Below are 42,798 nucleotides of genomic sequence, written 5' to 3'. Positions count from 1 at the left end.
CCCGCCGGGAGGCCGACCGCCGACGAGGTCCGGTCGCGCCTGAAGGAGATCGTCGGCGACTGGGAGCCGCCCGCGGTGGAACGTCCCGCCAGGGCACCGCGGCGCCGCCTCTTGGCGCGGATCGCCGCGGCGTTCGTGCTGGTCGTGGCGATCAGCACCGCGGTGGTCATCAGGCAGCACCAGGTGCCCGCCGCGCAGCAGCAGGCGTCCGCCGGTGGGCTCATCGGCGACGAGCGCACCGCCGACCCGTGCGCGCTGATCGACGAGGAGGAGCTGAGCCGGTTCGGCACCGTGCGGGTGGTGACCGATTACGGCAACTTCAACCGCTGCGACGCCCTGGTCCACGTCGGTGCGAAGGAGCCGGTGGACATCGAGATCCAGCTGATCACCCGCGCGTCCCGCACCGTGCAGGGACAACCCCTGGAGGTGGTCGAGGAACCCCTGCGGAGCAACGAGTGCGACCGCACGGTGGTGGCCGACGAGAGGTACGCCGTCCGGGTCAGCGCGAAGCTGGACAACCCGCCGCTGGACCTCTGCCCCCTGGCCGACGCCGCGGCGGCCACCGTGCTGGAGGTGCTGCGCGGCGGTCAGATTCCCCGGCGCGCCACCCCGTTCCCCGAAGACTCGCTCGCCCGCGTCGACGCCTGCGCGCTGCTCGATGACGAAGTGCTCACCGCGGTGGCCGGGGTGAACGGCGGCTCGGCGCTGAACGTGTTCGGCAACTGGGCGTGCAAGTGGCGCAGCACGACCGGTGGGCTCGGCATCAACCTGCGCTACGACCAGCACTCGGCGGACGAGGTGCCCAAGGGGGAGCTGACCCGGCTGGAGGACGGTCGCGTGGTGTACGTCTGGCTGGACACCGATTCGAGCAAGAGCTGCACCATCCACGTCCCCCACCTGCCCGCGAGTCCGGCGAAGCGGGCTTACCTCGACGTGCTGGTGCTGACAGTGCAGGGCGACCGGTCGGGCGAGGAGTACTGCCTCGAGGCGAAGATCCTGGCGGCGGCGGCCGCCAAGAAGCTGCCCTCCTGACGGCGGCCGGCCCCGCCCGGCGTCCCGGACGCTCGGTTCGCGGTGTCCGGACGCTCGGTTCGCGGCAGGCGGGAGGTCATCCGTCGGCGGAGAGCCGGAATTCCAGCAGGCAGCGCTGGTCGGTCAGCTCGGTCACGCCGTCCAGGAGCAGGCCGTGCGCCGAGCCGAGCGCCCGGAACTCGTCGAGCCCGCGCTCGCGACCGCCGAAGATCACCAGCATGGCCAGGTCGCTCTCGCTGTCGGCGCGCAGCCCCGCGACCGCCTCGACCACCAGGACGCGCCCCGCCGGGTGCGCGGCCTCGGCGCAGCGGCTCATGATGCGGTGGGCGTGCTCGTCGTCCCAGTCGTGGAGGATGTCGAACAGCAGGTAGGCGTCCGCACCCGCCGGGAGCGGGTCGAAGAAGCTGCCCGCCGTCACCCGCGCCCGGTCGTCCAGCCCCTGCGCGGTGAAGGTGCGGCGGGCGTCGGCGGCGGTCGGCTCGAGGTCGACCAGGTGGCCGCGCACACCGGGGTGGGCGGTCAGTATCGCGGCCAGCAGGCTGCCCTGGCCGCCCCCCACGTCGACGACGCTGGAGAACCGGGACCAGTCGACACCGGCGACGATCCGCGGCAGCTGCTCCCGGAACCGGTGCGTCATCTGCCGGTCGAACGACTCGCGCAGGTGGGGGTGCTCGGCCAGGTCGGCCCAGAAGTCCTGCCCGTAGCGGCGCGGGTAGGCCGCGCGACCGGTGCTGACGCTGTGGGCGAGCTCGACGAAGGCCAGCTCCGCCCGGCCGCCCGCGGTGTCCAGGCGCAGCAGGTCGGTCAGGCCGTTGCCCGCGTCCAGGCGGAGGTGCTCGCCGTACGCGCTGGTCCGGTAGCCGGTGGGGGTGCGCTCGACGACGCCGAGGGTCGCCAGGTGGGCCAGCAGGAGGTCGAGCGCGATCGGGGCGGCGTCGAGCTCGGCCGCGAGCCGCTCGACGGAGGCGCCGTCGCCGAGCAGGCGGTCCGGCAGGCCCAGGGTCGCCGCGACCCGCAGCGCCATCGGCGTGGCCAGCCCGGCCATGCGGCGCAGCGCGTCGGCGGCGTCGTCCTCATGATCCATGAGGTCCACTGTGTCAGGGGTGTCAAAGCGGAATCGGTCCGCCGGGCGCCTCAGCCGGACGGGCCGAACCGCTCCACCCTGATCCGCCCGGCGGGCACTCCCAGGCCCAGCAGGTGTCCGGTGGCGGTGTCGCAGAACGCAGGCGTCCCGCAGACGAACACGTCCCGGTCCTCCACTGCGGGCGCCAGGTCGTCCGCGGTGAGCCGCCCGGCGGGCCGGGGGGAGCCCGGCGGGGCGGTCCGCGTGTAGACCAGCGTGGTCTGCGGCCCCGGCAGCTCGTCGCGGTAGTACAGCGCGGCGGGGGAGCGCACCGACACCACCAGGCGGACCAGCTCGGGCCTGCCGATCTCCCGCGCGTGGCGCAGCATGGACATCAGCGGCACGACCCCGGAGCCACCCGCCACGCCCAGCGCGGGCCGCTCGCCGTCCCAGGCGAAGTAGCCGCCCAGCGGGCCGCGCACCTCCAGCTCGTCGCCCGGCTCCACGACCTCGTGCAGGAACTCCGAGACCTCCCCGCCGGGCAGCAGTTCGACGGTGAGGTCGATCTCCGCCCGACCGGGAGCGCTGGCGACCGAGTAGGAGCGCTGCGCGCGGTAGCCGTCGGGCGCGGTCAGCCGCAGCACGTAGTGCTGGCCGGGCAGGTGCGGCGCGGGCCGGGACAGCCCGAGCCGGAACGTCTTCGCGGTCGGCGTCTCCGACCGCACCTCCAGCACGGTGGCCTGCTGCCACGGCCCCGTGCGCGCGGGCGCGACCATCAGTCGCCCTGGTAGCGCTGCTCGAGCCAGGGGTCGCCCCGGTCGTGGTAGCCGTTGCGCTCCCAGAACCCCTGCTCGTCCTCGGCCAGCAGGGTCAGCCCGGAGACCCACTTGGCGCTCTTCCAGAAGTACAGGTGCGGCACGAGCAGCCGCGCGGGTCCACCGTGGACGTCGGTCAGCGGCGCGCCGTCGACGTCCCACACCACCCACGCCCGGCCGTCGGTGATGTCCTCGATCGGCAGGTTGGTGGTGTAGCCGGTGTGCGACCGGGCGAGCACGAACGCCGCGTCGTCCTGCGGGCCCGCCGCCTCCAGCAGCGTGTCCACCGAGACCCCGTCGAACCTCATGCCGAACTTCGACCAGGTGGTGACGCAGTGGATGTCGCCCTCGTAGTGGTCCGGGGGCAGCGCGCGGATCTCGTCCCAGGTCCACGTCGTGGGCGTGTCGACGAGGCCGTCGATGGTGAAGGTCCACCGGTCGGTGTCGATGGACGGCGTGGCCTCGGCGTGCAGCACCGGCCAGTCGTCGCCCGCGTCGTGCTGGCCGGGTGGCAGCCTCGGATCGCGCTCGCCGCCGCCCCGCCGGGTGAACCCTCGGGTGATCGCCATGGGCCTCCTGTTCCTCGGCGGCCATGATTCCAGACCCGGTGGCTTCGGCGAACGGCTCAGCGTGCTGCCCCCATTGGCGCAGACCGTGTCGCTCACCACACGCGTGGGCGCGGTCCTGCCCCGACGGTCCTGTGAACGGGATCATGGGTGCTGATATGAAGATCGTCAGGGATCGCGCGCTGGGAGGTTGCCGGGTGTCGGACAACATCGTCGTGGTCGGCGGCGGCGCCGCCGGGATCAGCGCGGTGGAAGCGCTGCGGCGCGAGGGCTTCACCGGGCGGCTGGCGCTGGTCGCGGGCGAGCCGGGGCCGCCGGTGGACCGGCCGCCGCTGTCCAAGCAGGTGCTGTCGGGGCAGTGGCCGCTGGAGCGGGCCCGGCTGCGCGCCGACGCGGACTTCGAGGCGCTGGACGTGGCGGTGGTCCGCGACCGGGCGACCGGGCTGGACCTGGACGGGCGCAGGCTGCTGCTGGAGGACGCGGACCCGCTGCCCTACGACGGCCTGGTCGTGGCGACCGGCGTCACACCCCTGCGGCTGCCCTTCGGCCACGACCTGGCCGGGGTGCACGTGCTGCGCGGCGCGCACGACGTGGCGGGGCTGCGCGAGAGCCTGGCGACCGCGCGCCACCTGGTGGTGGTCGGCGCCGGGTTCCTGGGCACGGAGGTGGCCGCCACGGCAGCCGGGCTGGGCCACCGGGTCACCGTGGTGGACCTGCTGCCGCTGCCGCTGGTGGCGCAGCTCGGCGAGACCGTGGCGGGGCGGGTCGCCCAGCTGCACCGCGACCGGGGTGTCGAGCTGCGCACGGGCGTGGGCGTGTCCGGGTTCGTGGCCTCCGACGGCCGGGTGAGCGGGGTGGCGCTGACCGACGGCACGGTGCTGGAGGCCGAGTGCGTGCTGGTGGCGATCGGGTCGCGCCCGGCCGTGGACTGGCTGCGCTCCTCCGGGCTGGACCTGGCCGACGGGGTGGTCTGCGACCGGTTCTGCCGCGCCGCGCCCGGCGTCTACGCCGCGGGTGACGTGGCCAGCTGGCCCAACCCCCGGTTCGGCAGGCGGATGCGGGTGGAGCACCGGGGCAACGCCGGGGAGCAGGGCCAGGCGGCGGCGGTCAACCTGCTGCACGGGGACACCACGTCGTTCAGCCCGCTGCCGTACTTCTGGACCGACCAGTACGACGTCAAGATCCAGGCGTACGGCCTGCTCGGCGCGGACGCCGAGGTTGAGGTCGTGGACGGCAGCCCCGAGGGGTCGGCGTTCGTGGCCCTCTACCGGGTGGGCGGCAGGCTGACCGGCGCGCTGGCGTGGAACGCCTTCAAGCCGCTGCGCCGCTACCGGGGCGAACTGGCGGCCCTGCCGTTCCCGACCGAGGGCGCCGTCGTCTGACCGGTGGCTCCGCGCGGACCGGAGGTATAGCGGGCTGTACTCCGAACCGGGCAGGCTGGGGGATCGTTCGGCCGCACCGACGCCAATAGCGTCACTCGCGTGATCGAGACGACCGAGCCGGTGCGCGTCACCGGCGCAGAACCCGCCATCAGGCTGTCCGCGGTGTCCAAGGTGCACGGCTCGGGCGACCGCGCGGTGACCGCCCTGGACGCGGTGTCCATCGACCTGCCGCGCGGCACCTTCACCGCGGTGATGGGGCCCTCCGGCTCCGGCAAGAGCACCTTCCTGCACTGCGCCGCGGGTCTGGACCGGCCCACCTCCGGATCGGTGCTGCTGGGCGGGACCGACCTGGCCGCCCTGGACGAGAAGCGGCTGACCGAGGTGCGGCGGGAGCGGGTCGGCTTCGTCTTCCAGGCATACAACCTGGTCCCGTCGCTGACCGTGGAGCAGAACATCGTGCTGCCCCTGCTGCTGGGCGCGGGCGCGCCCGACCGGGAGTGGCTGGGGCACGTGGTGCGGCGCGTCGGGCTGGCCGACCGCCTGCACCACCTGCCCAGCCAGCTCTCCGGCGGGCAGCAGCAGCGCGTGGCCATCGCCCGCGCCCTGATCACCCGGCCGGACGCGGTGCTGGCCGACGAGCCGACCGGCGCGCTGGACAGCCGCACCGGCAGGCAGGTGCTGGAGCTGCTGCGCGACGTCGTGGACAGCACCGGGCAGACCGTGCTGATGGTGACCCACGACCCGGTCGCCGCCTCCTACGCCGACCGCGTGGTGTTCCTGACCGACGGGCGGCTGGCGGGCGCGCTGGACCGGCCGTCGCCGGAAGCCGTGGCCGAGCGGATGACGCAGCTGGGGGAGTGGTGAGCGTGCGGCTGCTGGCGCTGGCCTCGATCCGCCACCGCTGGGGTGGCTTCGCGGGGGTGTTCGTCGCGGTGCTGTGCGCCTCGGCGCTGATCACCGCGCTGGGCGTGCTGTTCGAGTCCGGCCTGCGCGCCGGGGTGGCCCCGCAGCGGTACGCGGGGGCGGCGGTGGTCGTCGGCGGCAGGCAGGCCGTGCCGGACGAAGCGGGCATCGAGGTGCCGCTGGTCGAGCGGGTCCCGCTGCCCGCCGACGCGGTGGGCCGCGTGGCGGTGGTGCCCGGCGTGGACCGCGCGATCGGCGAGACGGCCGTGCCGGTGGTGGTGCCGGGTGCGGAGGGGGTGCGGGCGCACGGCTGGAGCTCGGCCGCGCTGACCCCGCTGGCGGTGCGGGAGGGCGCCGAGCCGAAGGGGCCGCGGGAGCTGGTGCTCGACGCGGGCCTGGCCGACCGGCTGGGCGTGGGGGTCGGCGACGAGCTGCCGGTGGCCGTCGGCGGGGTGCCGGAGCGGTACGCGGTGACCGGTGTCGCCGCCGCGCCCGAGGGCGTGCGGACCGGGCGGCAGCCCGCCCTGTTCCTCACCGACGAGCGGGCCCGCGCGCTGGCCGGGCGGCCCGATCAGGTGGACGTGATCGGCGTGCTGGCCCGGCCGGGGGTCGACCCCGACGAGCTGGCCGGGCGGATCAGGGCCGCGCTGCCCGACCTCGACGTGGCCACCCACACCGGTGACGACCGCGGCGACGCGGAGTTCCTCGACGTGGGCCGGGCGCGGTCGGAGCTGGTGCTGGTCTCGCTGTCGTTCGCGGGCACCACGCTGATGATCTCCGTGCTGGTGGTGGCGGGCACGCTGGGGCTGTCGATCCAGCAGCGCAAGCGCGAACTGGCGCTGCTGCGGGCGGTGGCCGCGACACCCCGCCAGATCCACCGCCTGGTCGGCGCGGAGGTGCTGGCCGTGGCCGGGGTCGCCGCGCTGCTGGGGGTCGCGCCCGGCTACGGCGTGGCGCACCTGCTGCGGTCGGCGTTCGCCGCCTCCGGACTGCTGCCCGCCGACTTCGGCCTGGCGATCGGCCCGCTGCCCGCCGTGGCGGCGGTGCTGCTGGTGGTGGCCACGGCGCGGGTCGCCGGGTGGGTCGCGGCCCGCCGCGCCGCGCGGACCGCGCCGGTGGAGGCGCTGCGCGAGGCGGCCGTGGAACCGGCGCGGCTGGGGCGCGTGCGAGTGGCGCTGGGGTGGACGTGCGCGGCGCTGGGCCTGGGTTCCGCCGCGGTGCCGCTGTTCCTGCCCGGCGAGCAGGCGGTGGCGGGCGCGGCGGCCTCGGCGCTGCTGCTGGTGCTCGCCGCGGCGCTGTCCGGTCCCCGGCTGGTGGTCGCGGCGGCGCGGCTGGCCGGTCGGCCGCTGCGGGCGGTGGCCCCGGTGGGCGGGCACCTCGCGGTGGCGAGCGTGACCGCGAGCGCGCGGCGGCTGGCCACCGTGGTGACACCGCTGGTGCTGGCGGTCGCCGTGGCCTCGGTGCAGATCTTCACCCAGACCACGGTGAGCGCCGCCGCGGCCGAGCAGGCCGACGCCGGGGTGGTGGCCGACGTCGTGGTCTCCGGTGAGGCGGGGCTGGCCCCGGCGGTCGTGGACGCGGTCCGGGCGACCCCCGGCGTGCGGGCCGCGACGCCCGTGGTGCGCAGCCAGGTGCTGGTGCGCCACCTGATGGCCGGGGAACCGCAGATCTCCCCCTACGCCGCGCAGGGGCTGGCCGTCGACGGCCTGGACCGCACGCTGGACCTGCGCGTCAGCCAGGGCGACCTGGCCGAGCTGGACGGCGACGCGGTCGCGTTGAGCGTGCTCGCCGCCGAGACGATCGGCGTCGGCCTCGGGGAGAGGATCGACCTGCGCCTTGGCGACGGCGCGCAGCTGCGGCCGAGGGTCGTCGCGCTCTACGGCCGCGGCCTCGGGTTCGGCGACGTGACGCTGTCCCGCGACGTGCTCGCCGCGCACACCACCACCCGGCTCGACCAGTCGGTCCTGGTGCGCACGGACGGCACGGCGGAGCTCGGCGCGCTGGCCGACCGGTTCCCCGGCGTGTCGGTGCTCGACCGCGCCGCGCTCAGCGCCGCCGGGCAGACCCAGCGCGACGCCCAGTCCTGGATCAACCTGCTCGCCCTGCTGGTGGTCCTGGGGTACTTGGCCATCTCGGTGGTGAACACGCTGGTGATGGCGACGGTCGAGCGGTCGCGGGAGTTCGCCCTGCTGCGCCTGGTCGGCACCGGCAGGCGGCAGGTGCTGCGGATGACGCGGATCGAGGCGCTGCTGGTGATCGGCATCGCGGTGGTGGTCGGCACGGGCGCGGCGGTGCCCACCCTGGTCGGGATCAGCCTGGGCCTCACCGGTTCGCCGATGCCCTCCGCGCCACCGCTGGTCTACCTGGCGATCGTGGGCGTGACGGCGGTGCTGGGGCTGCTCGCGATCGGCATCCCGACCAGGGTCGCCCTGCGGTCGCGCCCGGTGGAGGTGATCGGCGCGCAGGGGTGAGCGCCGACCGGGCCCGATGCCCGGTCGGTGGCGGGCCAGGATGGTGCGATGGCAACCGTCCTGGCCTTCCACGCCCATCCCGACGACGAGGTGCTGCTGACCGGGGGGACGCTGGCCCGCGCTGCCGCGTCCCTGCTCGGTGTGGCGCGTGGTGCACCTGGGATACGCGGACAGTGGTCACGGTTCCGTGCTGCACCGGGGGTGCCCGCCCCCCGTTTTTCGGGCTGCTGCTGGGCTACGAGTGGTGCACCGGGGCGAAGATCGCGCGCCGCTAGGATGATCTTCACCGATCCGATGTGAGGGGTGCGATGAAACCAGCGGTTCTCGGAGTCGTCCTGCTCGGTGCGGTGGTCGCGGGAGCGGGAGTGCCCGCCGCTGCCGCGGCGACCGCCTTCCCCGTGGGGGTCAAGGTCGACTACCAGCTCGGCGGCGCCTACGACCCGCCGAACGGGGTGGGCCTGGTGGTCCGCGACAGCACCGCCGAGCCCGAGCCCGGCCTGTACAACGTCTGCTACGTCAACGGTTTCCAGACCCAGCCGCAGGACCGGGAGCTGTGGTTGCAGCAGCGGCGCGACCTGGTGCTGACCGACGGGCGCGGCAGGCCCGTGGTCGACCCCGGCTGGCCGGACGAGCTGATCCTGGACACCTCCAAGGCGGACAAGCGCGCCCGCATCGCCGCCATCATCGGCGAGACGGTGCGGGTGTGCGCCGAATCCGGCTTCGACGCGGTGGAGTTCGACAACCTCGACTCCTACACGCGCTCCAACGGCAGGCTCAGCCTGGAGAACAACCTGGCGATGGCGACCGAACTGGTCGCCATCGCGCACCGCCACGACCTGCTGGCGGGCCAGAAGAACACCACCGAGCTGGGGGCGCGGGGCCGCGACCAGGCGGGCTTCGACTTCGCCGTGGCCGAGGAGTGCGTCCGCTGGGACGAGTGCTCGGCCTACACGTCGGTCTACGGCCAGCGGGTCTTCGACGTGGAGTACACCGACGACCTGCCCGGTGGCGTCGAGCAGGTCTGCCGCACCGCCGACCGCCCGGCCGCCACGCTGATCCGGGACCGCGACCTGGTGCCGGTCGGCGAGCCGGGGTACTTCTACCGCCACTGCTGACCGGGAACACCCGCGCGGGCCCCCTGGACTCCGGTCCAGGGGGCCCGCGCGCTTTCGGTGGAGCCGTTGGTTGTGCCGGTCACCTTCTGCCCCTATGGTCGGAGTCGAAGCGCTTCGACTGCGAGTTCGATTCCGTTCATCGGTGTGCGGAGGGGAACTGCCGTGCCTCAAGGCCGTCGTGTGCCCGTGTTGCTCCTCGTGGCGGTGCTCGCGCTGTCGCCGACCCCGGCGCACGCGCAGCGGGAGCCGTTCCGCGATCCCGACCTGCCCCTGGCGGTCAGGATCGACGACCTGGCGGGCAGGCTCACCCCGGACGAGAAGATCTCCCTGCTCCACCAGTACCAGCCCGCGATACCGAGGCTGGGCCTCGGCGCCTTCAGAACCGGCACCGAGGCGCTGCACGGCGTGGCGTGGCTGGGCGAGGCGACGGTCTTCCCGCAGGCCGTCGGGCTGGCCACCACCTGGGACCCCGACCTGGTCGAGCGCGTCGGCGCGGTCACCGGCAGGGAGGCGCGCGGGTTCCACGCCCGCGACCCCGCGGCCAACGGGCTGAACCTGTGGGCTCCGGTGGTCAACCCGCTGCGCGACCCGCGCTGGGGTCGCAACGAGGAGGGCTACTCCGAGGACCCGCTGCTGACCGGGCGGATCTCCACCGCGTACGGGCACGGCATCCGGGGCGACCACCCCACCTACCTGCAGGCCGCGCCGACCCTGAAGCACTACCTGGCCTACAACGTGGAGCGCGACCGGGCCACGGTCTCCTCGGTGGTCCCGCCGCGCATCCTGCACGACTACGACGAGGCCGCGTTCAAGCACGCCATAGCCGCCAACGCCGCCACCGGCGTGATGGCGTCGTACAACCTGGTCAACGGCCGCCCCGCGCACGTCAACCCCGACCTCGACGAGGTGGTGCGCGGGTGGACCGACCAGGACCTGCTGATCGTCGGCGACGCCTCGGGCGCGGCCAACCTCGTCGGCGCGCAGCGGTACTTCGCCACCCAGGCCGAGGCGAACGCGGCGGCCGTCGAGGCGGGGCTGGACAGCTTCACCGAGAACGGCCCCGACTCCGCTCCCACGGTCGCCGCGCTCAACACCGCCCTCGCGCGAGGGCTGCTGGACCAGTCCGAAGTGGACGAAGCGGTGCGACACGTGCTGTCGCTGAGGTTCCGGCTCGGCGAGTTCGACCCGCCCGGCCGCAACCCGTACGCGGGGATCACCCCGGAGGTCATCAACGCGCCGGAGCACCGGGCGCTGGCCCGGAGGGCCGCGGCCGAGCAGGTGGTGCTGCTGCGCAACGACGGGAACGCGCTCCCGCTCTCGGCCGAGAGCACCAAGAAGGTGGCGGTCATCGGACAACTGGCCGACACCCTCTACGAGGACTGGTATTCCGGCACGATGCCCTACCGCGTCACGCCGAAGCAGGGCATCGCCGAACGGGCCGCGGTGAGCTCCAGCGAGGGCGTGGACCGCATCGCGCTGAAGGAGTTGGCCAGCGGGAACTACGTCGCCGCGTCGACATCGGACACCGGGGCCGTGCTCACCGCCGACGCCCCGGCGCCGGGGGAGCGGACCGGGCTGGACGTGTTCGACTGGGGCGAGGGCACCGTCACGCTCAGGACCGCGGCCAACGGCCGGACGGTGTCGCTGGACCAGAACCGGAACCTGGTCAACGACGCCGCCCAGCCCCACGGCTGGTTCGTCCAGCAGCAGTTCGAGCTGGTCGCCCAGCCGGACGGGGCCTACGTGCTGGAGTACGCGGGAAACGACGTCGACGAACCGTGGTTCGGCCCGGACAAGTACGTCGTGGTGGGCGCGGACGGTGGGCTGTCCCTCGGGGCCGCGACGCCGCAGGCCGCGTCGAAGTTCGTCCGCGAGGTCGTCCGCGCAGGCGTGGACAGCGCCGTGGCGGCGGCCAAGGAGGCCGATGTCGCCGTGGTCGTGGCGGGCAGCATGCCGTTCATCAACGGTCGTGAGGACGACGACCGGGAGACCACGGCGCTGCCCGCGGGCCAGCGCGCGGTCATCGACGCGGTGCGCGCGGCGAACCCGCGCACGGTCGTGGTCCTGGAAAGCGGTTACCCCTATTCGGGGGACTGGGACACCGCCGACCTGCCCGCGATCCTGTGGACCTCGCACGCGGGGCAGGAAACCGGGCGCGCGTTGGCCGACGTGCTGTTCGGCGACCGCGACCCCGGCGGCAGGCTCACCCAGACCTGGTACCGCTCCGACGCCGACCTGCCCGACATGCTCCAGTTCGACATCGCCGAGTCCGGGCACACCTACCAGTACTTCCGGGGCGATCCGCTGTACCCGTTCGGGCACGGCCTGAGCTACACCTCGTTCCGCTACTCCCGGCTGCGCCTGGACCGGCACGCCGTGGGCGCGGACGGCGAGGTCCGGGTGGAGGTGGACGTGACCAACACCGGCGGCCGGGCGGGCGTCGAGGTGGTGCAGCTGTACTCGCGCCAGGAGCGGTCGCGGGTGCGGCAGCCCGTCAAGCAACTGCGCGCGTTCGAGAAGGTGCGCCTCGGGCCGGGGGAGACCAGGACGGTCCGGTTCACCCTGCGCGCGGCGGACCTGGCGTTCTGGGACGTGACGCGGGACAAGCCGGTGGTCGAGACCGCCTCCCACGAGCTGGTCGTCGGCCCGCTGACCCGCGAACTCGCCGTGCGGGGTGAGCGGATTCCGCCGCGCGACCTCGGCAGGTCCACCCCGGCGCAGAACTTCGACGACTACTCCGGCGTGACGCTGGTCGACACCACCAGGGAGCGCGGCACGGCGGTCGCCGCCACCGCACCGGGCCAGTGGATCGCCTTCCGCGACGCCGACCTGGGCCGGGGCGCGCGGTCGATCTCGCTGCGGGTGGCCAACCCCGACGAGCCGACCCGCGTGCAGGTCCGCCTCGGCGGTCCCGACGGCAGGCGGGTCGGCGTGGTCGACGTGCCGACGACGGGGGACCAGTACGCCTGGACCACGGTGTCCGCGCCGCTGCGCGGGGCGGCCGGACGCCAGGACGTCCACCTGGTCTTCGAGGGCAGGGCCCGGATCGACACCTTCACCGTGGAGGAACAGTGACGCCCAAGCGACTCCTGGCGGCCGCGGTGGCCGTCGCGCTGGCCGCGGCAGGCTGCGGCGGCTCGGACGACGCGGCCGACGGCAACACCTTGAAGCTGTGGCACTTCGAGGGGCCGGACAGCGCCATGGGCGTGGCCTGGGCCGAGGCGATCAAGCAGTTCGAGGCCACCCACCCCGGCGTGAAGGTGCGGTTCGAGGAGAAGGGCTTCGAGCAGATCCAGAAGACCGCGCCCATGGTGCTCAACTCCAGCGACGCGCCCGACATCCTCGAGTACAACAAGGGCAACGCCACCGCAGGCCTGCTGGCCAAGCAGGGCCTGCTGACCGACCTCGGCGACGAGGTGGCCGAGCGCGGCTGGGACAAGCAGCTCGGTCCCGGCATCGACACCACCGCCCGCTACGACGAGCGCGGCGTGATGGGCTCCGGCAAGTGGTACGGCGTCCCGAACTACGCCGAGTACGTGATGGTCTACTACAACAAGGACATGTTCGCCCAGCGGGGCATCCAGGTGCCCACCACGCTGGACGAGCTGACCGCCGCGATGGACGAGTTCGTCGCGGCCGGCATCACCCCGCTGGCCACGGCGGGCCAGGAGTACCCGGCGCACCAGATCCTGTACCAGCTGGCGCTGACCAAGGCCGACCGCGACTGGGTGGACCGCTACCAGCGCTACACCGGTGAGGTGGACTTCCACGACGAGGCGTGGACCTTCGGCGCGGAGACGTTCGCCGACTGGGTCGGCAAGGGCTACCTGAGCAAGGACTCCGCCGGGCTCAAGGCCGAGGACATGGGCCTGGCCTTCATGCAGGGCGAGCACCCCATCATGATCAGCGGCAGCTGGTGGTACGGCCGGGTGCGGGCCAACGTCAAGGACTTCCAGTGGGGCACCTTCCCGTGGCCGGGGATGACCTCGGGCTCCAGCGGCAACATCTGGGTGGTGCCCAAGGGGGCCAAGAACAAGGAGCTGGCCTACGACTTCATCGCCATCACCATGTCGCAGCCGATCCAGGACAAGTTGCGCGAGGCGGGCGGCGTGCCCGTGGCACCCGGCGGCACGCCCGCGAGCGATCCCGCGATGCAGGAGGTCACCGACACCTTCAAGGCGCTCAGCGAGGGCGACCGGCTGGCCTACTACCCCGACTGGCCCGCGCCCGGCTACTACGACGTGCACGTCTCGGCGGTGCAGAAGCTGATCACCGGCAGCGCCGGGCCGCACGAGGTGCTCGACGAACTGGCCGGTCCCTACCGGGAGAACCTGGAGAGCATCGGCGGATGAGCGTCCCCACCGCGATCCGCGGCCGCGGGTCGTACCTGTGGTTCCTGCTGCCGGGGGCGCTGCTGCTGACCGCCGTGGTGCTGGTGCCGTTCCTGATGAACGTCGGCATCAGCTTCACCGAGTGGTCCGGCGTGGGCGAACCGGAGTGGATCGGCCTGGACAACTACCGGCGGCTGGTCGAGGACGGCACCTTCTGGGCCTCCTTCCGGCACAACGTCGGCCTGGTGGTGGCGATGGCCGTGCTGCCGACCGCGATCGGCCTGGTCATCGCCGCCGGGCTGTTCGACTACGTGGGCAAGCGGTTCGGCCCGCGGCGGGCCAGCGTGCTGCGCGCGTGCTTCTACCTGCCGCAGGTGCTGCCCATCGCGGTCGCGGGCATCGTGTGGACCTGGATCCTGGCGCCGCAGGACGGGGCGCTCAACGAGGTCCTGCGCGCGGTCGGGCTGCGGTCGTTGGCGCACAACTGGCTCGGCGACCCCGACCTGGCGCTGTGGACCGTCATGGGCGTCATGCTGTGGATCCAGGTCGGCTACCCGGTGGTGATCTTCATGTCCGGGATGCAGCGGGTCGACCCCTCCCTGCACGAGGCCGCCGAGCTCGACGGCGCGTCGTGGTGGGGCCGGTTCTGGCACGTCACCCTCCCGCAGATCCGGCCGGAGGTCTTCGTCGTCCTGCTCACCTGCACCATCGCCGCGCTCAAGGTGTTCGCCCCGATCTACGTGCTGACCAGGGGCGGACCGGGCGGCGCGACCACCGTGCCGTCGTACTACTCGTTCCAGAACTTCTTCGAGAAGACCAGGGTCGGCTACGGCGCGGCGATCGCCACCGTGCTCACCGTGCTGATCCTGGTGCTCACCGCGGTGTTCCTGCGGGTGCAGAACCGGGGTGAGCGCTGATGAGGCGGCACGCGGTGCTGTGGTCGTTCGCGGCGCTGGCCGCGCTGATGCTGGTGCCGTTCGGCGTGGTGGCGCTCAACGCGGTAAAGACGCCGGCGGAGTACGCCACCGATGGGCCGCTCAGCCTGCCCGACGGCGTATCGGTGACGGGCATCGTCGACTTCTGGGAACGGGTCGACTTCGGGGAGAAGCTGTTCAACAGCTTCGTGATCAGCGGCTCGGTGGCGGTGCTCGCCGTAGTCGTCTCGGTGCTCAACGCCTACGCGCTGGGCATCGGACGCGTGCGCGGCAGGCTGTGGATACTGGTGGTCTTCCTGATCGCCAACACCTTGCCGCAGGAGGCGTTGGTCTACCCGCTGTACTTCCTGACCAACAAGGTCGGCCTGTACGACACCAAGACGGCCGTGGTCGTCATCTTCACGGTCATCCAGGCGGCGTTCGGCACCTACCTGCTGACCTCCACCCTCGGCGGCTTCCCGCGCGAACTGCTGGAGGCCGCCCGCGTCGACGGCGCCAACAAGTGGCAGACCCTGGTGCGGGTGGTGGTGCCCGTCAGCAGGCCGACGCTGGGCGTTCTGTTCGTGTTCTTCTTCATCTGGACCTGGAACGAGTTCTTCCTCCCGCTGGTGCTGCTGATCTCCAACGACAACCAGACGGTGCCGGTCGCGCTGGGCGTGCTGCAGGGCCAGCGGATGATGGACGCCACCATGACCAGCGCCTCGGCGTTGCTCGGGGTCATCCCCGCCATCGCCTTCTTCCTGATCTTCCAGCGCGCGCTGACCCGCGGCATCACGGCAGGGGCGGTCAAATGAAGTTCAGCGACGGGTACTGGCTGCTGCGGCCCGGCGTTCACGCCGCCCACCCGGTCGAGGTGCACGACGTCTCGGTGGAGGACGGGGCGGTGGTGGTGCACGCGCCCACCCACCACGTCCGGCACCGCGGCGACCTGCTCAAGGGGCCGGTGGTCACACTGTCGCTGTCCGCGCCGATGCCGGACGTGATCCGGGTGCGGATCACCCACTTCGCCGGGCAGGTGGCCAAGGGGCCCGGCTTCGGGCTCACCGTCGACGACGCCCACGAGCCCGAGATCACCTTGGCGGACAAGGCCGCCGTGCTCACCTCCGGCGCGCTGTCGGCGCGCGTGCACCGCGGCGACCAGTGGCGGGTGGAGTTCACCGCGGGCGGGCGGGTGCTGACCGCCAGCGGTGCCAAGGGCATGGGGTTCATGACCCTCGACGGCAGGCACTACGTGCGCGAGCAGCTCGCCCTGGGCGTCGGCGAGGTGGTCTACGGGCTGGGCGAGCGGTTCGGGCCGCTGGTCAAGAACGGCCAGGTGGTCGACATCTGGAACGCCGACGGCGGCACCAGCAGCGAGCAGGCGTACAAGAACGTCCCGTTCTACCTGACCAACGCGGGCTACGGCGTGTTCGTCAACGACCCCGGCCGGGTCTCGTTCGAGGTCGGTTCGGAGGCGGTGTCGAAGGTGCAGTTCAGCGTCGAGGGCCAGTCGCTGGAGTACTTCGTCGTCCACGGCCCGACGCCCAAGGAGGTCCTGCGCAAGTACACCGCGCTGACCGGCCGCCCCGCCCTGCCGCCCGCGTGGTCGTTCGGCCTGTGGCTGTCGACCTCCTTCACCACCTCCTACGACGAGCCCACGGTGACCGGGTTCGTCGACGGGATGATCGAGCGCGACCTGCCGCTGAGCGTGTTCCACTTCGACTGCTTCTGGATGCGCGAGTTCCACTGGTGCGACTTCGAGTGGGATCCGCGCGTGTTCCCCGACCCGGTCGGGATGCTGAACAGGCTCAAGTCCCGAGGGCTGCGCGTCTCGGTATGGATCAACCCCTACGTGGCGCAGCGGTCCCCGCTGTTCGCCGAGGGCGTCGCGGGCGGCTACCTGCTGCGCAAGCCCAACGGCGACGTGTGGCAGTGGGACATGTGGCAGCCCGGCATGGCGTTGGTGGACTTCACCAACCCGGCCGCGCGCGACTGGTACGCGTCCAAATTGGACGTGCTGCTGGAGCAGGGGGTCGACTGCTTCAAGACCGATTTCGGCGAGCGCGTCCCGACCGACGTCGTCTACCACGACGGCTCCGACCCGGAGCGGATGCACAACTACTACACCTACCTGTACAACCGCACGGTATTCGAGGTGCTGCGCAAGCGCCGCGGGGACGGTGGCGCGGTGGTGTTCGCGCGATCGGCCACGGCGGGCTCGCAGCGGTTCCCGGTGCACTGGGGCGGCGACTGCGAGTCGACCTACGAGTCCATGGCGGAGAGTCTGCGCGGCGGGCTGTCGCTGGGCATGTCCGGCTTCGGCTACTGGAGCCACGACATCGGTGGTTTCGAGGGCACACCGGACCCGGCGCTGTTCAAGCGCTGGACCGCGTTCGGCCTGCTGTCCTCGCACAGCAGGCTGCACGGCAGCTCCTCCTACCGGGTGCCGTGGCTGTTCGACGAAGAAGCCGTGGAGGTGCTGCGGCGCTTCGCCAAGCTCAAGGCCCGCCTCATGCCCTACCTCCACCAGGCGGCGCGGCAGGCGTGCGCCGAGGGCGTGCCCGTCATGCGCGCCATGGTGCTGGAGTTCCCCGACGATCCGGCGTGCGCGCACCTGGAGCGCCAGTACATGCTCGGTGACGACCTGCTGGTGGCGCCGGTGTTCTCCGCCGAGGGCGAGGTGTCCTACTACGTGCCCGAGGGCACGTGGACGCACCTCCTCACCGGTGAGGAAGTGCGGGGGCCGCGATGGGTGCGCGACCGCCACGACTTCCTGACCCTGCCGCTGCTGGTGCGCCCCGACACGATCCTGCCCGTCGGCGCCGTGGACGACCGCCCGGACTACGACTACGCCGAGGGCGTCACCCTGCGCGCCTACCACCTAGCCGACGGCGAGCACGTCACGGCGGTGGGCGGCACGACGTTCGTCATCGGCAAGCAGGACGACCGGATCGGGGTCTGGGTCGACGCCGCGCCGTCGCGGTGGCGGCTGCTGCTGGTCGGCGCGCGGTCGGTGGACGCCGTGGACGGCGGTTCGGCGAGCCCGCACCCCGACGGGGTGCTCATCAGCGCCGCCGGCGGCGCCACGACCGTGCGAGGAGTCCGATGAGGCTGTTAGCAGTCCTGCTGGTCCTGCTCGGCTCGCTCACCGCGACGGCTCCCGTCGCCGCGGTGCCCGGAGGCGGGGCGGAGCGGCACGAGGTGTCCTACGACCGCTACTCCCTGACCGTCGACGGCGAGCGGGTGCTGCTGTGGTCGGGGGAGTTCCACTACTTCCGCCTGCCCAGCCCCCGGCTGTGGCGCGACGTGCTGGAGAAGATCAGGGCCGCCGGGTTCACCGGCGTGTCGCTGTACTTCCACTGGGGCTTCCACTCGCCCGCGCCCGGCGTCTACGACTTCACCGGCGTGCGCGACGTGGACCGGCTGCTGCGGATGACCGACGAGCTGGGCCTGCACGTGGTCGCCCGGCCCGGCCCGTACATCAACGCCGAGACCACCGGCGGCGGGATGCCCGCCTGGCTCAAGACCGTCGAGGGCCGGGCGCGGTCCAGCGACCCCGGCTACACCGCCGCCTACCGCGAGTGGCTGTCGCGCATCAACCCCATCATCGCCCGCCACCAGGTCAGCCGGGGCGGCTCGGTGATCGCCTACAACGTGGAGAACGAGTACGCGGTCAACGTCGACCCGGCCTACATGGAGGACCTCCAGGCGCAGGCCCGCTCCGCGGGCATCGACGTGCCCATCGTGCACAACAACTGCTGCGGCGGCAGCCTGGCCAACTGGTCCTCCGGCCGGGGCGCGGTGCAGATCCCCGGCGTGGACGACTACCCGCAGACGTTCAACTGCCACGACCCCGACACCTGGGGCGGGTGGGGTGACGGCGTGACGCGCAGGCTGCGCGACGACGCGCCGGTCTACGCCGCCGAGTACCAGGCGGGCGCGATCGACCTGAACGACGCGGGCTACGACAAGTGCCGCGAGCTGACCGGCCCGGGCTACATGAAGGTGTTCTACAAGTCGAACATCATCGAGAGCGGCGCCACGATGTTCGGCTACTACATGACCTACGGCGGCACGAACTGGGGGTGGCTCGCCCAGCCCAACGACGTCTACACCTCCTACGACTACGGCTCCGCGATCACCGAGGCGCGCACCCTGACCACCAAGTACGACGAGTTCAAGCGCCAGGGCTACTTCGTCGGCTCGGTCGCCCCGCTGACCAAGACCGACGAGTCGCCCGCGCCGACCCCCGCCGACCCCGCGGTGGCCACCAGGGCGCGGGCCAACCCCGACACCGGCACGCAGTTCGTCCTGGTGCGGCACGCCGACCGCCGCACCTCGGCCGACGTGTCCACCACGCTGGCCTGGTCCACCCCGGACGGCGACCACCAGGTCCCCGTGCGGGTCAACGGGCGCGACGCCAAGATCCTGGTCGCCGGCTACGACATGGGCGGCCAACGGCTGGTGTGGTCCAACTCCGAGATCCTGACCCACCTGCCGATCGCGGGCCGCGACGTGGCCGTGCTCTACGGCCGTGACGGCGAGCCGGGCTCGACCGTGCTGCGCTACCCCTCGCGGCCGACCGTGCGGGTGCTGGAGGGCTCGGTGCGCAGCTCCTACGACGGCGGCGACCTGCGCCTGGACTATACGCACTCCGGGCTGGCCCGCGTCCTGGTCTCCGGCGGCGGACGGCCGCCGCTGCTCCTGCTGCTGGGCACCGACGAGACCGCCGCGCGGTTCTGGCGGCTGGACACCCCTGCGGGCCCGGTCCTGGTCCGCGGCACCGCGCTGGTCCGCTCGGCCCACGTCGCGGGGGACCGGCTGGCGCTGCGCGCCGACACCGACCGCGCGGGCGAGGTCGAGGTGTTCTCCCCGGCGCGCCACCTGAGCGTCGGCGGGCGGTCGGTGCCGGTGCGCCGCACCGCCAGCGGTTCCCTGCTCGGCTCGCTGCCCGGCCCCGAACAGGTGCGCCTGCCGGAGCTGTCGGGCTGGGAGTACCGGGCGGAGCCGCCCGCCCACGGTGACCAGGGCTGGACCACCGCCGACAAGACCACCACGGCCAGCCCGATCAAGCCCAGGACCCTGCCGGTGCTCTACGCCGACGAGTACGGCCACCACCACGGCAACGTCTGGTACCGGGGCGAGTTCACCGCCAACGGCGCCGAGCGGAAGGTGGTGGTCAACGCCATCACCGGCAGGCGCGGCGTCTACCTGGTCTGGCTCAACGGCCGCTACCTCGGCTCGGCCGCGGGCGGCACGCAGGCCGACAGCGAGCCGGTCAACCCCGACCCCGGCCGCGGCGAGTTCGCCGTGCCGCCCGGCCTGCTGGCCCCCGGTCAGCGCGCCACGCTGGCCGTGCTGGTCGAGAACATGGGCCACAACGACGACTGGACCGCCGACGACACCCGCTTCAAGCAGCCCAGGGGCCTGTTCGGGGTGGTCGTCGAGGGCTCGGAGGCGCCCATCGCGTGGCGGATCCGCGGTTCGCGCGGCATGGACGGCGAGCGCGGCGCGCTGAACATCGGCGGCCTGCACGGCGAGCTGTCGGGCTGGCACCTGCCCGGCGGCGGGCGCTGGCAGCGGTCACCGGACGCGCTGCCCGCTGGGGTGTCCTGGTACCGGACCCACTTCGAGCTGGACCTGCCGCGCGGGCACGACGTCTCGCTCGGGCTGCGCTTCGACGACACCGGCGAGCGCGACTACCGGGTGCTGGTCTTCGTCAACGGTTGGAGCGCGGGGCAGTACCTGCACCGGCTGGGACCGCAGCGCGAGTTCGTGCTGCCCAACGGCGTGCTGCGGGAGCGCAACACCCTGACGTTCGCGGTCATCGCGGAGGAGGAGCTGCCGGGCGGGCCGGGACCGGTGCGCCTGGTGACCCTGGGCAACCACCGCACGGGCGGCTGACCGGCGGTCGAGCGGACCGGACCGCTCCCGGCTCAGCCGCGCCGGGAGCGGTCCGGTCCGGAGGTCACCGGGGCAGGGCGAACCGCTCGGCGAACGCGGACATCTCGTCGCGCCGCCGGGCGGGGTCGGCGGCGGTGGGGGTCACGACGACCCGCGTCGCGCCCTGCTCGGCGAGCCGTTCGACGTCCTCGGCGGACATGTCGATGGAACCCCACCGGGTGCACTCCAGCCGCTCGGCGTCGCGGCCCGCCTCGACGGCGGTCGCCCTGGCCAGGTCGAGCTGGTCGCGGCGCTGCTGCGGGGTGAGCACCCCGCCGGGGAAGTAGCCGTCGCCGCGTCGCCCCGCCCGGCGCGCGGCGGCCCGGCTCGAACCGCCGACGTGGATCGGCAGGGACGCGCCCCCGTGGGGCCGCGGGAAGCTGAACAGGCCGTCGAAGTCGAAGAACTCCCCGTGGAAGTCGGCACCGTCCTCGCCACCGGCCCACAGCAGCCGCAGCACGTCGATCGCTTCGTCGGCCCGGCGACCGCGGGTGCTGAAGTCGACCCCCGCGGCCCGCGCCTCGCCGGGCAGCGCGCCCACCCCCACGGTCAGCAGCCGCATGCGCCCCTTGGACAGCACGTCGATGGTCGCCAGGCGCTTGGCCAGCACCACCGGGTGGTGGTAGGGCAGCAGCAGCACGGCGGTCCCGAGCAGGATGCGCCGCGTGGCGGCGGCGACGAAGGCCAGGCAGTCCAGCGGATCGCCGTAGGGCAGCGACGGCGGCAGATCCACGGGCCCGATCTTCGCGCCGCGGTGCAGCGCGATGTGCTCGGGCACGTACAACGCCTCGAAACCGCAGTCCTCCGCGTGCTGCGCGTAGGCCACGATCCCGTCGGGGTCCACGCCGAAGTGGGGCGTGCTGTAGTTGATCGCGAACTTCACCGCCGCCACGCTAGGTCCTGACGTCGGCGTCAAGGCAAGGTCGGCGGCGCGGGCGCGCGAGGTCAGGTGCGGGGGAGCAGGCGGTGCTAGAAGGGGCGTTCCGGCCGGATGTGCCGCTGCACCAGGTCCAGGAACGCCGTGACCAGGTGCGAGGGCGGGCGCGTCGCTGACATGACGATGGCCAGGGTCCACGAGATGTCCGCGTCCGAGATCGTGAGCGTGGCCAGCGGTCGGGAGCCGCTGGTCGCGAGTTCGAGCGGGAGCAGGGCCACGCCGAGCCCGTGGGCCACGTAGTCCGGGATGGTCGTCAGGTCGGTGGTCTCGACCAGCACGTCCCGGATTCGCGAGTGCTGCGCGAAAGCGCGGTCGACGACCGTGCGGTGACCGAAGCCCAGCGGCATGTCGACGAACGGCTCGTCCGCGATCTCGGCGAGGGTCACCGCGCGGCGGGCAGCCAGCGGGTGGTCCGGGGCCACGGCCAGGCGCAGGTGGTACTTCCTGATCGGCACCACCCGCAGCTGGGGGTCGGCGGCGTCGGTGCTGACGAAGGCCACGTCCACCCGGCTCCGCTTGACGTCCTCGACGAGTCCGGCCGCTCCGCGCTGCGAGGTCTCCAGGCGCAGGCGCACCCGTGGGTGCCTGCGGTGGAAGTCACCGGTCAGCGCCGGGACGTCGACCAGCGTGAGCCCGTTCAACATGCCCACGGTCAGGTGCCCCCGCAGCTCACCCGACGGGTCGACGACGGCGCGCGCGGCCTCCAGGGCCTCGACCGCCGCGCGAGCGGCGGGCAGGAAGGCCGCCCCGGCGTCGGTGAGGGAGACCGATCGCGTCGAGCGGGCGAACAGCGGCGTCCTCAACTCGGCTTCCAGCTTCTTGATCGACGCCGAGAGAGTCGACTGGGTGATGTGCAGCATGTGCGCCGCGCGGCTGAAGTTCAGCTCGCGGGCGAGGACGAGGAAGGCTTCGAGGCTGCGCTGGTGCACCACCGCAATCTATCGCAGCACGCGATGACCATATCGATTTTCTTCGTTGGACTCGATGAGTGATCGCGATCATCCTGGACTCGTCCGATCACAGGAGGAGGAACGATGCGCGTGCTGCTCACCGGGGCCACGGGGTACGTCGGCTCGGCGGTGCTCGAAGCCCTCGTGGCCGGTGGACACGAAGTCCTGGGTCTGGTCCGCGACCCGGATCGCGCGGGCGCGGTGCGGGAACGCGGCGCGTCGCCCGTCATCGGTGACATCACCGACGCCGCACGGGTCCGCGAACTGGCAGCGGGTGCCGACGGAGTCGTCCACCTCGCCTCGCCGGGCGACGCGACCAGCGCGGAGGCCGAGGACGCCTTCGTCACCGCGGTGCTGGCGGGGCTCGGGGGAACGGGGAAGCCGTTGGTCTCCACGGCGGGCATCTGGGACCACGGCAGCGGTGGTGAGCTGACCGAGGTCAGCCCGTTCCGCGCGCCGCGGATCACGGCGTGGCGCCCCGAGGTGACCCGGCGGGTCCTCGCCGCGACGGGGGTCCGCACGGCGGTCATCTCGCCCGCCCTCGTCTACGGCCGCGGTGGGGGTCTGCTGCGGGTGATCACCGGGGGACCGCGGCGAGGCGTGGGCAGCCAGGCGTTGACGGTGCTCGGCAGCGGCGAGCAGCACTGGGCCACGGTGCACGTGGACGACCTGGCCGCGCTCTACGTCCTGGCGCTGGAAAAGGCACGGGCGGGCACCTACCTCATCGGCGCGAGCGGGGTGAACCCGACGGTCCGGGAGATCACCGTCGCGGCGAGCCGCGCCGCGGGCTTGGACGGGCGCGTCGAGCCCGAAGGTCTCGCGGGCACCGTCGAGCGCCTGGGCCTGCTCGGCGAGGCGCTGCTGCTGGACCAGCGGGCGTCGGGCACGGCCGCCAGGCAGCTCGGTTGGCAACCGACCCGTCCCACGCTGCTGGAACACCTCACGGGTCGGTGAGCAGCGGATCAGCACTGTCGAAGAAAGGTCGCACCACGTGGACAGCTCGAACCAGGAGCGGATTCTGATCAAGGGGGCGCACGTCCTGACCCAGGACGACCGGCTCGGCGACTTCGTCGGCGACGTCCTCGTCGCGGACGGGCGGATCGCGGCCGTCGGCGAGTCCGTCGACGCCGACGGCGCCCAGGTGGTCGACGGGACCGGCCACGCCGTCCTGCCCGGCTTCATCGACACCCACCGGCACGCCTGGCAGGGGGCGTTGCGCGGCCTGGGGCCCGCGTGGACCTACCCGGAGTACCGCGAGCACGTCCAGATCCGGCTGGGACCGCACCTCGAACCCGAGGACGTCCGGATCGGCAACACGGCCGCCGATCTCATGGCCCTCGACGCCGGGATCACCACGATCCGCGACGAGTCCCACATCATGAACAGCCCGGACCACGCGGACGCCGCCGTCCAGGCGCACTGGGACTCGGGCATCCGCTGCGTGTTCGACCACGGCTGGCCCTCCACCGAGGCCGAGTCCTGGCAGTTCGGCAGCGGCAGGCTCCACCCGCCGGACATCCGGCGGGTCCGGGAGTCCCTGCTGCCGGACGACTCGGCGCGGGTCACCCTGAACGCGATGCTGCGCGGGCCCGAGCTGGCCACCATGGACGTCGCCCGCCAGGACATCGCGCTGGCCCGCGAACTGGGCCTGCGGATCAGCATGCACGTCGGGCTGGGGGAGTGGGGCGCCCGGCAGCAGGCGATCCGGCAGCTCGACGAGGCGGGCCTGCTCGGACCGGACATGACCTTCATCCACTGCTGCACCTCCACCGACGACGAGCTGCGCCGCATCGCCGAGCACGGCGCGAGCGCATCGGTCGCGGCCGCGCTGGAGGTCTTCATGCCCGGTCTCGGCCAACCCGCGACCAACCGGTTGCTGGCGGCGGGCGTGCGGCCGAGCCTGAGCGTGGACGTGGAGTCCGCCGTCGCCGGGGACATGTTCGGCGTGATGCGCGCGGCACTGGCCTACCAGCAGCTGGTGCGCGCCGGAGCAGGAGGTCCGCTGGACCGGGCGGACGCCGCGATCACCACGTTCGACGCGCGGGACCTGCTCGCCTTCGCCACCATCGAGGGCGCCCGCGCCTGCGGGATCGACGACCGGACCGGCAGCCTCACCCCCGGCAAGGAAGCCGACCTGATCATGATCCGGCTCACCGACCCCAACCTGCTGCCCGCGACCGACATCCCGGCGGCGATCGTCACGTCCGGGCACGCGGGCAACGTCTCCCTGGTGCTCGTCGCCGGGCGCACCGTCAAGGCCGACGGCGTGCTCCGCGGTGCGGACACCATCGCGGAACAGGCCGCCCGATCGCGCGACCGCGTCCACCGCGCCGCGATGCGCTCCGCGGTGAGGCCCTCCGTGGGCAGGGCCGGTGCCGGGGTCGGGGCGTCGTCGTGATCGGAGCCGAGGCGCCCACGGCCCGTCCCGCTCCGGCCGCGCGCGGGCTGCGCGGCACCAGGGCCGCCGTCGCCGTCTCCGCCGCGTTCGGCGTGACCATGATCGGCGTCAGCCTGCCCACCCCGCTCTACGCGCTCTACAGCCGGGAACTCGGGTTCGACGGCGTCGTGGTCACCCTCGTCTTCAGCACGTACGCGGTCGGCGTCGCCGCGGCGCTGGTGCTGTTCGGGCCGTTGTCCGACCAGTTGGGCAGGCGCGCGATCCTGCTGCCCGGTCTCGCGCTGGCGGCGGCCAGCAGCGCCGTGTTCCTGATCCCGCACAGCCTGCCCGCGCTCTTCGCGGGCCGCTTGCTCTCCGGCCTGTCCGCGGGCGTGTTCACCGGCACGGCCACGGCGATGCTGGTCGACCTGGCCCCACCGGGACGGAAGCGGCACTACAGCCTGGCCGCGGCGTCGGTGAACATGCTCGGCGTCGGCCTCGGCCCGGTCGTCGCCGGTGTCCTCGCCGAGTTCGCCCCCGCACCGCTGGTCGTCCCCTACCTGGTCCACCTCCTGCTCGTGCTCTGCGCGGCGGTGGCGCTGCGGGCTGTCGCCGAGCCGCGACCACGGGCGGCGGGACCCGTGCGCTGGCGTCCGCAGCGGATGGGCGTGCCTCCCGCCGCGCGTCCGGCCTTCGTCCGCGCGGCCACCGGCGGCGTGGCGGGCTTCGCGGTGCTGGGCCTGTTCACCTCGGTCTCCCCGGCTTTCCTGAGCCAGGTCCTGGGGATCACCGACCACGTCTCAGGCGGGCTCGTCGTGCTCGCGCTGCTGGGCACCTCGGCGGCCGGGCAGGTGGCGTCGGCACGGCTGGCCGAGCGCTCGGCAGCCCTGGTCGGGACGAGTGCGCTGCTCGTCGGCGTCGTCCTCATCGGGCTGAGTATCGCGGCGGTGTCGCTGTTCCTGCTGCTGGCGGGCGCGGTGGTGGCGGGAGTCGGCCAGGGCATGAGCTTCCGCGCCGGTCTGGACGCGGTGGGCACCGCCGCGCCGGAGGAACGGCGCGGTGAGGTCACTTCGAGCTTCTTCCTGGTGCTCTACGGCGCGATCTCGCTCCCCGTCATCGGCGTGGGCGTGGCGGCGCAAGCACGGGGCCTGGTGTGGGCGGGCGTGCTGTTCACGGGTGCGGTCGCCTTGGTCGCCGCGGTCGCACTGGTCATGCTGCTGCGGCGCGGTGACGAGACAGCGTCCTAAGAGGACGGAAGTGGTGTGGCCGTGCGGGGCGGGGCGGTGCTGGCGCGCGAGGTGAGCCGGGGCGGGAGCAGGCGCACGCGGGCGGGAGGGGCGGCGCTCATGGCCAGCTCCACGGCCAAACCGCCCAGCTCGGCCGACGGGATGTCGACCGAGCTGAGCGGCACCGCCTGGAACTCGGCCATGTCCGCCGGGCAGACCGCCAGCACCGAGATGTCCTCGGGCACCCGCAGACCCCGTCGCGCCAGTTCGGGCAGCAGCGGCCCCAGCACGGCCTCGTTGTGCACCACCAGCGCCGTGACGCCCTGCCCCAGCACGTCGTCCAGGCACGCCCGCAACCCGTCGTAGGAGGGCGGGCAGGGCCGCTCGGCCGCCCGCACCGCGCGCTGCGCCACCGCCGCCCGGAACCCGCGCAGGAACCGTCCCGCGTAGCTGGTCCCCCGCGCGTAGACCGCAGGGGAAGGCCCCACCAGCGCGATGGCGCGGTGCCCCAGTTCGGCCAGGTGCCCGACGCAGGCCGCGCCCGCCGCGGTGAAGTCCAGGTCCACGCAGGCCAGCCCGTGTGGCTCGTCGGGCACCCCGATCAGCACGGCGGGCAGCGGCAGCGACCGCAGCACCGGCAACCGCGGCTCGGCGGCCTCGACGTCCATCACGATGACCGCGTCGGCCAGCGCCGACCCGGCCACCCGGCGCAGCCCGTCGGGCCCTTCGTCCTCGGTCAGCAGCAGCACGTCGTGGTCGTGCGCCCTGGCCCTGGTCACCACACCGCCGACGAACTGCATCACCACGGGCACGTTGACGTCCGCCCGCAGCGGCGCCACCAGGGCGAGCACGTTGGTCCGGCTGCTGGCCAGCGCCCGAGCGCCCGCGTTGGGGTGGTAGCCCAGCTCGCGGATGCTGCGCTCCACCCGCCGCCGCGTCCCCTCGGAGATCGAGCGCTTGCCCGACAGCACGTAGGAAACGGTGCTCGGCGAGACTCCCGCCGCGCGGGCGACGTCGGCGATGGTGACCACCACGCGATCATAGGTCCACCGGCCGGACCTGCGCCGTCCACAGTGGATCGCGCGGTCCTGCGTCGTCCGCCGAGGACGAATCCGGCTCACCTGCTGCCGGGAGGACGTGGGAGCGCCGCGGTGATGCGGCCCGTTTGCCGTCGCCGATCGCCGGGCACCCGAGGGCGTCCAGTCCGCGATCGAGAGGTGCGACCGTGTCCCCGTCCGTCTCCGCGACCGACAGCCTGGTGGCTGCTCGCTACCGGCTGGTCGACGTCCTGGCCAGGGGCGGCGCGGCCGACGTGCACCGCGCCTGGGACACGCTGCTGCGCAGGCACGTGGCCGTGAAGGTGTTCCGGCGCGGTGCCGACCCCACCGCGAGCCTGCGGTTCGACAACGAGGTGCGCACCCTCGCCGGGCTGTGCCACCACGGTCTGGTGTCCGTCTACGACGCGGGCACCAGCGACCGGACGCCGTTCGTGGTGCTCCAGCTGGTGGAGGGGCACACGCTGCGGGAGCGGATCGCCGAGGGGCCGATGGCGTTGGAGGAGGTGCGCAGGCTCGGTGCCCAGGTGGCCGACGCGCTGGCCCACGTGCACGCCAACGACGTGGTGCACCGCGACGTCAAGCCGTCCAACGTCCTGCTCGACGAGGAGGGCCGGGCTTACCTGGCCGATTTCGGCTCGGCCCGCGCGGCGGGCGCGGGCGGACCGACCGGCCTCGACCGCGTGGTGGGCACTCCGTCCTACCTGGCGCCCGAGCAGGTGCGCGGCGAGGAGGCGGGGCCGCCCGCCGACGTCTACGCCTTCGGCCTGGTGCTGCTGGAGTGCCTGACCGGGCGGCGGGAGTACGACGGCGACGAGGTGGAGGCCGCGGTGGCCCGCCTGCGCCGCCCGCCCGCCATCCCCGACGACCTGCCCGAGGACTTGGCGCGCCTGCTGGCGTCGATGACCTCGCTCTCGGCGAGGCGCCGGCCGGGCGCGGCGGAGTGCGCACGGGTGCTGCGCACCGGCGGCAGCTGCTTGGACCAGGTGTTCCCCGTCCTGCTGCGGGACGAGGAGGACGCGGAGGTGCCGCAGCCCCGGCTGTCGAAGCGGGCGCTGCTGGCGTCGGCGACCGCGCTGCTGGGCGCGATCGGCGCGTCCTGGGTGGTGGCCCCCTCCGAACCCGCCGCGCCGCCGCCCGACTCCGGGATCACGGCACCTGGGGCACCTCAGCAGCAGGCGGCCGACACGGCCGTGGACGCGGACCAGCCCGTGCGATTGCGCCAGCAGGGCACCAACGGCCGCTGATCCCCTCCCACATCCCGAACCGAGCGTCCACGCACCCCGAACCGAGCGTTGGGACACCACGAATCGAGCGTTCGTGACGCCGGGTAGTAGTCACCTGCCGTTGTGAACGGGTCGGGTAGTACTTGCCGGTGCGGTTCGGGGTTAGTGTCGGTGGATGGGCGACGGGGCGGTCCGCGCGAATTCCTCCTGGCTGGTGGCGGTATTGCTGGCGGGGATCGCCGCGGTCGGCGTGCTGGCCGTGCTGGCGTTCCGCCCACCCGCCCCGGTGGGCGCGGACGCGCCCGCCGAACGGTTCTCCGCCGGGCGCGCGGAGGCCCACCTGCGCGAGATCGCGGTCCGGCCGCACCCTATCGGGACGGCGGACAACGAGCGGGTGCGGCGGTTCGTCGCCGACACCGCCCGCGACCACGGCGCGGAGGTGACAGTCGAGACCGGTGAGGTGGTCTCGCGGTGGCGGCACGTGTTCCGGGCCGCCACCACCCACAACGTGGTGGCGCGCGTGCGCGGCGACGACCCGGCGGTCAGCGGCGGGAAGGCGCTGCTGCTGGTGTCGCACTACGACTCGGTGGCCACCGGGCCGGGCGCGGCCGACGACGGCGCGGCGGTCGCGGCGATGCTGGAGACCATCCGGGTGCTCACCTCTTCCGGGGGCGTGCGCAACGACGTGGTCTTCCTGTTCACCGACGGCGAGGAGATGGGGCTGCTCGGCGCGCGGGAGTTCGTCGCGCGGCACGGAGTCGACGACTACGGCGCGGTGCTCAACTGGGAGGCGCGCGGCAGCGGCGGCCCGGTGTGGATGTTCCAGACCGGCGCGGACAACGGGCCGCTGATCTCGGCGTTCGGCGAGGCGAGCGCACGGCCGGCGGGCAACTCGCTGGCCCACGAGATCTACCGGGTGATGCCCAACAACACCGACTTCACCGTGTTCCGCGACGCGGGCGCGCGCGGCCTCAACAGCGCCTTCCTGGAGCACGTGCACGACTACCACTCCGAGCACGACGACCTGGAGCGGCTGGACCGCGGCAGCCTCCAGCACCACGGCGACACGATGGTGGGACTCGTGCGCGTCCTCGGCGACCGCGACCTGCGGGAGGCGGGTGGCGCCGACGCGGTCTACTTCGACCTGTTCGCCCGCGTGCTGGTGCACTACCCGGTGTGGTCGGCGGTGGTGCTGGCCGCGCTGACGGCGGTGGGCCTGGTGGCGCTGCTGGCGCACGCCGCGCGACGCGGGCAGGTGCGGGTCGGCGCGGTTCTGCTGGTCTTCGGCGTCGCGCTGGGCACACCGGTCGTGGCGGCGCTGCTGTCGTGGGGCGCGTGGTGGGTGATCACCCTGCTGAGGCCGGGGCTGGCGTTCCTGGCGCTGTCCGAACCACACGACCGGGGCTGGTACGTCGCCGGGTTCTCGCTGCTGGCGCTGGCCGTGCTGGTCGCGGCGGTCCGGCTGCTGCGGCGGTGCTCCCGCGCCGAGCTGCTCGGCGGGGTGCTGCTGTTCACCTGCGCGCTGCTGGTGGTCGCCGCGGTCCTCGCGCCCGGTGCCGGTTTCCTGTTCCAGTGGACGTTGTTGGCGGGCCTGCCCGCGCTGTGGTGGGCGATCCGCGAGCGGCCGGACCGGGGACTGTCCGCCGCGCCGCCGCTGGTGGCCGCCGCGCTGTTCCCGCCGCTGGTGGGCACCCTGCTGATCGCGCTGGGGATGCCCCTGGTGGCCGCCGGGGTGGCGGTCGCGCTGCTGGGCGGGGTGCTGCTGGTGCCGCTGCTGGGCGCGTTGCCGCGGACCGGGCCGCTCGCGGCGGCCTGTGCGGTGCTGGCCGTCGCCCTGCTCGGTGTCGGCGTGCGGACCGCCGAGTTCGGGCCCGACGAGCAGCGGCCGGACTCGTTGGTCTACCTCCACGACACCGCGACGGGGCAGGCGAACTGGCTGTCCAGCGACCCGGAGGTGGACGCCTGGACCGCCCGCGTGCTGGGGGAGCGGCCGGAGCGGGTGGACCTGTCGGACCGCTACGCGCTGCTGGCCGACCCGGTGCTGCGGGCTCCCGCGCCGGTGCTGCCGCTGCCGCCGCCGTCGGTGGAGGTGCTGGCCGACGGCACCGCGGGTGATGTGCGCTCGGTCCGGTTCCGGGTCGTCCCGCACGCGCAGGCGTGGCGCACGCAGGTGGCGCTGCCGCGGGAAGGGCTGCGCGCCTGCCTGGTAGCGGGCAAGCGGCTGGAGCCGACCGGGGGCGCCCTGGTGCTGGAGCTCTACGGCGCGGGCGGTGGCGCGGAGCTGACCTGCGAAGCCGAGGCGGACGCGGTGCTGGAGGTCGAGGTGGTCGACCACTGGGCGGGGCTGCCCGCCGAAGCCGCCGCGATCGTCGGCCCGCGCCCGTCCGACGCGATGCCGGTGCAGTCCGGCTCCCGCGCCTTCGACGGGGCGCTGGTGCGCCGGGTGATCGAGATCTAACCCAAATGTCCTATCGTTGGATGATGGGTTGACGCATTAGAGTCCTCGTTCGTCACTGAAGGTGAACGGTGTTCGGGGGCTGTGTGATCGAGGACGTCGTCGAAGAGGTCCGCGAGTTCGACCACTTCGACCCGGCGGTGGCCGGGCGGATCCACCAGTTGACCGCCGCGCTGCGCGAGCACCGCCCGGTGGCGCGCAGCGAGCGGCACGGCGGTTTCCACGTGCTCACCGGCTGGGCCGAGATCGACGAGGTGGCCAAGGACGACGACCGGTTCAGCTCGGCCGTCGAGGGGCTCGGGGCCACCATGGTGCTGCCCGGCGTCGAACGGGTGAACGCGCCGCTGTTCGAGACCGACCGGCCGCAGCACACGGTGTGGCGGCGGGCGATGCAGCCGTTCTTCACCCCGCAGGCCGCCGCCGCTCACGAGCCCTACATCCGCGAGGTGACCCGCGGCGTGCTGGCGCCGTTGCGCCCGCGCGGCTCCGCCGACCTGGTGGCGGAGTTCGCCAACCGGGTGCCGCTGCTGGTCACCGCCGCGTTGCTGGGCGTCGAGCGGGACCGCCGCGAGGAGTTCGGCGACCTGGCGCGGGCGACCTTCGGCGCGACCTCAGCAGAACAGGCGCGGCGGGCGGGGGAGCGGTTCGCCGCCTTCCTGGCCGAGCAGATCGCCGCGCGGCGCGGCGCACCCGCGCGGGACGTGCTGACCGCCGTGGTCAACACCGAGGTCGACGGCCGCCGCGCCAGCGACGCGGAACTGCTCAAGCACGCGTTCCTGATGGTCGCCGCGGGCCACCTGACCACCACCGACACCATCGCCAACACCGCGCTGACCCTGGCCACCGACGCGCGGCTGCGGCAGCGGGTGACCGCCGACCGGTCGCTGATCCCCGCGCTGGTGGAGGAGAGCGTGCGGCACGAGTCCGCCGTCGCCGCCACCGGCCGGACCACGCGGGAGGACACCGAGGTCGGCGGTGTCCGGCTCACCGCGGGCGAGCGGCTGCTGCTGCTGTGGGGCAGCGCCAACCGCGACACCACCCGCTTCCCCGACGGCGACCGGTTCCGCCTGGACCGGGGACGTGCGCCGCACCTGGGCTGGGGGGCCGGGGCGCACCGCTGCCTGGGGATGCACCTGGCCAGGACGCAGCTGCGGGTGGTCTTCGACGAGCTGCTGGACGCGATCCCCGGTTTCACCGTGCCGCCGGGGTTCACCCCGACCAGGACCTTCGGCGTGATCCGCGGGGTGGTGTCGCTGCCGGTGCGCTGGCCGGTCGAGGGCTGAGCGCACCACCACCGCACCACCACCGCACCGCCACCGCACCGACGGGCCCGGTGTGGGTCGAACCCCGCCGACCGCGCGAGGTTCGACCCGTGACCGGTCAGTTCCAGGGGGTGGCCGGTTGGTCGTCGATGGCTACCCAGAACCGGCCGACGTCCCCCGCCGCCCACCAGCCCCAGCCGCCGTTGCCGTCGTGGTGCTCGCCCATCCGGTAGCCCGCGCCGATAAGCGTCCGTGGAGACGTCCGCGCCGACCAGCACCGGATCGCCGCCCCAGTGGTTGTCCCTGACCGTCCACGTCATGCCCGTGCACTCGTCGTCGGCGTTCGCGGCACCGACCGCCTGGGTGGCGCCGGTGATGACCAAAGCTGGCGCGCCCGCCACGATCGCCCGCCATCTTCGCCGCATGGGACGCGCTCCTCGCCGCGGGTTCGGGCTTCCGAAACGTAGGGAGGAAGCGCAGGCCGCACAACGCGGGTCAGTTGGGTCCGGGCTCCGGTTGGCACAACCACTCCACGCGACCGCCGGGACCGACGGAACGCAACCGGGCCGCCGCCGCGACGGGTCGACGCGGTACGGGGTTCCGCGGGCCGTGCCCGGAAGCGGTCACGGCACCGGCGCGGCGGCGTCGAGCAGTCCGGCGTCGCGCAGGTCGGCCCACAGCGCGGCGGGCAGGGGCGCGGCGAGGGCCGCCGCGTTCTGCGCCACTTCCTCCGCGGACCGGGCGCCCACGACGACGCCGACCACGGCGGGATGCCCGAGCGGGAACCGGATGGCGGCCTGCGGCAGCGTCGCCCCGTGCCGACGGCACACCTCGGCGATGGCGCGGGCGCGGGCGAGCACGTCGGGCGGCGCGTCCGCGTAGTGGTACTTCGCGTCGTCGGGCACCACCTGCCGCGCCAGCACGCCGGAGTTGAACACCCCGGCCGCGACCACGGCCACCCCGCGCTCGGCGCACGCGGGCAGGAACGACGCCAGCGCGCCCTGCTCCAGCAGCGTGTAGCGCCCGGCGAGCATCACCACGTCGGGATCGGCCTCCCGGACGAACCGCTCGGCCACCCGCCAGTCGTTCACGCCCACCCCGACCGCCCGCACCACGCCCCGCGCCCGCAGCTCCACCAGCGCGGGCCACCCCTCGGCGAAGGCCCGCTCCCGTTCCACGGGGTCCTCGACCAAGTCCACGTCGTGCAGGTACAGCACGTCGACCCGGTCCACGCCCAACCGCTCCAGCGACGACTCCAGCGAGCGGCGCACGCCGTCGGCGCTGAAGTCCCACACCCGGCGGTGGGTCGACGGCACGGCGAACCCGGTGTCCACCCCGGTGCCGGACGCGGGTTCCAGCACCCGCCCGACCTTGGTCGACAGCACGAACTCCGACCTCGGACGCCCGGTCAGCGCCGCGCCGAGCCTGCGCTCGGACAGGCCGAGGCCGTAGTGCGGCGAGGTGTCGAAGTAGCGCACGCCCGCCGCCCACGCCGCCTCGACCGCGCCGAGCGCGTCCTCCTCGGAGACCTCCGCGTACAGGTTGCCCAGCGGCCCGCCGCCCAGCCCCAACCGCGACAGTGGGATCACGCCTGCCCCCAGGTGTCTCGATCACGATCCGTCGCCACCACGGTGACCCGGGACGATCTTCGGCGCAACGCGGGAGTGCTTCACGCGGGAGCCGCGCGCCGTGGCCCGGAGGATGGCCGTCGCACCGACCGGGTGAACCGGCGGGGCCGTTAACAAGCAGTTAAGCCCCATCGGCCGGACGCTCCTAGCGTCGCCCGACATGGTCGTCATCCTCGCGTTCCTGGGTGCCGTGGCTCTGTTCGCCGTCATGTGGTGCGCCCACCACGCCTATCGCGAGGTGCTGCGCCGCCGCCGAGCGGCCCCGGTGCGCTGCGGCCCGGACCCGCTGCCACGCCACCCGGCCCGGTGAGCGGCCCGGTCTTGCCCGGCCGGGCGGGTGGCGCGGCGCGATCCGGGGCGAACGTGCGACGCCAAGTGACCAGGTCGTCCCACGAGCGGGCCAGCCCTCCCGCGGCGCGCTGGACACCCTGTCACCCGGACGATGCGCCCGATCCGACCTGGCTACTCTCGCAAGCGGCACTGGGAGGTGGGTGCGCATGACCGACGACAGCCACATCGGCCGCCGGCTCCGCGAAGTGCGTTCCTGGCGGCGGCTCTCCCTGACCGCCGCCGCCGAGCTGGCCGGGATCACCCCGGCTTACCTGTCCATGATCGAGCGCGGTCTGCGCCCGGTGACCAAGCGGTCGACGCTGGAGGCGCTGGCCGACGCACTCCAAGTCGCACCCACCGAGCTGAGCGGCTCCCCGTTCGCACCGACCGACGCCGCCGATGCCGAGGCCCACGCCGCGATCCGCGAGGTCGAAACCGTCCTGTCGACGGTCGACCTGGGCGTGGACCCCGGTGGTGAACCCGCACCGTGGCCGCAGCTGCGCGACCGGGTGATCCACCTCAACGCGGTGCTGCGCCCGGAAGCCGACTACGCGGCGCAGGGGCGTGTGGTACCGGGTCTGCTGCTCGACCTCCACACCGCCTACGTCCACCACCCCGCCCACCGCCGCGCGGTGCTGGTGGGCCTGCTGCACGCCTACCACGCCGCGGCCGTGCTGACGAAGAACCTGGGGGTGCGCGGCCTGCCCCTGGTCGCCGCGCGCTTGGCGCAGCAGTGCGCGGAGGAGCTGGATTCCCCGGAGTGGCTGGCGTTCGCGGTGTGGTTGCGCGGCAACGTCGCCGGGGCGCAGAGCCGTGCCCACCAGCTCGCCGCCTCCGTGCGCGGTGCGGACCGGCTGATCGGCTCCGACGGGGCCAACGCGCTCCAGGCGCGCGGAATGCTGCACTTGAACGCGGCCTTGGCCGCCGCCTCGATGCGCGACGCCGATACCGTCCGCACGCATCTGGACGAGGCCGCCGCCCTGGTGGAGCGCCTGCCGGAGCAGCGCGAGAACTTCGCGTTCCTCCACTTCGGCCGCCCCAACCTGGGTGTGTGGCGGGTGTCGCTGGCGACCGAGCTGGGACAAGGCGCGAAGGTCGCCGAGCTGGCCCGCCTGGTCGACCCCGATGAACTGCCCGCCAAGGCCCGGCGCGCGGTCTACTGGACCGACCTGGGGCGGGCGCTGCTCACCGAGCGCGTCACCGTGGACCAGGGCATCCGAGCGCTGGTGACCGCCGAGTCCATCGCCCCGCAACGCGTTCGCAACGACGTGTTCGTGCGCGAGGCTGTCGCCGACCTGCTGCGGCGTGCCCGGCGTGACGCGGCTGGGCGGGAGCTGCGCGGCCTGGCCTGGAGGATGGGCGTCGCACCGACCGGGTGATCTCCGGCATCGCGACCGAGCGCGCCCGCCGGACCGGCGCGACCGCGCGGCACCGGTCAGGCGGCACCGGTCAGGCGGAGGTGGTCAGGCGGAGGTGGGCTGGCCGGTGGCGGGCTGGTCTGAGGTGGGCTGGTCGGCCGCGGCGAAGTGGCGCCACGCGGTGGCCGTCAGCACGACCATCACCGTGAAGGCGACCCAGGTGGGCGCGGTGATGCCGAACCACGCCGCCAGCGCCCCGCCGAGCAGCGCCCCGATCGCCGAACCACCGATGACCAGCAGGAAGTAGGCGCTGCCCACGCGTCCGCGCAGCTCGTCGGGGACCTCGCGCTGCCGCACCGAGTGGGTGACCACGTTCCACACCACCGCGTGCACGCCGAACAGGCCCATGGTCGCGCCCGCGACCCACGGTGAGCGCGCCAGTGCCAGCGACAGGTGGGTGCTGGTCTCCACCACCAGACCCGCCCGCAGCACCACCGAGGGGCCGAAGCGGGCGATGACCCTGGCCGCGATGAGCGTGCCCACCACGCCACCCACCGCGGAAGCGCTGAGCAGCAGCCCGTACCCGGCCTCACCGAGCCCCAGCCGCTCCCGCGCGTACAGCACCAGGACGGCCAGCACGCCGGTCAGTGCCACGTTCATCAGGCACAGGCACAGCGCGATCACCCGCAGCACCCGGTGCCGCCACAGCCAGCGCAGGGCGTCACCGATCTCGGACCGCACCGACCGGCGCGGGGCGGGCGCGCGGGCGGGCACGCCCCGCACCGCGGCGACCAGCAGCGCGGACAGCGCGAAGCTCGCCGCGTCGAGGCCGAACGGCAGCGCGGCGGCGAGCACGAACAGCGCACCGCCCAGCGGGGGACCGGACAGCTGGTTGCCCAGCAGGTTCACCGCCATCAGGCGGGCGTTGGCGCGCGGCAGCTCCGCCGGGCCGACCAGCGAGGGCAGCATCGCGCCGGAAGCGTTGTCCGCCAACGTCTCCCCGGTGCCCAGCAGGAACAGGCAGGCGTAGACCACGGCCACCGAGGCGTGACCGGTGGCCACGGCCAGCGCGAGCGCGGCGACCACCGCGGCGCGGGCGAGGTCGACCACCACGACCAGCTTGCGCCGGTCCAGCCGGTCCACGAACACACCGCTGACCAACGAGAACAGCAACCACGGCAGCTGCTGGACGAACACCGCGCCACCGATCAGCAGCGGGTCGTCGGTCAGCGAGGCCAGCAGCAGCGGCCCGGCGGCCAACGCCATCCCGTCGCCCACGTTGGACACCGCCTTGGCCAACCACAGGCGGGTGAAATCCGGACCTAGTCGAGTGGAACGCACGACAGACGACCCTAACGACGATCACCCGGTGGGACAGGGGTTTTCCGGACCCCTGTCTTGGCCGCCTGGCCTGAACCCGCGTCACGAGCGGCTCGTACCCCTCCGCATGACACGTGCGCATGAGATGCCCCGACGCGGCAACCGCTTGCTGGTGGTCGGCCTGGTCGGCGCCGCGGCGCTGACCTCGGCGATGGCGGTGGCGGCGCTGGCCACCGGCGCCGAGCCGGTGGCGGCAGGCGTGGTGTGCCCGAACCCGGTCGACGAGCTGCCCGCCATCCCGGCGGGCGCGCGCATCCAGGTCGAGCGCGAGCTGTCCGCATTGGACCAGCAGGTCGCGGAGGCCAACGAGCGCTTGGTCTCCACGGCGGGCCAGGGCGGCCCGAACTTCGCGCAGAACGCGATCCTCGGGCCGCTGCGCGACAAGCGCGCCGCGACGCTGGAGCGCATCGCCATCGCGATCGGCAGGGAAGCGGACCGACCCGAAGGGCTGGAGCAGTTCGCGACCTGCGCCCTGCTGGGCGAGGGGGAGCAGCCCGCGCCGACCACGACCACCACCGCCAGGGAGACGACCAGCACGACCGCCGCGCCCGAGCAGGAGCAGGACGACGTGGCCGCCCGGATCGCGTGCCCGGACCCGACGGGCGCGCTCCCGGCGGTGCCGCAGGCCGCGCGCGCCGAGGTCGAGCGCGAGCTGGCCAACCTGGACCGGCAGGTGGAGGAGGCCAACGAGCGGCTGGTCAGCACGCGCGGCCAGGGCGGGCCGAACTTCGTCGACAACGCCATCCTCGGGCCGCTGGAGAGCAAGCGGGCCGCCGCGCTGGACCGCATCGAGATCGCCATCGGCCGGGTCTCCGACCAGCGACCCGGCGGGCTGGAGAGCTTCGCGGAGTGCTCCCTGGGCTGACCGGGGGAGGTGGGTCCCGCCGACAGGTGGCGGGTTCAACACCGGCCGATCGGGCTACTCCGAGGGCATGGACCACAACCGGGCACCTGTTCTGGAAGCGTTGCAGTCCTTCCGCGAGCACGGCTACGTGCCGTTCAACCCGCCGGGGCACCGGCAGGGCCGGGGAGTGGACCCGCGGGTGCTGGAGGTCGTGGGCGAGGCGGTGTTCGCCTCGGACGTCATCTCCCTCAACGGCCTGGACGACCGCCTGATGAGGGGCGGCGTCATCGAGCAGGCGCAGGAGCTGATGGCCGACGCGGTCAACGCCGAGCACGCGTTCTTCTCCACCTGCGGCAGCTCCCTGTCGGTCAAGAGCGCCATGCTCTCGGTCGCCGGGCCGCACGAGAAGCTGCTGGTCGTGCGGCACGCGCACAAATCGGTCATCTCCGGGTTGATCCTCAGCGGCGTCTCGCCGGTCTGGGTGTCACCGCACTGGGACGAGCAGCGGCACCTGACCCACCCGCCGGACGCGGACGAGGTGCGCCGGGCCTTCGAGGCCGAGCCCGACGCCAAGGGGATGCTGCTGGTCACCCCCACCGACTACGGCACGTGCGGTGACATCCAGGCCGTGGCCGACGTGTGCCACGAGTTCGGCAAGCCGCTGATCGTGGACGAGGCGTGGGGCGCGCACCTGCCCTTCCACCCCGGCCTGCCGCCGTGGGCCATGAACACCGGCGCCGACCTGTGCGTGACCAGCGTGCACAAGTCCGGCGCGGCGGTGGAGCAGAGCTCGGTGTTCCACCTGCAGGGCGATCGCATCGACCCGAACGTGCTCAAGGCCCGCGAGGACCTGCTCGGCACCACCAGCGCGACCTCCCTGGTCTACGCCACCCTGGACGGCTGGCGCAGGCAGATGGTCCAGCACGGCGAGCGGCTGCTCGGCGCGGCGCTGGCACTGGCGGAGTCCACCCGCGCGGCGGTGCACGCCCTGCCGGGGCTGGAGGTCATGGGCGAGCGCGAGTTCGTCGGCCCGGACCTGGCCGCGTCCATGGACCCGCTCAAGATCGTGGTCGACGTGTCCGGACTGGGCATCAGCGGCTACCAGGCGGCGGACTGGCTGCGCGAGCACCAGCGCGTCACCCTGGGCCTGTCCGACCACCGGCGCGTCGTCGCGCACTTCACCCACGCCGACGACGAGCGCACCGCGACGGTCCTGGTCGACTCGCTGCGGGCGCTGACGCGGGCCGCCGAGACGATGCCCACCCCCAAGCCGGTGGACCTGCCCTCACCTCGGGAGCTGCAGCTGGAGACCGCCATGCTGCCCAGGGACGCCTTCTTCGCCGAGGTCGAGCAGGTCGACGCGGACCGGGCGGTCGGCCGGATCTCCGCCGAGATGATCACCCCCTACCCGCCCGGCGCGCCCGCCGTGCTGCCCGGCGAGGTGATCACCCGCGAGGTGCTGGAGTACGTGCGCAGCGGCCTGGCGGCGGGCATGGAGATCCCCGATCCGGCCGACTCCGGGCTGAACAGCGTGCGGGTGGTGGCGAAGGGGTGACCAACTCGCTGCTGTTCGTCGGCAACGCCACCACGGTGTTGCGGCTGGGACCGTTCACCCTGCTCACCGACCCCAACTTCATCCGCCGCGGCCAGTGGAGCTACTTCGGCCAGGGCCTGGTCTCGCGCAGGCTGCGCGACCCGGCCATCGGCGTGGACGAACTGCCCCCGCTGGACGCCGTGGTGCTCTCCCACCTGCACGGCGACCACTTCGACCGGGTCGCCAGCCGGGAGCTGGACCGCCACCTGCCCATCGCCACCACCGGGCACGCCGCCCGGCGGCTGGGCAGGCGCGGCTTCCGGGAGCCGGTGGGGCTGGCGACGTGGGAGCGGTTCACCCTCACCAAGGGCGCGGCCACGCTGACGGTGACCGCGCTGCCCGGCAGGCACGCGCGGCACCCGCTGCTGCTCAAGGTGCTGCCGCCGGTCATGGGCTCGCTGCTGGAGTACCGGGCCTCGCCCGAGGCCACGCCGCTGCGGATCTACCAGAGCGGCGACACGCTGGTGCACGAGGACCTGCGCCAGATCCGCGAGCGCTACCCGACCATCGACGTCGCCCTGGTGCACCTGGGCGGCACCAAGGTGCTGGGCGTCCTGCTGACCATGGACGGCAAGCAGGGCGTGGAGCTGGTGGAGCTGGTGCGCCCGCGGCACGTCGTGCCGATCCACTACGACGACTACGGCCTGATGAAGTCCCCGCTGTCGGACTTCACCGCCGAGGTCGAACGCCGCAGGCCCGCCGCGGCCGTCCAGTACGTCGGCCGAGGCCAGACCTACACCCTGCCCGAGCCCGCCTGACCCGCGGGCGTTTGGGGCACGACGAAGGGGTAACTCCTCGCCCATGTCGCTCGTCAGCAGTTTCTACCGAGTTCGCGCCGCTTATTCCGGGGAGGACGACCGCCCACTGGCGGGCTACCTCGCCTCCATGGGGACCTACGCCGGGTTGGTCGGGCTGGCCGCGGCGGTGGGCAGGCGCCGCGGCGCCCGGCTGCCCGAGCGCTTCTCGCTGGCGGACACCGCCCTGCTGGCGGTGGCCACCCACAAGGCCAGCAGGTTGCTGACCAAGAGCTCGATCGCCAGCGCGCTGCGCGCCCCGTTCACCCGCTACGAGGAGCCCGCGGGCGAGGCGGAGCTCAACGAGTCGGTGCGCGCCGACAACGGCGTCCAGCACGCGGTGGGGGAGCTGGTGACCTGCCCGTTCTGCACCGGCGTCTGGATGGCGGGCGGCCTGACCGCCGGCCTGGTGCTGGCCCCGAGGGCCACCCGCCTGGTGATCACCGCGCTGACCGCCGTGGCGGGCTCGGACTACCTGCACCTGGCCTACGCCGCCGCCAAGAAGCACGTGGCGGAGTAGCGGTGAACCGCGGCGCGCTGGTCCTCGGGCTGGGCATCGGGGGGTTCATCGACGGCATCGTGGCCCACCAGCTGCTGGGCTGGCACCACATGCTGTCCGGCTGGTACCCGCCCGACACCCCGGAGAACCTGCACCTGAACATGCGCGGGGACGGGTGGTTCCACCTGCTGTGCCTGGTCCTGGTGCTCGCCGGGACCGCGCTGCTCAACCGCTCCACGCCGCTGCCCGCCCGAGTCCTGTGGGGTGGGGTGCTGGCGGGCTGGGGCGTGTTCAACCTCGTCGAGGGCGTGGTCGACCACCTCGTCCTCGGCATCCACCACGTTCGCCACGGACCGTCGCAACTGGCCTACGACATCGGGTTCCTGGTGCTGGGCGTGGTCCTGCTGCTCGTGGGCGCCCTGCTCGCCCGTTCCACTACCGGAGGTGTTCGCCGATGACCGACCTGCCCTTCGACCCGCCGACGGGGACCCTGCCGCCCCAGGAGCTGGCGGCCATCGCCAAGGCCGTGGCCGAGCAGCCCTCGTTGTGGGAGGAGTGCCTGGAGTACAGCCGCGAGGAGCGCACCTACACCGACGTGTTCACCAACGAGCACATCGGGGTGTGGGCGATCTCGTGGATGGAGGACGACCACGACACCGGCTACCACGACCACGACCGCTCCTGCGGCGCGGTGCACGTGGCCCGCGGCGCGATCCGGCACGAGCAGCTGCGGCTGGGCGAGAAGCCGACCGGCCAGGCCGTGCCCGAGGGGGAGAGCTTCCAGTTCGACAACACCTACATCCACCGGATGCGCCGCGAGCCCGGCGCCGGGCCGACGGTGACCATCCACGCCTACTCGCCGCCGCTGTCGCACACCGGTCAGTACGGCCAGCAGCACGACGGCCTGCTGCACCGGACCCCCACGCCGTCGGAGGAGCAGTTGATCCCGCACGGGGGACAGGGCACGCCCAGCGACGGCTGACGGACCGCCGCGGCGGGGAGCGCGGACAACTGCTCCCGCACCGCCGCGACCTCCGGGGAACCCAGGAGTCGAAGCATGGTCAGGGCGCTGTGCAGGGTGGCGCGGGCCGCGTCGGTCCGCCCCAGCGCCTGGTGGGCGGCGGCCATGAAGCGGAGCGTGCTGGCCTGGGTGAAGTGGTTGCCCCGCCGCTTGCACAGCGCCAACGCCTGCCGGTAGTGCTCCAGCGCCCGCTCCGGCTCGCCCACCCCCGAGCAGGCGCGGCCCAGGCACTCCAGGACGTGGGCGTGGCCGTCCGGATCGGTGCCCAGTGCCTCGAACAGGCGCAGCGCCGCCAGGCAGTGCGGCAGCGCCTCCCGGTGCTCGTCGAACTCCAGGTGGCACCAGCCGATGTTGTTCAACGACTTGGCCTGCCAGTTGCGGTAGCCGCCCCGCTCCGCCAGCTCCAGCGCCGCGCGGGTGTGGTCGAGCGCCTGCGCGCGGTCGCGGACGAGGACCCCGAGGTAGCCCAGCGCGTAACGGGTGTGGGTGCGTCCGTAGTCGTCGTCGAGCTGCTCGAACAGATCCAGGGCCCGCGCCAGGTGCTCGCCCGCCGGAGCGAACCGCTTCAGCCGGATCGACGCCCGCGCCAGGAGGCGGTGCGCCATCGCGAGGGCGGCGGGATCCCCCCATCGCCGGGCCGCGTCGAGCGCTCGGTGCGCGGTGTCGGCGAAGTCGCGCCAGTGCCCGCGCCGGTCGAGGTAGGTGGCCATGGCGCGGGTCAGGCGGAAGGTGTGCCGGTCGGCGCCCGCGGCGGCGCTCTGCGCGACCACGGCGAGCAGCGCGGCGTGCTCGTCGGCGAACCAGGCCAGCGCCTGCTCCTGGGTGCCGATGTCGTGGACGGTCACACCCGCAGGCGGTGGCGTGATGGCGAGCGGTTCCCACGGCGAACCCATGTGGCTGTCCGCGACCGCGGCGGTGTGCGCGTAGTGGTCGAGCAGCCGGTGGGCGGCGGCCTCGCGGACCGCCGCGGTCTCCCCGGCGTCGCACCGCTCGCGGGCGTAGATGCGCAGCAGGTCGTGCACCCGGTACCGGTCGGGCTTGTCGGGCTCCACCAGGTGCGCGCGCGCCAGCTCCCGCACCAGGCCGCGCACGCGGTCGACGCCGGTGCCCGCCAGCGACGCCAGCGCGGCCAGGGGCAGGTCCGGGCCGGGGTGCAGGCTCATCAGGCGGAACAACGACGCGGCGGGCGCGCTGAGCGCGTCGTAGGACCACGAGAACACCGCTTTCACCGCGAACCCCGGCTCGCCGCTGGCCAGGGCGTCGAGGCGGTCGCGCTGGTCGCGCAGCTCCGCGGTGAGCGCGCCCAGCGGCAGGTGCGGTTCACCGT

At 73.5% G+C, this 42,798-nt stretch carries 34 protein-coding genes and 1 pseudogene; 26 read left to right on the top strand and 9 right to left on the bottom strand.

Going from position 1 to position 42,798, the window contains the following annotated elements:
* Positions 1–1,032: hypothetical protein (locus IEZ00_RS14790; protein ID WP_229795661.1), on the top strand; the 1,032-nt coding region annotated here is incomplete at its 5' end.
* Positions 1,033–1,108: 76 nt separating this feature from the next.
* Here the strand turns inward: IEZ00_RS14790 and IEZ00_RS14785 are convergent.
* The 3 genes from IEZ00_RS14785 to IEZ00_RS14775 are packed head-to-tail and all read right to left on the bottom strand — an operon-like array spanning position 1,109 to position 3,479.
* Positions 1,109–2,116 carry a methyltransferase gene (locus IEZ00_RS14785; RefSeq protein WP_189223781.1) on the bottom strand — a complete coding sequence of 336 codons (1,008 nt, stop codon included), beginning with the start codon at positions 2,114–2,116 and terminating at the stop codon, positions 1,109–1,111.
* Positions 2,117–2,166: 50 nt separating this feature from the next.
* Complete coding sequence (locus IEZ00_RS14780) at positions 2,167–2,871, bottom strand: ferredoxin reductase (protein WP_189223780.1); 705 nt, start codon at positions 2,869–2,871, stop codon at positions 2,167–2,169.
* Positions 2,871–3,479 carry a sulfite oxidase-like oxidoreductase gene (locus tag IEZ00_RS14775; protein ID WP_189223779.1) on the bottom strand — a complete coding sequence of 203 codons (609 nt, stop codon included), beginning with the start codon at positions 3,477–3,479 and terminating at the stop codon, positions 2,871–2,873. Before IEZ00_RS14775 ends, IEZ00_RS14780 begins: the two co-directional genes overlap by 1 nt.
* Before the next feature lie 194 nt (positions 3,480–3,673).
* Between IEZ00_RS14775 and IEZ00_RS14770 the strand changes: the two genes are divergently transcribed.
* The 11 genes and pseudogenes from IEZ00_RS14770 to IEZ00_RS14720 all read left to right on the top strand — a co-directional run bounded on the left by IEZ00_RS14770 (position 3,674) and on the right by IEZ00_RS14720 (position 20,496).
* Entirely contained in the window at positions 3,674–4,858 is a 1,185-nt protein-coding gene (locus IEZ00_RS14770; RefSeq protein ID WP_229795659.1) for an NAD(P)/FAD-dependent oxidoreductase, read from the top strand.
* Between the two features lie 147 nt (positions 4,859–5,005).
* Positions 5,006–5,722 carry an ABC transporter ATP-binding protein gene (locus IEZ00_RS14765; RefSeq protein WP_189223924.1) on the top strand — a complete coding sequence of 239 codons (717 nt, stop codon included), beginning with the start codon at positions 5,006–5,008 and terminating at the stop codon, positions 5,720–5,722.
* A complete protein-coding gene (locus IEZ00_RS14760; protein WP_189223777.1) occupies positions 5,719–8,232 on the top strand; it encodes an FtsX-like permease family protein in 2,514 nt (837 codons plus the stop codon). The genes IEZ00_RS14765 and IEZ00_RS14760 overlap by 4 nt, the downstream gene beginning before the upstream one ends.
* A gap of 48 nt (positions 8,233–8,280) precedes the next feature.
* Positions 8,281–8,440 (top strand): annotated as a pseudogene (locus IEZ00_RS14755) (PIG-L family deacetylase); the annotation flags it as partial.
* A 100-nt stretch (positions 8,441–8,540) separates the two neighbouring features.
* Positions 8,541–9,347, top strand: a complete 807-nt coding sequence (locus IEZ00_RS14750) for an endo alpha-1,4 polygalactosaminidase (RefSeq protein WP_189223776.1) — start codon at positions 8,541–8,543, stop codon at positions 9,345–9,347.
* A 186-nt stretch (positions 9,348–9,533) separates the two neighbouring features.
* Positions 9,534–12,422, top strand: a complete 2,889-nt coding sequence (locus tag IEZ00_RS14745; protein ID WP_229795657.1) for a glycoside hydrolase family 3 protein — start codon at positions 9,534–9,536, stop codon at positions 12,420–12,422.
* Positions 12,419–13,699: an ABC transporter substrate-binding protein gene (locus tag IEZ00_RS14740; RefSeq protein ID WP_189223774.1), complete on the top strand. Its 1,281-nt coding sequence runs from the start codon at positions 12,419–12,421 to the stop codon at positions 13,697–13,699. The genes IEZ00_RS14745 and IEZ00_RS14740 overlap by 4 nt, the downstream gene beginning before the upstream one ends.
* On the top strand, positions 13,696–14,595 hold the full coding sequence (locus IEZ00_RS14735; protein ID WP_189223773.1) for a carbohydrate ABC transporter permease: 900 nt from the start codon (positions 13,696–13,698) through the stop codon (positions 14,593–14,595). Before IEZ00_RS14740 ends, IEZ00_RS14735 begins: the two co-directional genes overlap by 4 nt.
* Entirely contained in the window at positions 14,595–15,407 is an 813-nt protein-coding gene (locus IEZ00_RS14730; RefSeq protein WP_189223772.1) for a carbohydrate ABC transporter permease, read from the top strand. Before IEZ00_RS14735 ends, IEZ00_RS14730 begins: the two co-directional genes overlap by 1 nt.
* On the top strand, positions 15,404–17,701 hold the full coding sequence (gene yicI / locus IEZ00_RS14725) for an alpha-xylosidase (RefSeq protein WP_189223771.1): 2,298 nt from the start codon (positions 15,404–15,406) through the stop codon (positions 17,699–17,701). The genes IEZ00_RS14730 and yicI overlap by 4 nt, the downstream gene beginning before the upstream one ends.
* Positions 17,698–20,496 carry a beta-galactosidase gene (locus tag IEZ00_RS14720; protein WP_189223770.1) on the top strand — a complete coding sequence of 933 codons (2,799 nt, stop codon included), beginning with the start codon at positions 17,698–17,700 and terminating at the stop codon, positions 20,494–20,496. The genes yicI and IEZ00_RS14720 overlap by 4 nt, the downstream gene beginning before the upstream one ends.
* A 64-nt stretch (positions 20,497–20,560) precedes the next feature.
* Here the strand turns inward: IEZ00_RS14720 and IEZ00_RS14715 are convergent, their stop codons facing one another.
* Positions 20,561–21,418, bottom strand: a complete 858-nt coding sequence (locus tag IEZ00_RS14715; RefSeq protein WP_189223769.1) for a TIGR03619 family F420-dependent LLM class oxidoreductase — start codon at positions 21,416–21,418, stop codon at positions 20,561–20,563.
* Between the two features lie 86 nt (positions 21,419–21,504).
* Complete coding sequence (locus tag IEZ00_RS14710) at positions 21,505–22,401, bottom strand: LysR family transcriptional regulator (protein ID WP_189223768.1); 897 nt, start codon at positions 22,399–22,401, stop codon at positions 21,505–21,507.
* A 105-nt stretch (positions 22,402–22,506) separates the two neighbouring features.
* Between IEZ00_RS14710 and IEZ00_RS14705 the strand changes: the two genes are divergently transcribed.
* Genes IEZ00_RS14705 through IEZ00_RS14695 form a run of 3 tightly spaced genes read left to right on the top strand, consistent with a single transcriptional unit; the run spans position 22,507 to position 26,046 of the window.
* Positions 22,507–23,376, top strand: a complete 870-nt coding sequence (locus IEZ00_RS14705) for an NAD-dependent epimerase/dehydratase family protein (RefSeq protein ID WP_189223767.1) — start codon at positions 22,507–22,509, stop codon at positions 23,374–23,376.
* A 37-nt stretch (positions 23,377–23,413) separates the two neighbouring features.
* Positions 23,414–24,820, top strand: a complete 1,407-nt coding sequence (locus IEZ00_RS14700; protein WP_189223766.1) for an amidohydrolase family protein — start codon at positions 23,414–23,416, stop codon at positions 24,818–24,820.
* On the top strand, positions 24,817–26,046 hold the full coding sequence (locus IEZ00_RS14695; RefSeq protein ID WP_229795656.1) for an MFS transporter: 1,230 nt from the start codon (positions 24,817–24,819) through the stop codon (positions 26,044–26,046). The genes IEZ00_RS14700 and IEZ00_RS14695 overlap by 4 nt, the downstream gene beginning before the upstream one ends.
* Here the strand turns inward: IEZ00_RS14695 and IEZ00_RS14690 are convergent.
* Positions 26,043–27,056: a LacI family DNA-binding transcriptional regulator gene (locus IEZ00_RS14690; RefSeq protein ID WP_189223765.1), complete on the bottom strand. Its 1,014-nt coding sequence runs from the start codon at positions 27,054–27,056 to the stop codon at positions 26,043–26,045. The two genes, IEZ00_RS14695 and IEZ00_RS14690, sit on opposite strands and share 4 nt — an antisense overlap.
* 194 nt (positions 27,057–27,250) lie before the next feature.
* Between IEZ00_RS14690 and IEZ00_RS14685 the strand changes: the two genes are divergently transcribed.
* The 3 genes from IEZ00_RS14685 (at position 27,251) to IEZ00_RS14675 (ending at position 32,044) form a co-directional block, all read left to right on the top strand.
* Positions 27,251–28,327: a serine/threonine-protein kinase gene (locus IEZ00_RS14685; protein ID WP_189223764.1), complete on the top strand. Its 1,077-nt coding sequence runs from the start codon at positions 27,251–27,253 to the stop codon at positions 28,325–28,327.
* A gap of 154 nt (positions 28,328–28,481) precedes the next feature.
* Positions 28,482–30,764: a M20/M25/M40 family metallo-hydrolase gene (locus IEZ00_RS14680; RefSeq protein WP_189223763.1), complete on the top strand. Its 2,283-nt coding sequence runs from the start codon at positions 28,482–28,484 to the stop codon at positions 30,762–30,764.
* A 68-nt stretch (positions 30,765–30,832) separates the two neighbouring features.
* A complete protein-coding gene (locus IEZ00_RS14675) occupies positions 30,833–32,044 on the top strand; it encodes a cytochrome P450 (protein WP_229795654.1) in 1,212 nt (403 codons plus the stop codon).
* Between the two features lie 602 nt (positions 32,045–32,646).
* Here the strand turns inward: IEZ00_RS14675 and IEZ00_RS14670 are convergent.
* Positions 32,647–33,612 carry an aldo/keto reductase gene (locus IEZ00_RS14670; protein WP_189223762.1) on the bottom strand — a complete coding sequence of 322 codons (966 nt, stop codon included), beginning with the start codon at positions 33,610–33,612 and terminating at the stop codon, positions 32,647–32,649.
* 199 nt (positions 33,613–33,811) lie between these two features.
* On the opposite strand from IEZ00_RS14670, the gene IEZ00_RS14665 reads away from it, so the two are divergent.
* Together IEZ00_RS14665 and IEZ00_RS14660 are read left to right on the top strand one after the other, a co-directional pair.
* Positions 33,812–33,961, top strand: coding sequence for a hypothetical protein (locus tag IEZ00_RS14665; protein WP_189223761.1), 150 nt, complete (start codon positions 33,812–33,814; stop codon positions 33,959–33,961).
* Between the two features lie 187 nt (positions 33,962–34,148).
* Positions 34,149–35,360 carry a helix-turn-helix domain-containing protein gene (locus IEZ00_RS14660; RefSeq protein ID WP_189223760.1) on the top strand — a complete coding sequence of 404 codons (1,212 nt, stop codon included), beginning with the start codon at positions 34,149–34,151 and terminating at the stop codon, positions 35,358–35,360.
* Positions 35,361–35,444: 84 nt separating this feature from the next.
* Here IEZ00_RS14660 and IEZ00_RS14655 read toward each other — a convergent pair whose 3' ends face one another.
* Entirely contained in the window at positions 35,445–36,680 is a 1,236-nt protein-coding gene (locus IEZ00_RS14655) for an MFS transporter (RefSeq protein WP_189223759.1), read from the bottom strand.
* Between the two features lie 106 nt (positions 36,681–36,786).
* Here IEZ00_RS14655 and IEZ00_RS14650 point away from each other — a divergent pair, with 106 nt between their 5' ends.
* The 6 genes from IEZ00_RS14650 to IEZ00_RS14625 all read left to right on the top strand — a co-directional run bounded on the left by IEZ00_RS14650 (position 36,787) and on the right by IEZ00_RS14625 (position 41,432).
* Entirely contained in the window at positions 36,787–37,584 is a 798-nt protein-coding gene (locus IEZ00_RS14650) for a hypothetical protein (RefSeq protein WP_189223758.1), read from the top strand.
* A gap of 67 nt (positions 37,585–37,651) precedes the next feature.
* Positions 37,652–39,118 (top strand): aminotransferase class I/II-fold pyridoxal phosphate-dependent enzyme, encoded by a 1,467-nt coding sequence (locus IEZ00_RS14645; RefSeq protein WP_189223757.1) that lies wholly within the window; start codon positions 37,652–37,654, stop codon positions 39,116–39,118.
* Positions 39,115–39,915 (top strand): MBL fold metallo-hydrolase, encoded by an 801-nt coding sequence (locus IEZ00_RS14640; RefSeq protein WP_189223756.1) that lies wholly within the window; start codon positions 39,115–39,117, stop codon positions 39,913–39,915. The genes IEZ00_RS14645 and IEZ00_RS14640 overlap by 4 nt, the downstream gene beginning before the upstream one ends.
* Positions 39,916–40,042: 127 nt before the next feature.
* Positions 40,043–40,471, top strand: coding sequence for a DUF1360 domain-containing protein (locus tag IEZ00_RS14635; protein ID WP_229795653.1), 429 nt, complete (start codon positions 40,043–40,045; stop codon positions 40,469–40,471).
* A gap of 2 nt (positions 40,472–40,473) precedes the next feature.
* Positions 40,474–40,908: a DUF2243 domain-containing protein gene (locus tag IEZ00_RS14630; protein ID WP_189223754.1), complete on the top strand. Its 435-nt coding sequence runs from the start codon at positions 40,474–40,476 to the stop codon at positions 40,906–40,908.
* Complete coding sequence (locus tag IEZ00_RS14625) at positions 40,905–41,432, top strand: cupin domain-containing protein (RefSeq protein ID WP_189223753.1); 528 nt, start codon at positions 40,905–40,907, stop codon at positions 41,430–41,432. The genes IEZ00_RS14630 and IEZ00_RS14625 overlap by 4 nt, the downstream gene beginning before the upstream one ends.
* Here IEZ00_RS14625 and IEZ00_RS14620 read toward each other — a convergent pair.
* On the bottom strand, positions 41,330–42,798 hold a 1,469-nt coding region (locus IEZ00_RS14620; RefSeq protein WP_189223752.1), incomplete at its 5' end, for a tetratricopeptide repeat protein. The two genes, IEZ00_RS14625 and IEZ00_RS14620, sit on opposite strands and share 103 nt — an antisense overlap.

The sequence above is a fragment of the Saccharothrix coeruleofusca genome (assembly GCF_014648515.1).
Taxonomy (GTDB): domain Bacteria; phylum Actinomycetota; class Actinomycetes; order Mycobacteriales; family Pseudonocardiaceae; genus Actinosynnema; species Actinosynnema coeruleofuscum.
The sequence above is the reverse complement of the archived record's forward strand: the minus strand, read 5'-3'. Positions and strand labels throughout refer to the sequence as shown.

Coding starts and splice junctions, on each gene's coding strand:
- IEZ00_RS14720 (WP_189223770.1), top strand. CDS start 17,698: ATGAGGCTGTTAGCAGTCCTGCTGGTCCTGCTCGGCTCGCTCACCGCG.
- IEZ00_RS14665 (WP_189223761.1), top strand. CDS start 33,812: ATGGTCGTCATCCTCGCGTTCCTGGGTGCCGTGGCTCTGTTCGCCGTC.
- IEZ00_RS14660 (WP_189223760.1), top strand. CDS start 34,149: ATGACCGACGACAGCCACATCGGCCGCCGGCTCCGCGAAGTGCGTTCC.
- IEZ00_RS14785 (WP_189223781.1), bottom strand. CDS start 2,116: ATGGATCATGAGGACGACGCCGCCGACGCGCTGCGCCGCATGGCCGGG.
- IEZ00_RS14635 (WP_229795653.1), top strand. CDS start 40,043: ATGGGGACCTACGCCGGGTTGGTCGGGCTGGCCGCGGCGGTGGGCAGG.
- IEZ00_RS14730 (WP_189223772.1), top strand. CDS start 14,595: ATGAGGCGGCACGCGGTGCTGTGGTCGTTCGCGGCGCTGGCCGCGCTG.
- IEZ00_RS14750 (WP_189223776.1), top strand. CDS start 8,541: ATGAAACCAGCGGTTCTCGGAGTCGTCCTGCTCGGTGCGGTGGTCGCG.
- IEZ00_RS14705 (WP_189223767.1), top strand. CDS start 22,507: ATGCGCGTGCTGCTCACCGGGGCCACGGGGTACGTCGGCTCGGCGGTG.
- IEZ00_RS14780 (WP_189223780.1), bottom strand. CDS start 2,871: ATGGTCGCGCCCGCGCGCACGGGGCCGTGGCAGCAGGCCACCGTGCTG.
- IEZ00_RS14650 (WP_189223758.1), top strand. CDS start 36,787: ATGACACGTGCGCATGAGATGCCCCGACGCGGCAACCGCTTGCTGGTG.
- yicI (WP_189223771.1), top strand. CDS start 15,404: ATGAAGTTCAGCGACGGGTACTGGCTGCTGCGGCCCGGCGTTCACGCC.
- IEZ00_RS14775 (WP_189223779.1), bottom strand. CDS start 3,479: ATGGCGATCACCCGAGGGTTCACCCGGCGGGGCGGCGGCGAGCGCGAT.
- IEZ00_RS14625 (WP_189223753.1), top strand. CDS start 40,905: ATGACCGACCTGCCCTTCGACCCGCCGACGGGGACCCTGCCGCCCCAG.
- IEZ00_RS14680 (WP_189223763.1), top strand. CDS start 28,482: ATGGGCGACGGGGCGGTCCGCGCGAATTCCTCCTGGCTGGTGGCGGTA.
- IEZ00_RS14645 (WP_189223757.1), top strand. CDS start 37,652: ATGGACCACAACCGGGCACCTGTTCTGGAAGCGTTGCAGTCCTTCCGC.
- IEZ00_RS14735 (WP_189223773.1), top strand. CDS start 13,696: ATGAGCGTCCCCACCGCGATCCGCGGCCGCGGGTCGTACCTGTGGTTC.